Origin of the sequence: Streptomyces sp. NRRL S-378, assembly GCF_000720645.1 — a bacterium.
Lineage (GTDB): Bacteria > Actinomycetota > Actinomycetes > Streptomycetales > Streptomycetaceae > Streptomyces.
The window spans coordinates 169465-212196 of sequence record NZ_JOBX01000010.1 but is presented as its reverse complement, the minus strand read 5'-3'; the positions used below and the strand labels follow the sequence as shown (position 1 = coordinate 212196).

Sequence of the window (42732 nt, the reverse complement as noted above, 5' to 3'; positions counted from 1 at the left end):
CCCGCTACGACAAAACGGCCACGGTCTACCGGGCGGCCCTCCACCTCGCGGCCATCCACATCTGGTCCGCGAGGTGATCGCTAAGAAACGGCCTAGTGCAGGGGCGGTATTCCAGGGCGAGCTCGCGGTCCACGGCGTAGCTGGTGCGCACGGAAGCGTCGGTGACCTTCTGCCAGGAGCCGTGCTTCACATGGAGCTGGTCGGCGGTCGGACCGAGGGGGTTGCCGTACTTGGCCGTGTTGCGCTCCTCCAGGATCCGGATCTCCTCGGGGGTCATGCCCGCGCGCGTGATCTCCTTCGCCTGATTGCGCATGTCGACGAGCTCCCCGGCGATCTCCTCGTCGGAGGCGCCGGCTTCGCGCAGGTCGGCCTCGGTGCGGGGCATGGCCTCCAGCAGGCCGTGGTAGCGGATCCGGGTGCGCTGCGCCTCGACCTTCTCGTCCATGGGCAGGACGCGGAGACGGCACACGACCGGATCGGTGCTGGGACAGGGGTCGTCCGCCGGGACCGGCCGGGCCAGCGGTGCGGTGATGATCGAACCGCAGGCCTCAGCGGCGCTGACGGCCGTGGTCCCGCCCGTGGCCAGCAGGGCGACGGCGGCCACGAAGGGAAGGAGGACGCGGCCGGGGAGGGTCGGGGAAAGCCGCATGCGGGCATCCTCGGCCCGGCTCGACCCGGCCCCGCGCCGACTCCGCCGGAGCGCTCCGGGCTCACTCGAAGGTGGGCTGACGGAGCGTTTCGCCATCCCGCCGAACGGACCCGTCCCGGCCCGACCGCCGCCTGCTTCTTTCCCTCGCGGGCGCCGGGCGGGAGCCGGGCGGCGGAGCGGCCATCCGTTCTACGCGCGTGGGACCGTTCGGATCCTCGTCGGAAGCCACAACGCGCCGGGCCCGCGGCTGGATCATCGGCCACACCTGCTCCCGGAGCGGAATCAATCCCTCCAATCCCGGGAGATGATTCCGGCCACCGGGCCGCAGGGCACCCCTGGCTGGGTGCGCCGTGCGCGGCGACATCCAAGCGACACCAGGGGAATACGCTCGTGCGACGAAAGATCTTCGGGCCGGCCGCCACCGCGGTCGTACTCGGCCTCCTGCCGCAACTCTCCGGATGCGGCGCCGTGGACGGCGGCGGAGGTGACGGCGGCACGCTCCGGCTGGTGGCCGCCGAGTACGGCGACACCCCGGCCACCAGCTCCAAGGCCTACTGGGACAGGATGACCGGCGCCTTCACCGAGGCCAACCCCGGCATCAAGGTCGAGGTCCGGCTGCTGCCGTGGGCCGACATCGACCGCGAGGTCTCCCGCATGGTCGCCAAGGGCGAGGCGCCCGACGTGGCGCTCATGGGCTCCTACTCGGACTTCGCCGCGCAGGGCAAGCTGTACTCCGCGGAAGAGCTCCTCTCCGTCGGCGCCGAGGCCAATTTCCTCCAGCCCCAAGGGCGTGAAGTACCCGTACGCGCTGCCGCTCGGCCCGGAGGAGGCGCACGCCGAGGCGCTGATCTGGGAGCTGAGCAACGGCGGCGGCTACGCCGACGAACGGGGCAGCTACAGCCTGGACTCCGAGAAGAACGTGCGCACCTGGCAGTGGGTCAGGGACAACCTGGTCACCCCCGGCCTCGTCGGGCCCGTTCCGCCGGCCAGGACGAACCGGGCCGACGCGTTCGCCGCCTTCCTGCGGGGTGAGGTCGGCATGCTCAACGGCTACCCGTCGCTCGCCCACGAGGCAGCGGCGAAGGGCATCGGCGTCGGCACCGTGGCCATGCCTGTCTCGGACTCGCTGGGCAGCGAGGAGAGCCCGCCGACCGTGGGCGTCGCCGACTGGATGGTTGCCTTCAAGCAGAACGGCAGGCGCGAGGAGATCGGCAGGTTCCTGGAGTTCGTCTACCAGGACAAGAACCTGTCGGACTTCGCGGGCCGCTACCACCTGCTGCCGGCCACCGCCTCCGCCGCGCGGACCCCGGCCGGCGGCGGCCTCAGCCGGACCGACGAGGACTTCCTGAACGCCCTGCGGACGGCCCGGCTCTATCCGGTGAACGACCCCTCGTGGGTGGCGGTCAGTGACGCGATCAAGCGCAACATCGGCCGCGCCGTGGAGCCCGGCGGCGACCCGAAGGCCGTCCTGGAGGACATCGCCGACAAGGCCGAGGAGGCCGCGGGCGGGAGCTGACCGCCCCCGGCCGTCAGCTCCCGGTCAGCGCCTTGAGGGCGGTGTTGAGCTCGAGGACGTTGACGCGGGGCTCGCCGATGAAGCCGAGGGTGCGGCCCCGGGTGTGCTCGGCGACGATCCGCTCGACCTGCCGGGGGTCGAGGCCGTTCCTCTCGGCGACCCGGTGGACCTGGATCCTGGCGTACGCGGGGGAGATGTCCGGGTCGAGGCCGGAGCCGGACGAGGTGACGGCGTCGGCCGGGACGTCCTCGGGCCGGACCGTGTAGGAGCCGGTGGAGTTGTCGGCGACGACGGCTTCCTTGGCGGCCACGACCTGGGCGCAGAGGGTGCCTTCCTCGGCGTCCTCGGTGCACCTGCCGCCCACGGCGCCGTTGTCGGCGGAGCGGTTGGTGGCGCCGGAGAGGATGAGCGAGTACCGGGTGTTGACGGTGTTGGAGCCCAGGCCGGCGGAGGGCCGCGGCTGGAACCACTTCAGGTCCGGCCCCGCGGTCTCCTCGGCGTCGTCCGGGTCCTTCTTCGGAAGGTCGTACCTCTGCCCGATGAGGGAGGAGCCGACGACGTCGCCGCTCCTGTCCCTGATCTCGGAGCCGTTGGCCTGGTCGGGGAAGAGTGCCTGTGCGATGCCGGTGACGGCGAGCGGGTAGACGACCCCGCAGATCAGGGTCAGGGCGAGCAGGGCCCGCAGGCCGGCCCCGATCAGCCGTGCCGTGTTGCCTACAGAGTTGTTCATGGTCGATCAGCACGTTCCTGATTCAGGCGAGGCCGGGGATGAGGGAGAGAGCCATGTCGATGAGCTTGATGCCGATGAACGGGGCGACGAGACCGCCGAGTCCGTACAGGCCGAGGTTGCGGCGGAGCATCCTGTCGGCGCTGGTGGGCCGGTAGCGGACGCCCTTCAGGGCCAGCGGGACCAGGGCGAGGATGATCAGGGCGTTGAAGACGACGGCCGAGAGGATCGCAGAACTCGGGGAGGACAGGCCCATGATGTTGAGCTCGTCGAGTCCCGGGTAGACCACCGCGAACATGGCCGGGATGATCGCGAAGTACTTCGCGACGTCGTTGGCGATGGAGAAGGTCGTGAGCGCACCCCGCGTGATGAGGAGCTGTTTGCCGATCTCGACGATTTCGATGAGCTTGGTCGGATCGGAGTCCAGGTCGACCATGTTCCCGGCCTCCTTGGCGGCCGAGGTGCCCGTGTTCATCGCCACGCCCACGTCCGCCTGAGCGAGGGCCGGTGCGTCGTTCGTACCGTCGCCCGTCATCGCGACGAGCTTGCCGCCGGCCTGTTCCCGCTTGATCAGGGCCATCTTGTCCTCGGGCGTGGCCTCGGCGAGGAAGTCGTCGACGCCGGCCTCCTCCGCGATCGCCCTGGCCGTCAGCGGGTTGTCGCCGGTGATCATGACCGTCTTGATGCCCATGCGGCGCAGTTCGTCGAAGCGCTCGCGCATGCCCTCCTTGACCACGTCCTTGAGGTGGACGACCCCGAGGACCCGGGCACCCCGCTCGTCGTGGACGGCGACCAGGAGCGGCGTACCGCCGGCTTCGGAGATGCGGCCGGCCAGGAGACCCGCGTCGTCCGGGACCCGGCCGCCCTGCTCCTCGACCCAGGTGATCACGGAGCCGGCCGCGCCCTTGCGGGTCTGCCGGCCGTCGACGTCGACACCGGACATGCGGGTCTGCGCGGTGAAGACGATCCACTCGGCCCGGGCGAGCTCGCCCTGGTGGCGTTCGCGGAGCCCGTACTTCTCCTTGGCGAGGACCACGATCGAACGGCCCTCGGGGGTTTCGTCGGCCAGCGAGGACAGCTGCGCGGCGTCGGCGAGTTCGGCCTCCGTCGTCCCCTCGACCGGGACGAACTCGCAGGCCTGCCGGTTGCCGAGGGTGATGGTGCCGGTCTTGTCGAGCAGCAGCGTGGACACGTCACCGGCGGCCTCGACCGCGCGGCCGGACATCGCGAGGACGTTGCGCTGGACCAGGCGGTCCATGCCCGCGATACCGATCGCGGAGAGCAGTGCCCCGATGGTGGTCGGGATCAGGCACACCAGCAGGGCGGTGAGCACGATCATCGACTGTTCGGCGCCCGCGTGGATCGCGAACGGCTGCAACGTGACGACCGCGAGCAGGAAGACGACGGTGAGGGACGCGAGCAGGATGTTCAGCGCGATCTCGTTGGGCGTCTTCTGCCGGGCGGCGCCCTCGACGAGGGCGATCATGCGGTCGATGAAGGTTTCCCCGGGCTTCGTCGTGATCCTGATGACGATGCGGTCGGAGAGGACCCTCGTGCCGCCGGTGACCGCGCTGCGGTCACCGCCGGACTCGCGGATCACGGGCGCGGACTCGCCCGTGATCGCCGACTCGTCGACGGAGGCGACGCCCTCGACGACGTCACCGTCGCCCGGGATGGTGTCACCGGCCTCGCAGACGACCAGGTCGCCGATGCGCAGCCCGGTGCCGGGCACCTGCTCCTCGCCCCTGCCGTCCTGGGTCAGACGGCGGGCGACCGAGTCGGTCTTCGCCTTGCGGAGGGTGTCGGCCTGGGCCTTCCCGCGGCCCTCGGCGACGGCCTCGGCCAGGTTCGCGAAGATCGTGGTCAGCCACAGCCAGGCGGTGATCGCCCAGCCGAACCAGTCCGTGGGGTCCTTGACGGCCAGGACGGTCGTGACGACCGAGCCGATCAGCACGACGAACATGACCGGGGACTTGACCATGATCCGGGGGTCGAGCTTGCGGACCGCGTCGGGGAAGGACCTCAGCAGCTGCTCGGGGTCGAACAGGCCCCCGCCCACGCGCCCGGTGCCCGGCCGGTGAGCGGTGGGGGCGTCCTGGTGCGGGGCACGGGTGGGTGTGGCGGTGCTCATGCTGCGAGCCCTTCGGCGAGCGGACCCAGCGCCAGGGCCGGGAAGTAGGTCAGACCGGTGATGATGGTGATCGTGCCGACGAGCAGGCCCGCGTAGAGCGGCTTGTCGGTACGCAGGGTGCCCGCCGTCTCCGGTACGGGCCGCTGTTCGGCCAGCGAGCCGGCCAGCGCGAGGACGAAGACCATCGGCAGGAAGCGGCCCAGCAGCATCGCGATGCCGATGGTCGAGTTGAACCACTGGGTGTCGGCGTTCAGGCCCGCGAAGGCCGAGCCGTTGTTGTTGGCGCCGGAGGTGTAGGCGTAGAGGATTTCGGAGAAGCCGTGCGCGCCGGTGTTCGTCATGGAGCCGGCGGGCGTCGGCAGGGCCATGGCGGCAGCGGTGAAGCACAGCACCAGGGCGGGGGTGACGAGGATGTAGCAGGCCGCGAGCTTGATCTCGCGGGTGCCGATCTTCTTGCCCAGGTACTCGGGCGTGCGGCCGACCATCAGGCCGGCGATGAACACCGCGATGATCGCCATGATGAGCATGCCGTAGAGGCCGGAGCCGACACCGCCGGGCGCGATCTCGCCGAGCTGCATGCCCAGCATGGTGATGCCGCCGCCGAAGCCGGTGTAGGAGGAGTGGAAGGAGTTGACCGCGCCCGTGGACGTCAGGGTGGTGGCCACCGCGAAGATCGAGGAGCCTGCGATGCCGAAGCGGGTCTCCTTGCCCTCCATCGCCCCGCCGGAGACGTCGAACACCGGACCGGGGTGGGCGAACTCGGTCCACATCATCAGCGCCGTGAAACCGAGCCAGATGACGCCCATCGTCGCCAGGATCGCGTAGCCCTGGCGGAGGCTGCCGACCATGCGGCCGAACGTCCGGGTCAGCGCGAACGGGATGACGAGGATCAGGAAGATCTCGAAGAGGTTGGAGAAGGGCGTCGGGTTCTCGAAGGGGTGCGCGGAGTTGGCGTTGAAGTAGCCGCCGCCGTTCGTGCCGAGTTCCTTGATGACCTCCTGGGAGGCCACCGCGCCGCCGTTCCACTGCTGGGTCCCGCCCGTGAACTGCCCGACCTCGTGGATCCCGGCGAAGTTCTGGATGACGCCGCACGCGACCAGGACGATCGCGCCGATCACGGCGATGGGCAGGAGGATGCGGACGGTCCCGCGGACCAGGTCGGCCCAGAAGTTGCCGAGCTCACCGGTACGGGAACGCGCGAAGCCCCGTACGAGGGCCACCGCGACGGCCATGCCGACGGCCGCGGAGACGAAGTTCTGCACGGCCAGTCCGCCGGTCTGCACGACGTGGCCCATGGCCTGCTCGCCGTAGTACGACTGCCAGTTCGTGTTGGCCGCGAAGGACGCGGCGGTGTTGAAGGCCTGGTCGGGGTCGATCGACACGAAGCCGAGCGAGCCGGGCAGGACGCCCTGCAGGCGCTGCAGGAGGTAGAGGAAGAGGACGCCCGCGGCGGAGAAGGCGAGCACGGCGCGCAGGTAGGCGCGCCAGCGCATCTCGACCGAGGGGTCGGCGCCGATGGCCTTGTAGATCCACTTCTCCGGTGCGTAGTGCTTCTCGGAGGAGTAGACCCGGGCCATGTGGTCGCCCAGGGGACGGTGGACCAGAGCGAGCGCGGCGATCAGCGCGAGCAACTGGAGCACACCGGCGGTTACGGGGCTCATGGCGGTGCTCAGAACCTCTCCGGGTACACGAGGGCGAGGACGAGGTAACCGAGCAGGGCGACGGCCACGACGAGGCCGACGATGTTCTCGACGTTCACAGCTTGGTCACCCCCCGGGCGATGAGGGCCACCAGCGCGAACACCGCGGCAGTGGTGACGACGAAGGCCAGATCGGCCACCGTGAGCTCCTGGATGAAGTGAGGGGGAAAAGGGGGAAATGAATCGGCCGGTTGGCCGATGACCAGATAACCCCTTCTTCGCCACGTCACCGGTACGCCTTGACGGGCCCCATACGGGGCCCGGCGAACTATTGACGGCGCCCATACGCCCGCCGCCCGCGCCTGCCTCGCACCACCGCGGCGGGCTGCGCACCCGCGTCAAGACGCCGGTGCGCACCCGCGTCAAGACGCCGACAGGAATCCCGCCGGACCCTCGTCATCGCGGGGATCCGGCGGGATTCTTCACAGGTGACCAGCGACTGGCTTCCCGACCGCGGCATCCGCCGGACCGTACGCGCCCTCGGGGCGGCCGGCCTGACGCTCATCGCCACCGGCGCCGCCCTCGAAGCGATGTGGCTGCTCGGCCTCGGCGTCTGGGGGATCATCGCCGCGATGGGGATCGAGATCGTCTACCGGCCCTGAGGGCCGGCGCCGTTCACGCCCGGCGCAGTGCGGAGCGGCCCGCGAAGCGCGCCGCGTCGCCCAGTTCCTCCTCGATCCGGATCAGCTGGTTGTACTTCGCCGTGCGGTCGGAGCGTGAGAGCGAGCCGGTCTTGATCTGGCCGCAGCCGGTCGCCACCGCCAGATCCGCGATGGTGGTGTCCTCCGTCTCGCCCGAGCGGTGCGACATGACGGCCGTCCAGCCCGCCCGGTGGGCCGTGGCCACGGTGGCCAGCGCCTCGGTCAGGGTCCCGATCTGGTTGACCTTGACCAGCACCGAGTTGCCGACGCCGGTGCGGATGCCCTCGCGCAGCAGCGCCTCATCGGTGCAGAACACCTCGTCGCCGGTGAGCTGGCACCGGTCGCCGACGCGGGCGGTCAACTCGCGCCAGCCGTCCCAGTCGTTCTCCGCCATCGGGTCCTCGATGGAGACGATCGGGTAGGCGTCGATCAGCCGGGCCAGGTGATCGGCGTGCTCGGCGGGGGTGCGCCGCACCCCCTGGCCGGCGTAGTCGTACACCCCGTCGCGGAAGAACTCCGACGAAGCCGGGTCCATCACCAGGCCGATGTCCGTGCCGGGGCGGTAGCCGGTGCGCTCGATCGCGGCCATCACGAAGTCGAGCGCCTCCTCGGCGGTGCGCAGCGCGGGTGCGAAGCCGCCCTCGTCACCGACGCCCGTGGAGTGTCCGGCGGCCAGCAGGTCGCGGCGCAGCGTGTGGAAGACCTCGCTGCCCATGCGGACGGCCTCGGCGAAGGTGTCCGCGCCCACCGGGGCGATCATGAACTCCTGGAAGTCCAGCGGATTGTCGGCATGCGCGCCGCCGTTGACGACCGCACCGGCCTCATGACCACCAGCGACCTCGCCGCCGACCAGCGCGTGCGGCCCCAGTCGATGGCCCGGGCAGTGGGCCTGCTCCTGGAGCAGGGCCTGGTCACGCGCCGGGCGCACCCCACGGACGGCCGCAAGTCGCTGGTCGAGCTGTCGGACGCGGGCCGGACCGCGCTGGAAGCCGAGCGCGGCCGCCGGGCCGGCTGGCTCGCACAGGCCATCGAGGCCGAACTGAGCAACGAGGAGCGGGAGCTGCTGGCACGGAGCATCGTCCTGCTGGAGCGGCTCGCTGCCCGCTAGCGGGCCCGCGCCCCGCCGTCAGCCGCCGATGTCCCGGCTGCGGAAGTCGTCCAGGGTCTCGCGCCGGACCAGCAACCTGGCCGATCCCTCGTGGACCGCGACGACCGCGGGGCGGCCCACGAGGTTGTAGCCGGAGGCCATCGACAGCTGGTAGGCGCCGGCCACCGGTACGGCGATCAGGTCGCCGGGGCGGACGTCACCCGGCAGTTCCACGTCGGCCGCCAGGATGTCGCCCGCCTCGCAGTGCCGGCCGACGACCGTGGTCGTACGGGGACCGGCCGTCGGGGCACGGCCTACCAGGCGGGGCGCGTAGCGCACCCCGTACAGCGCGGGCCTCGGATTGTCGCTCATGCCGCCGTCGACGGCGACGAACACCCTCTCGCCCGTGTGCTTGACGGCCAGTACGCGGTACAGGGCGACGCCGGCGGGCCCGACCACCGCACGTCCGGGTTCGACGAGGAGCCGCGGGACGGCCAGCCGGGCGGCGGCGCATCCTTCGGCGAGTTCCACGCGCAGCCGCCGGGCCAACGGGGCCGGATCGAGCACGGGTTCGCCCGGCCGGTAGGCGATGGCGTGCCCGCCGCCCATGTCGAGCTCGGGCAGGACGACCCCGTGCGCGTCGCGGATGCGGGCCATCAGTCCGACCATGCGGCGCAGGGCCACCAGGTACGGCTTCACCTCGGTGATCTGGGAGCCGATGTGGCAGTGCAGACCGGTCAGTTCGAGCTGCGGCCGGCCCAGGATCCGGGACACGGCGTGCTGCGCGGCCCCGTCGGTGAGGGACAGGCCGAACTTCTGGTCGTCCGTGCCGGTACGGATCTTGTCGTGCCCCCCGGCCGGCACGCCCGGTACCACCCGCACCATGACCTTCTGGTGCCCGTCCGGGCCGACGGCGGCCGCGATCCGGGCGATCTCGGCGGGGCCGTCGATGACGATCCGCCCGACACCGAGCCGCAGTGCCGCCTCCAGGTCGCAGGGCGACTTGGCGTTGCCGTGCAGCACGATGCGCTCGGGCGGGAAGCCCGCGGTGACCGCCAGCTCCAGTTCGCCGGCGGAGCAGGTGTCCAGGCCGAGGCCTTCCTCCCGTACCCAGCGGACCATGGCGCGTGACAGGAACGCCTTGGCGGCGTACAGCACGTCGGCGTCGGGGAAGGCCTCCCGGTAGGTCCGGCAGCGCCTGCGCACCTCGCCTTCGTCCAGGACGTAGGCCGGCGTCTCGAACCGGTCCGCCACCTCCGCCAGCGACACCCCGCCGACGGCCAGGCCGCCGTGCGGGAGCCGCCGCGTGGACGCGGGCCACAGCGCCAGGTCCTCCGCGCCGGCGGCGACCTCGGCGAGCACGGAAACGGTCATCGGGGTCCCCTCTCAGAGTGCGCGGGCCGCGACGTCGCCCGTCCCCGCCGGCACCGGGGTGACGGCGGGAGCGGACAGGGTCGGGTCGATCGTCAGCCGGCACCCGCCGAGCGGCGAGGCCAGGGTGCGGAGCGCGGACTCGGACAGCCGGATCCACGGGTGCCCCGCCCCGAGGGTGGCCGCCAGCAGGTCGGGGCGGGTGAATCCGACGGCGGTGCGGTCACCCAGGGGGGTGCGGAACATCCGGAGCACCACTTGCGCCGTACCCGGCCGGACGGGCACGTAGAGGGGTCCGGCCGGGCCCCGTTCCTCGGGCTCGGGATCGTCGGCGTACCGGTACAGACACATGGGCCCTCCCTGGGGAACCACGAGCGGCGGCTGGGGCCCCGGATGCGGGGAGGCGGTCCGGGGCGCGGCAACGAAGCTATCCCCGACCGACCCGACCGCAGCCGCTCCGTAACGGTGCCCTGACGGCGACCGGCCGAGTCCATACGCGTCGCTGACGCCGGAGGGGGGCTTGACGCCTGCTCCAGGAAAGATGACACTCGTGATGCAACTTGTTTTGTGAGTGTTGATTCGACTATTCACTTTTCGTGGGGAAGGGCCAGGTATGTCCGTCCTGTATGCATATGCCGCAGCGGGTGCCGTCGTGGGTGCCGTATGGGTCTTCGGTGCGGACATGCCGGCATGGGAGCACGCGCTGCGCGTACTCGTCATCGTGCTCGGCGTCAGCGTGGCCGGCCGCCTCGTCGCCCCCCGCCTCGCCCGCACCGGCCGGGCCCCGCTCGACCGGGGACTGTTCCTCGGGCTGGTCGCGGCGAAGGTGCTGCTGGTGGGCGTGGCGCTGCTCGTGGACTGGGCCGCCGGTCTGTGGTTCCCCGAACCGGCTCTGATCACCGCCGGGTTCCTGTTCGTCCTGGTGACCCTCGGCGGCCCCGTGCTGCACGGCCGGCTGACGAACGGCGCTCCCCGGCCGACCTGTTGACGGATCCACGGCCGTCCGTGGCGCCGCTGACGACGGGTGCCCGACTGCGGACAGCCTGCCCCCATGGGGGAGGGGACGGCGTACGCGCGGGCATGCGCTACGCCTGAGCCGTCACGCGGTCCCGCCCCGGGCTGCTCCGAGGGTCTCGTCCGCCGTCTCGAAGCGGTGCTCCGCCGGCCGCAGCACCTCGTGGAGGTGCCCGAAGTACGCCGTCTCCGCCGTACCCGTGAGCACCGCCAGCAGGAAGGCCACGCACTGCGCATCATGGTGCTCCCACAGCGGGCCGCGCCCCTCGTTGTAGAGCACGGTCCACTCGTCCGGGTGCTGCCCGGGCCGTGCCAGCCAGTACAGGAAGGCGCCCGTGCCCTCCTCGTACGCCCATGGCAGGATCCGGGCGCCCTCCTCCAGCAGGGCCGCCGGCCTCTCCTCGCCCATCTCCCACAGATCGGCCAGGATCTCCTCCCGTTCGGCCTTCTCCGCGTACAGGTCGCACGACGCGTGGGCGGACCCGGGGACCAGCAGCCAGACCGTTTCGTCGAAAACGCCGTCGCCGTACGCCTCGACGAGCCGCTTGTAGTCGGCGGGCAGGGTCGTACCGAGGGCCTCCTCGGCCCGCGCCCAGTCCACCGTCCGCTGCGGATCGGCGGGCGGCGGCGGGCAGAGGCGGACGAGGTCGTCGAAAGCGGTCATGAGGCCGACGCTACCGGGGCCCGGACCGCCAAACGCGGGCGGGGGCGCGGGGTCGCGGGGTCCTGGGACCGCAGGACCGGCGGCCTTCGGGCGAAAGCACCGCTCACGGCGGACGGCGCAGACGAACCGGTGCGGTACGCGGTGCGCGAGCCGGCCCGGGACGGCTCCTTCCACGACGCCCGCGACCCCGACGAGGCGATCCGCGACCTCGGGCGCCGGGGGTGCCCGCCCGGCCCCGCAGCCTCGCGCTCGGTTTCCTGCTCGCCGCAGGGAGAATGACGGGACGCTGACGGTCGGCCGGATCGGGCGCGGCGCCCTGTGGTGGAACGCTCCGGTCGACGCGGTGATCGCCCTGGACGCCGACGGGCGGGTCGCCGTCGAGTGGACCGACGGCGGCCGGGTCACCCGCACCGCCGCCCCCTTCCGCTGCCCGAACGGCGACAAGAACCCGATGCGGGCCGACAGCATCACCCTGGTCCGGCGCATCGCGAAGGGGCTCGAGGAAACCGTGGCGGAGGAGCGCCGCCGCCTCGGCACGTCGGCCTTCAGGGACCGGACCCTGAGCCGGCGCCCCCGCCGTCTCCACGGGCCCGTAGGCCGCATCGGGACCGGTCGGCGGGTACGGGGGCTGTCACATCCGGGAGGTCCGGTCGGTCCACGCTGTGAGAGGCGACGACAGACCACCGGAGGGACACCGATGAAGACCCTGCTCGTGTGTACGTCCGTATCCCACGGCAACACCCGCCGCGTGGCGCGGGCAATGGCCGGGGTACTCGACGCGCGCGTGGTCGCGCCGCAGGAGGTGACGCCCGAGGAGGTGGCGGAGCACGACCTGGTGGGCTTCGGATCCGGCGTCTTCGCCCAGCGGATGCACCCGGACCTGCTCCGGTTCGTGCGTGCTCTGCCGCCCTCGTCGGGGCGGGCCTTCGTGTTCGCGACGAGCGGCCTGCCGGAGCTCGCGTTCGCGCCGTTCACCCGGCCGCTCGTACGGCTCCTGGCGGGCAGGGGGCGCGCCGTCGAGGCCACCTTCACCTGCCGCGGGTTCGACACGTGGGCGCCGTTCCGGCTGATCGGCGGCATCAACAAACAGCGGCCCGACGCGGACGACCTGAGCGCCGCCCGCGCGTTCGCCCGACGCCTCCTGGCATGAGTCCGCGCCGGCGGCCCGGGAACGGGCCGCCGGCGCGGCGGGCGGTGCCGTCAGGCCCGGCAGCGCAACATCTCGAGCGGCGGGTTGGCGTGGAAGTCCGACCAGAAGTCCGCGTCGAACTCGCGCTCGCCGGCCTCCGACACCGCCAGCGGCACCCAGGTCAACTCGCGGAACCCGGCGGCTCCCAGGCACTTCTCGTACACCTCGCGGCGCGGGAGGTTGGCCGTGAACGACACCGGCGGGTCGAGCAGCGCCGTGGTCCGTACCTGCGGTCCGGTCTCGCCCTGCGCGCCGGTGAGCTCGCTGCGGAAGCCGTACCTCTCGGGGGTGGGTCCGTCGAAGCGGAAGTCGGGCGACTGGTTGAGCAGGAAGAGCTCGCCGCCGGGCTTCAGGCTGCGGTGCAGAGCGCGGCACATCCGCTCCGTCGTGGCGATGTCCTCCGCATAGTTGAGCAGTTGGACCGCCAGGGCCACGTCGAAGGGCTGCTCGATGGGCCGCAGATCGGCCACGTCGCCGACCTCGTAGCGCACGCCCAGCGGATCTCTCTCCTCCAACTGCCGTGCGACGGCGATCATTTCACCCGAAATGTCAATGCCCAGGACCACCGCGGCGCCGCGCCGCCTGAACTCCCTGCTGTAGAAACCGGTTCCGGACGCCAGATCGAGGACCGACCTGCCGCTCACGTCCCCGACCAGGGCCAGGAAGCTGGGTACCACCACGTACTGCTCGAGGGGCAGGGCCTTGAACCCCTCGTAGGCCTCCCCGATTTCGTCGTACTGCTGCTGCGCGCTCATTGCGATGTCCTCCCCGTCGGCGGCATGCTCCGGCCGCGGCGTCCCCCGTCCGCGGGGTACGGCCGCGGCAACTGCCTGGAAGTCTCTACGGAGCCGGGCGGCCGTCCGTACTGGCAGAACCCACGAAGATCCGGACGCCGACCCGGTGGCGTGTACGACGGCCGTCCGGAGCCGATCAGTCCGCGCCGTCGGCGTCCCCGCTCCGCCGGGCGTCCCGGTGCGGTGCGGGATCCTGTTCGAAGCTACGGAGCAGGTCGGCCGCCACGCTCACCGCGATCGTGGCGGGTTCCTTGCCGGCGATCCCCGGGATCCCGATCGGCGTCCTGATCCGGGCGATGGCGGCGGCGTCGTGCCCGCCCTCGGTGGCCAGGCGCTGCCGGAACCGCGCCCACTTCGCCGACGAGCCGATCAGACCGATCGAGCCCAGGCCGGCGGTCCGCAACGCGGCGTCGCACAACGCCGCGTCCTCGGCATGGTCATGGGTCATGATCAGCACGTGGGCGCCGGACGGCAGCTCCGCGAGGACCTCCTCCGGCAGCAGCGGGGTGTGGTGCACCCGGACGTGCGCCACCGCGTCCGCGAGCACGCCGAGCCGCCCGTCCGTGAGCATGTCCGGGCGGCTGTCGATCAGGTGCAGGTCCAGCTCGTGGCGCGCCAGGATGCGTGCCAGCTCCAGCCCCACGTGCCCGACGCCGAAGACCGCCACGGCCTGGACCACCGGCAGCGGTTCGAGCAGTACGGTGACGGCTCCGCCGCAGCACTGCACGCCGTGACGGCCGGTGACCTTGTCGTTGAGGGCGAACTCCATGAGTTCCGGTTCCGGATGGTCCGTGCCGGCCAGCTCGCGGGCCCGGTCGATGGCGACGGCCTCGATGTTGCCGCCGCCGATCGACCCCCAGGTCCCGGTGCGCCCCACGACGAGCTTGGCACCGGCCCGGCGGGGCGCGTGGCCGCGCACGGCCGCGACGGTCACGAGCACGCCGGGTTCCCGGCGTGCCCGCAACCGCGCGACCGCGGCCACCCAGCTCATGTCAGGCATTGCTCAGCGCGCTCGCCCCGGCGCCGGCCACGCCGCCGCCCGCCTGTTCGCCGCCCGCCTGTTCGCCACGGGGCTGTCCGCCGTATGCCGCGCCGCCCCTGCGGGCCGACTCGACCGCCCAGTACACCGCCTCGGGCGTGGCGGGGGAGGCCAGTTCCACGCAGACCCCCTCGGGTCCGAAGGCCGCAGCGGCCTGCCTCAGCGCCTCCCGTACCGAGAAGGCCAGCATCAGCGGAGGCTCGCCCACCGCCTTGGATCCGTAGACCGCGCCCTCCTCCGTGGCGTTCTCCAGCAGCCGTACGTTGAACTCCTCGGGCATCTCCGAGAAGCTCGGCAACTTGTACGTGCTCGCCGCCTGGGTCAGCAGTCGGCCGCGGTGCGGTCCGTCGCCGGCGTCCCACCGCAGGTCTTCCAGGGTCAGCCAGCCCGCTCCCTGCACGAAACCGCCCTCGACCTGACCGATGTCGATCATGGGGGAGAGGCTGTCGCCGACGTCGTGCACGATGTCCACCCGCCGGATCCGGTACGCCCCGGTGAACCCGTCCACCTCCACCTCGGCCGCCGCGGCGCCGTAGGAGAAGTACTTGAACGGCGAGCCCTGGAACACTTTCGCGTCCCAGTGCAGGCCCTCGGTCCGGTAGAAGCCGGCCGCCGACAGCTGGACCCGCTGGAAGTACGCGGTGCGCACCAGGTCGTCCCAGGCCAGCTCCTCCTCGCTGCCGAGGACGCGCGCGACGCCGTCGACGATGCGCACGTCCGAGGCGTTCGCCCCCAGCCGGGTGCCGGCCACCTGGAGCAGCCGCTCGCGGATCTGCTCGCAGGCGTTCTTCACCGCCGCGCCGTTGAGGTCCGCCCCGGCGCTGGCGGCGGTGGCGGAGGTGTTGGGCACCTTGTCCGTTCGGGTCGGTGCCAGCCGCACCTTGTGCAGCGGAACGCCCAGCGTGGTCGCCGTCACCTGCAGCATCTTGGTGTGCAGGCCCTGCCCCATCTCGGTCCCGCCGTGGTTGATCAGGACCGAGCCGTCCTTGTAGACCAGCACCAACGCGCCGGCCTGGTTGAACGCAGTGAGGTTGAAGGAGATTCCGAACTTGATCCCGGTGACCGCGAGCGCCCGCTTGGTGTGCGGGTGCGCGGCGTTGAAGGCCGCGATCGCGGCCTTGCGGTCGGCGACGCGGGCATCGTCCTGGACCTGGCGCCAGACGGCCGAGATCCGTTCGGGGTGCAGGACCCGCTGACCATAGGGAGTCGAGTGGCCCTGCCGGTAGAAGTTGCGCTCGCGCAGCTCCATGGGATCCAGCCCGAGCAGCGGTGCGCACCGGCCCATGATGTCCTCGATCACCAGCATGCCCTGCGGTCCGCCGAAGCCGCGGAAAGCGGTGTTCGAGGCCTTGTTGGTTCTGGCGATACGGCCGGTGACCCGCGCGTGGGGAATCCAGTACGTGTTGTCGATGTGGCACAGGGCGCGTGCCACGACGGGCTCGGACAGGTCCAGGCTCCAGCCGCCGTCCGCGGTCAGGGTGGCCTCCAGGGCCTGGATGCGGCCGTCGTCGTCGAAGCCGATCCTCCACGCCGCGTGGAAGCCGTGGCGCTTGCCGGACATCGTCAGGTCCTGGGTCCGGTTGAGCCGGACCCGGACGGGCCGGCCGGTCAGCCTGGCCCCGAGCGCGGCGACGGCCGCGAACCCGTGGGGCTGCATCTCCTTGCCGCCGAAGCCGCCGCCCATCCGCAGGCACTGCACCGTCACCTCGTGGCTGTGCAGGCCGAGCACGTGCGCGACGATCTCCTGCGTCTCCGAGGGGTGCTGGGTGCTGCTCTGGACGAACATCTGCCCGTTCTCGTCGACGTGGGCCAGTGCGGCGTGCGTCTCGAGGTAGAAGTGCTCCTGGTCGGAGAAGTGGAACTCTCCGGTGAACACGTGCGCGGAGTCCTCGAAGCCGGCGTCGACGTCGCCCGTCACCATCACCGGCCGGGCGCCGTGGAAGCTCCCGGCCGCCATCGCCTCCTGCAGCGTGATCACGGAGGGCTTCTCGTCCAGCTCCACCTCGACGGCCGCCGCACCGAGCCGGGCCGCCTCCAGGGTCTCGGCGAGCACCCAGGCGACCGCGTGCCCGTGGAACATCACGGTGTCGGGGAACAGCGGTTCGTCGTGCTTCATCCCGGCGTCGTTGACGCCGGGCACATCGGCACCGGTCAGTACCCGGACCACACCGGGCACGGCGAGTGCGGGACCGGTGCGCAGTGCGGTGATCGTGCCGTGGGCCTTCATGACCTGGACGGGATACGCGTGCAGCACGTCCTTGGTGCGGTGGACCAGGTCGTCGGTGTAGAGGGCGGCACCGGTGACGTGCAGGCCGGCGCTCTCGTGCGGCAGCGGAAGACCGACCACGGGCTTTTCGGGACGCTGGGACAGATGGCTCATGACGACACCGCCTCGGTGGTTCGCGCGTACAGCTTCAGCAGGCTCTGGCCGAGCATCGCGGAGCGGTACCCGGCGCTCGCACGGTGATCGTCCATCGGCGTGCCCTCGGTGCTGAGCACCCGAGCGGCGGCCTCGACGCTCTCCGCCGTCCAGGGCCTGCCTTCCAGGGCGGCCTCGGTGACCAGGGCGCGGATCGGGGTCGCGGCCACGCCGCCCAGGCCGATGCGCGCCGTGCGGACGGTCCCGTCCTCGATGTCGAGGGCGAAGGCGACCGCCACGCTGGAGATGTCGTCGAAGCGCCGCTTGGCGATCTTGTAGAAGGCCGTCACGGGCGACAGCGGCCGGGGAATGCGCACCGCGCGGATCAGCTCGCCGGGTCGGCGCACGCTCTGCCGGTAGCCGGTGAAGTAGTCGCCGAGGGGGACCTCGCGCTCGCCGTCGGCGCCGGTGAGCACCAACGACGCCTCCAGCGCGAGCAGTACGGGCGGACTGTCGCCGATGGGGGAGCCGGTGCCCAGGTTGCCGCCGAGGGTGGCGCTGTTGCGGATCAGCCGGGAGGCGAACTGCGGGAACAGCTCCGCCAGCAGGGGGACTTCACCGTCAAGGCGCCGTTCGATCTCCGTGAGGGTCAGCGCCGCTCCGATCTCGATGCGGTCGGGTCCGACGTGCAGCTCCCGCAGCTCCGGCAGCCGGTCGACGGCGATCACGCAATCCGCCCTACGGGAACGGATGTTGACCTCGACACCCCAGTCGGTGCTCCCGGCGACGACCATCGCACCGGGCCGCTCGCGCAGCAGCCGCACCGCGTCGGCCAGGGTGCCCGGCCGCAGGAACGCGCCGTCGTCCCGGACGTATTGGGTGGTGACCGGTTCGGGCGGCGCCTGCTCGCGACGGCGTGCCAGAGGATCGTCCTGGGCGGGCATGCCGACGGCGAACGCGGCGTCGCGGATCGGGCGGTAGCCGGTGCAGCGGCACAGGTTTCCGCTCAGCGCGTGCAGGTCGAAACCGTTCGGTCCGTGCTCGGAGTCGCCGCCCGGGACGGTCCCGTCGCATGGGCCGGTCCCGTCGGCCCGGGCGGCCGGTTCGGCCTGGTCGGCCGGTTCGGACCGGTCGGTGTGCGCGCACCGGTCGGGCCGGTAGTACTCGGAGGCCATGCTGCAGATGAACCCCGGTGTGCAGTAACCGCATTGGGAGCCGCCGCGGACGGCCATCTCCTCCTGTACGGGGTGCAGCACGGCCGGCGCACCGGATGGGTCGGTGGTGGCGAGACCCTCGGAGGTGACGACCTCCTGGCCGTCGAGCGCCGCGACCGGCACCAGGCAGGCGTTGACGGCCACCCAGTCGGTGGGCTTCTTCACCCCGGGACGTGCCACCAGGACCGAACAGGCACCGCATTCTCCCTCGGCGCAGCCCTCCTTGGTCCCGGTCAGGCCCCGCTCGCGGAGGAAATCGAGCACCGTGGTGTGGGGTGCAGCCGGTGAAATCGGTGTTTCTTTCCCGTTGACCGTGAGCCGCGCCGCTACCACGGCACGTCCCCGTTCCGGCGCACGGTCGATCGGACTGTCCAAGTCGCCATTTCAGGAGCTTTCTCTTCCGGTGGTCGCAGCCCGGGATACGGAATACCGCAGCGCGACGCATCGGCACGCGACGACGTGCCGCAAGCGGTGACATAGATGAGAAGGTGCCGGGGCCGCGAACGGGCACGCCGACGAAGGGGCTGCTCAGCAGCCGTGTGCTACACGACCCGGAGCCCAAGCGATCTGGTGTGCGAGGCGAATCAGCGCGGAGACGGTCGACATCCGGATTTCGCCTCCTTCCAGCAGCTCACGAGCGGGTGCGGTCGAAGGTACGTTGCCGTGCCTTCACAGGTCAAGCACGGTCGGTGGATTCCATGAAAGCCGGCCACCTCGACCGGCCGGTATCCGTGGGCGCCACCAAGGGCGCCGCCCCGCGACGGCGGGGCAGGGCGCAGGCCGCACGACGCTTCGCCCCCCTGACCGCCACCCGTCACCCGTCACCCGTGGCCGAGGCGTCGAGGAGCGCCTCGGCCACGGACGTACGGGCGTACAGCACGAAACGCCCGGCCCGGTGCGCACTGACCAGCCCCGCGTCGCGCAGCGCCGTGAGGCACTGGGACACCCCGGCCGCCGACAGCCCCGTACGGCGGGCGAGTTCGGTCGTGGCGGCCGGAGAATGCAGCTCGGCCAGCAGCAAGGACCGCGTGCGGCCGAGTACGGCGGCCAGGGCGCCGCCCGAGGAGACCGGCCGGGGCTCCCACAGCGCACCGATACCGCGGGCCGGATAGGCCAGACCCGGTGGATCCGGTGGTGCCACGCGGGTGAACGGGACCGGTCCGGTGAACACCGAGGGGATCAGCAGCAGCCCGGTGCCGGCCGCCCGCCGGGACAGCGGTCCGCGCCGGTCGGCCAGCCGCAGGGCGCTGTCGTCCCAGCTCACCGAGGCGTGGAGCTCGTTGAAGAGGTGGCCCGCGCCGTGCTCGGCGACCTGCCGCGCCCGGTGGAAGACGTCGGCGTCGAGCACCGCCCTGATCCGCACCCAGTAGGGCGCCAGCGCCACTTCCCAGTAGGCGCGGATCTCCTCCACCAGCCGCTCCAGATGGCGTGGCACGTCGTCGTACAGGCCGCGGAGCGCCGGGCCGGGACGCCCCTGCTCGGCGCGCAGCCGGTCGAGCTCCCCGCAGACCCGGTCGGCGGGCGTGGCCCGGATCGCGGCGAGTTCATCCTCCAGCGTGGGGGAGGGCCCGGCGGGCGCGGGATTGAGGAAGTCGGGAACGTACCCCGAGGGCGGCACCAGTCCGGCGAGCAGACCCCGGTCGAGACCGGTGGCCGCCAGCCGCGGCCGCACCTGCGCCGTCCAGGCCCGGTGCACGGGGTGTTCGCGCCCCGACCGGAGCAGCCGCATGCTGGGCCCGACCTCCCACATCGGTGAGACCACGAAGCGCATCCGTGCCAGATCGTCCACCGAGAACGCCAGTTCCGCCCGCACCGACCGCCCCACTCGCCCACGCGCCTACGGGCCTGTCCGCCCGAGGATTCACCCATGTCCTAATCGCTGGGCCGGCAGCCTACCGGGCGCCGATGATCCGTGCATGACCTCACAGACGATCACAGCGGCAGGTACCTGGAAGCTCGGCGACCGCACGGTCAACCGGATCGGTTTCGGCGCGATGCGTCTGGCCCAGAGCGGCGAGGCCCTCGTCAGCGATGCCGTCCCGCGCGACCGCGGCCGGGCGATCGACGTACTGCGCCGCGCCGTGGATCTCGGCGTGAACCACATCGACACCGCGGCGTTCTACTTCTCCCCACTGCGCTCCGCCAACGAGCTGATCAACCGCGCCCTGGCCCCGTACCCCGATGACCTGGTGATCGCCACCAAGGTCGGGCCCGGTCGCGACCCCTCGGGTGAATGGCTGCCCCACGCCCGGCCCGAACAACTGCGCGGGCAGGTGGAGGAGAACCTCCGTCAGCTGGGCCGCGACCACCTCGACGTGGTGAACCTGCGGATCGTCGGCACCGATTCGATCGCCGAACGCTTCGGCGCGCTGGCGGAGCTCCGGCAGGCCGGCCTCGTCCGCCACCTGGGCCTGTCGAACGTCCGCCCCCACCACCTGGCCGAGGCCCGGGCCATCGCACCGGTGGTGTGCGTGCAGAACATGTACGGGATCGGCGTACAGCCCGAGCAGGACGAGTTCCTGCGGACGTGCGGCGAGCAGGGGGTCGCGTTCGTGCCGTTCTACTCGATCGCCGGTACCGGACGGCAGGCCGGGGCCCTCGGCGACGACAGCGCCGAGGTGCTGGAGGTCGCCCGGGCGCACGGGGTGAGCGCGGCGCAGGTCCGGCTGGCCTGGACGCTGCAGCGGGGACCGCACGTCCTGGCGATCCCGGGCACGGGCGACCCGGTGCACCTCGCCGCCAACGTGGCCGCCGGCGCCCTGCGGCTGTTGCCGGCCGACCTGGCCCTCCTGGACTCCGCGCACCAGGCCCGCCCGACGGCGCACACCCCTCAGGCAGGTTCGTAGAGCGGGTTGGCCGGTGGCCCGTGGTGCTGCGTCGTCATGCGCCGATCGGTGAGTCGGCTGTGGTGGTCGCTCCGTTGGCGGCACCGGAAGGGCCGTCCGGGGGAGCGGGGGTCGCAGCGAAGGCAACAACCGTGCCCCTGGAGGCGCCGTCCGCACCAGCCACGAACCCGGACTTCGGGAACACCTCGGATGGATAGCGTCCCAGGCGGGCCGGAGGCGTCCGACGTGCTGCGTCGTCCGGGCCGCTCGGACTGCGTCGTCACTGCCGCCACCTGGGATGATGTCCGTCCGAGGGTGTGCCAAGGGGAGGGCGGAGATGAGCGTGCACGGATCTGCGGGTGACGAGTCGGCCGGAGAGCGGCAGTCGAGGAGATGGGATCCGGTTGCGGTGCCCCCTCCGGAACCTGACTGGCTGCCCGCGCCCCAGTACCAGGGCGGGAATCCGAACCCCGCGCTGCAGTACGGGATGTGGGATTCGATTGCCCTCTCCCACCGGCCGATCGGTGTGCTCCCGCCACCCATGAGGGCCTATGCGGACCGGCTGATGCTGCAGGTGGAGCACAGCTGGGAGGACCTGGGTGCGGTGGACGTCGCCTCGTTCCGGCTGGGCCGCCGCCTCTTCCTCCTGAGCCAGTTCACCGAGGTGGAGGACACGGGAGTCACCGTGTGGCTCGACCGTCGGCACACCGACGACGAGGCCTGCCTCGCTCTCCTCGTGGAGACTCTGGGCGTCCCGGGCGACTGCGTCCGCGACATCACCTGGTGTCCACACGCGGTGGTCCAGTTGATGTCGCCACCTCCACCCGAAGACGGCCGGCGTCCATCGCGTTGGACGGGCCTTCTCCGGAAGCGCCGCAGGGCAGGGGGCGGTCCTACCGGCGCCTCCTAGGCGTGGCATGCTCGACTGCCCAGCGGACCGGGCCCAGCCGGAGCCGTGCGGAACGGCGCGTCCAGCAGGGGCAGCAGCTGGGTGATGTCGTGGCGATGGCCACCGGTACCGGTCAAGGTGATGGCGAGGGGGCTACCGCCTGCGTCGGTGATGACGTGGTGCTTCGCGCAGGGTCGGGTCCGGTCGTCGAGTGGCAGCCGGTCGGGATGGCGCGGACGCCGCTTACGAGCAGCTGATCGCCTGGGAGCCCGAGGAATAGCCGGTCAACCCCGCCGGCGGACGGCGCCGAGGAGGGGGATGCGGGCTGCGACCAGGCGTTCTGCCAGGTGCTCCTATGCGGTCAGCCGGTGCAGGGCGACGTCGCTCAGGGCGCCGTCCGCGACGGTGAGGCTCACATAGGTGCGGTGGGGCTGACGCCTGCGGTCGGTGGGGGAGCCGGGGTTGAGCAGCCGCAGCCCGGTCGCGGCCGTGGAGTCCCAGGGGATGTGGCTGTGGCCGAAGACCAGGACGTCCGTGTCGGGGAAGCGGGCGGCGCAGCGCCGCTCACGTCCGGCAGCCGGTCCGGTCTCGTGGACGACCGCGAACCGCAGCCCGCCCAGTTCGGCGCGGGCGATCTCGGGCAGTCGGCGGCGCAGCGCGGGCCCGTCGTTGTTGCCGTACACGGCGATCAGCCGCCGTGCCCTTGACTCCAGCAGGTCGAGGGTGGCTTCGTCGGTCCAGTCCCCGGCGTGGAGCACCACATCGGCCTCGCCGACCGCCCTCAACAGCTCCTCGGGCAGGCGCTTGGCCCGCGCGGGCACGTGCGTGTCGGAGGTCAGCAGCAGCCTCATGGTCCCACCGTAGACGCGGTGCCCCAGGCGTGTCCCGTGGCGCACCGCCCTTCGTGGCGCAGGCGCATGCGGGCCGTGGCGTGAGGTGCGTCACGGAGGTGCGGAATGTGTCCTTCCTTGTCCGTTTTCCCGCATGAACTGCCTGGTCGGAGCGGTACGTTGCTCCCCTCACAGGGATCCTCGTGATCCGTCCGACAGGAGCGCAATGAGGGTGCCCGGGTCCGTACGGCAGTTCGTCGTCGTGTACGTCCACGACCCCGCGCAGATCAAGGGGTTCTCGGTCCGCCTGACCGGGGACACCGGCGAGGGAGGCCGGCGCGTGACCATGCGCGAGCCGGACCCGGCAGAGGCTGCGGCCGCCCCCGACTGGGTTCCGAAGGCGCCCGGTGGCCTCGGCTCGAGGACACCGCGGTGAGCCGGGCCGGAAGCCGTCCTGCCGACGGGCGCCGCCCGGTGGAGCGGACGCTGCCCGCCTCCCGGCGGCTGCCCGTCGGCTGGGCCGTTGTCCTTGCCTTCGATTTCCTCGCGACGGTCCTGACGGCCCTCGTGCTGTGTGCCGTGGGGCTGCTGCTGCCCGGGATCACGGAGGACTACGGGCCCGCCACCGAGCCCACGTCGCCCAGGGCCCTGGCCTTCTTGCCGGCCGCGCTCGGGCTGGTCGCGTCACTCGGAGGGACGGCGGTCCTCCTCTCGCGGGCCGGGACCGGGCGCTCGCGCGCCCTCGCCCTGTGGCTCTCGGCCGTCCGGCTCGGGCTGGTCGTGTCCTCGGCCGCCGCCTTCGTCGTGTACGGCGTCGTCACCGTCGAGTCCGCCTGACTGACACGAGCCCGGCCTACGCCGCGGGTGCCGGGACGCGGGCGGTGCCGCTGCGTTCGTACGCGTGGCCCGCACGCAGCACCGTGGCCTCGCCGAAGGGCCTCCCCATGAGCTGCATGCCGATCGGCAGGCCCTGCGGGTCCAGGCCGACGGGAACGGTCAGTGACGGAACGCCCGTGACGTCAGCCGGGGCCGACAGTCGTACGTAGGCGTCGGAGACGCTTTCCACGGTGCCGTCGTGCCAGGTCACAGCGGTCTGCCCGGCGGCCACCGCGGTGATGGGCACGGTGGGCGCGGCGATCACGTCGACCGCGTCCATCATGTCCAGCCACGCCTGCCGCAGGAGCGTGCGTGCGCGCTGCGCGCGCAGGTGGTCCCCGGCGGTCATCAGCTCGCCCGCCTCCAGCAGGACGCGTACGTCCGCCGAGTAGAGCTCGGGCACCGCGCGCAGCGTCCGCTCGTGGTAGGCCGACGCCTCCGGCACCATCAGCCCCCAGTGGGTCGGCAGGATGTAGCGCGTCATCGGGATCTCGACGTCGACCAGGCGCGCGCCGAGCTCCGCCAGCCGGGCGATCGACCGCCGCACCGAAGCCTCGACGCCGGGGTCCACGTGGTCGAAGTAGTAGTTGCCCGGCACGCCCACCCGGAGTCCCGTCAGGTCCGTGCCGGGGCCCGGCCGGTGGTCGACCGGTGGAGCGGCCACGGAAGCCGGGTCGCGCGGGTCGTGGCCGACGATCGCCCCCAGGACCAGGGCGGCGTCCTCCACGGTCCGGGTGATGGGTCCGACGTGGTCGAGCGACCAGGACAGCGAGGTCACGCCGTGCCGGGGGACCAGTCCGTACGTGGGCTTCAGGCCGACCACGCCGTTCAGCGCGGCGGGGACGCGGATCGACCCGCCGGTGTCGGTGCCCAGTGCGAACGTGGCCGCCCGTGCGGCCACGGCCACGGCCGAACCGCCGCTGGAGCCGCCGGCCACCCGGCTGCGGTCCCAGGCGTTGGCGGTCTGAGGGGTGGTCAGTCCGTAGGCGAACTCGTGCGTGTGGGTCTTGCCGACGAACACCGCCCCGGCCGCGGAGAGCCGCGCGGCGACCGTGCTGTCGGTCGGCGCCCGGTGCCCCTCGCGTACCCGCGAGCTCGCCGAGGTGGCCGTCCCCGCCACGTCGATCAGGTCCTTCAGGGCGGCGGGAATCCCGTGGAGGGGGCCCCTGGCCCCGGCGGTGGCGATCTCGTCCGCCGCGCGCCGCGCCGCGTGCCGCGCACGGTCCGCCGCCACCGAGACGTAGGCGCCCAGGCGCGGCTGGACCTGCTCGATGCGCTCCAGCACCGAGTCCACCAGCCCGACCGGCGACAAGCGGCCGGTCCGTATCGCCTCGGAAGCTTCGGCCAGGGTCAGTTCATACGGCTGCATCGTGCTGCTCCCCTCCCGCGCGGTACGCGGCGGCCGGCGGTGTGTCCCCGAAGTCCAGTTCCCGCAGGACGGATACGACGGAGTGGATGTGCTCGGCGGTGGCTGCCACTGCCGTGAGGCGCTCCGGCGCAAGGGGGAGACCGGAGCGTGCGGCCCAGCGGGCCGCCTCGGAGGGGGTGAGTTCGTCGGCGGACATGGGTGTCCTTCCTGAACGGGCTGAGGGGGAGGGGAGGAGGGGGTGGCGGGTCGGGTGCCGGCCCGCCCCCGCTAAAAGCTAACAGGTTGCGTTAGCCGATGGCAGGGCTTAGCGTACCTAAAAGCAAATCGATCGCTTTTAGATGGCCGCTCACCCTCCGCAGATGAAGGAAGGTCTCCCCGTGTCCACAGCACCGCCCGCCGTCGCCGCCTCCTGGGCGGTCGGTTCCGTCGTCGTCCGGCGCATCGACGAGACCCCCCTGCCGCCGCAGACCGGCCCGTGGCTGCTGCCGGCCGCCGGCGCCGATGTCGTCTCCGAACAGGACTGGCTGCGGCCCGACTTCGCGGACCGGGACGGTGCCCTGCGGCTGGACAGCCACAGCTTCGCGATGGTCGTGGACGGGCTGCGCGTCGTCGTCGACACCGGCATCGGCAACGGCAAGACGCGTGCCAACCCGGCGTGGCACGACCTGCGCACCGACTACCTCGAACGCCTCGCCCGCGCGGGATTCCCGCCGGAATCGGTCGACCTGGTGCTGTTGACCCACCTCCACACCGACCACGTCGGCTGGAACACGCGCCAGGCTGGCGGGAGTTGGGTCCCGACCTTCCCCAACGCCCGCTATCTCACGGCGAAGGCGGAGTACGACTTCTGGGCCGCCTGCGACATGGACGGCGCGCGGGCGGCCATGTTCCGCGACTCGGTGCACCCGGTCGAGGAGGCGGGACTGCTCGACGTGGTGGACGTACCGGCCGGGGGCGTGACCGTGGCCGCCGGTCTGGAGCTGGTGTCGGCCCCGGGGCACACGCCCGGCCACAGCGCCGTACGGGTGACCAGTGGCGGTGCCACGGCCCTGATCACCGGGGACTGCATCCATCACCCCGTACAGCTGGCGCATCCGGAGATCGGCAGCTGCGTCGACATCGACCCCGAGCGCGCCGAGGCGACCCGCCGCGAGCTGCTCGCCTCGCTCGCCGGCACGGACGCGCTCCTCCTCGGCACGCACTTCCCCCCGCCGACCGCCGGCCGCGTGGTCGCCGACGGCGACACCTACCGGCTGGAACCCGTTCCCGGCCGGGCCGCGGCCCCCGCGTCCGCCGGAGCGTGAACCGCCGGCCCCCGGCCTCGGCCCCGACCCCGGCCGGGGCCGGCGGTCAGCGGGTCGCGGGGTCGTCCAGGAACTCCCGTACGAGCCGGTGCGCGTAGTCGGCGGTGAGGTCGCCGGGGCGGAAGAGGATCCGGTACATCATGGGCGCCACGACCCGGTCGAGGACCGTCTCGACGTCGGGAGCGTCCTCGCCGCGCTCCGCCGCCCGGGCGAGCATGACGTCGATCTGCTCCGCCGCGTACGTCGAGCAGCGCGCCGCGTTGTCGCCGTCCGGATTGCCGAGCAGGGCGTCCCGGACGTAGGTGCGGCCGACCGGGGAGGACATCTCCTCGATGAACTGCTCGGCCCAGCCGCGCAGGTCCGCCGACAGGTGGCCGTGGCTCGGCGGTGGCGTGTCCGGCCGCAGGTGTTCCACGGCGACGTCCGAGAGGAGTTCCTGCAGGTCGCCCCAGCGCCGGTAGATGGTCGACGGGGTGACGCCCGCGCGGGTCGCGACCAGCGGAACGGTCAGCTCCGAGCGGCCCACTTCCTCCTGGAGTTCGCGTACCGCGGTGTGGACGGCCTCCTGGACGCGGGCGCTGCGGCCGCCTGGGCGGACCATCGGTTTGCGGCTCATGCGAGCAGCTTAAAGCAAAGTTCTTGCTTCACGAGGCCTGAACGGAGACTAAAAGCGAATGATTTGCTTTAGATTCCTCATGCCGTGTTAGCTTACTAAAGCTAAACATTTGCTTTAAGTGAGGAGCTGTCGAAGCCCCGGCCGGGAGACGCCTGACCGCGACGGCGGCCCTCGCGACCGCCGACGGCGCGGGCGCCCTCATCGCGGCCCGCGTCCTGCAAGGACTCGCGACCGGCGCCGCGACCAGCGCGGCCGGCGCCGCCCTCGTCGCCCTGCTCGCCGCGGGCGCGCTGCTCCCGCTCGCCGTCGCCGCGCTGCGGCTCCGCGGGGGTCAGGGCGTGGCGACGCGCACCGCGAACAGGACCGCGTCGTCCAGTGCCTCCCGCGGACCGACGGCGTCCAGGAGCGCCCGGAGCAACGCGTCCAGCGGAACACCCGGGGGAGTGGCGGCGAGGCGGCGGGCGAGCCGGTCGACGTTGTCCTGGATGTTCCCGCCCCGTTCCTCCACCAGCCCGTCGGTGTACAGCAGCAGGGTGCTGCCCGGCGGCAGCGAACGGCTGTCGGTGGTGCGGGGTTCCGGCGGCAGGGCGTGGTGCAGCAGCACGTCGTGCCGGTCGAGGCTCTCCACGGTGCCGTCGGCGGTGACCAGGAGGGGAGCCGGATGGCCCGCGTTGGTCCACCGCAGGTGCCAGTGGCCGTCGGCTTCCGGCGTGAGGTGGGCGTGCACGGCGGTGCCGCTGGCCGGCAGGTCCATCCGGCGGCAGGCCCGTTCGAGCGCGCCGAGCGCCTGTTCCGGGCCCTCGCCCGGATGGTCCTGATCGGCCTGGCGCAGCATGCTGCGTACCTGGCCCATGAGGGCCGCGGCCCTCATGTCGTGGCCGGTGATGTCCCCGACGGTGAGCGCCAGCGCACCCGCGCCGCGCGTGCCCGCGGCCGCACGCGGTACCTGCGGCAGGGGGTAGGCGTCGTACCAGTCCCCGCCGACCATGTCGTCCTGCGCGGCCGGCCGGTACAGGGCGGACAGCTCCAGACCGGGTACGTCGGGGAGGTCGGTGAGCATGGCCAGCTGGAGCCGGCGGGCGACGGTGATGCGCTCGTCGAGGTGGAGCGCCCGCTCGACGGCCTGGGCGGTGTAGCCGGCCAGCGTGGTCAGCACCGCACGCTCGTCCACGCCGATTCCGTACGCGGCGTCCCACCCCAGGACCAGGGCCCCGAGGGTGCCGTGCGTACCGCGCAGGGGCAGACAGGCGGCGGTCACGAGGTCGCGGGAGGCGAACGCCGGCGTGGCCGGGGGAACGGCGACCGCATCGGCACCGCCCTCCTCCGACGGTCCGTCGACCACGATCATCCGGTTCTCGCGCACCGTACGCGCGACCGGCCAGTGCGAAACGAGGGCGAAGGGCTCGGCGGCGCCGTTCTCGGGCGGGGCGCCGTCGACGGGACTCATGACGGGGTGGAGCATCCCCTGCCGCACCAGGACCAGGTCGATGCAGGCCGGCTTGAGGTCCCCGCTGACCAGGTCCCCGACCCGCTGGCGGACGTCGTCCAGGCTGCTGGTGTCGGCGAGGTCCTCGGACGCCCGCAGGAGCAGTTCCGAGCGGTTGAGCAGCTCGTGCACCCGGGTCGCATCGCCTTCCGCCGCCTGCGCCGCGTCCTCCGCGGCCTGGGCAGCGTCCTCCGCCGCCTCGCTCGCCCGGCGGACCGTCGCGGAGCGCTTCCGCATCCGCATCTGCGCACTGCAGGCCGCGGCGAGGTCCGACAGGTCCCGCAGGTCGTCCTCGCCCCACGCCCGCAGAACGTGGTCCGTGACCGCGAGGACCCCCAGCGACTCGCCGGAACCGCCCACCAGGGGGACCCCGGCGAAGGCGAAGCCCCCACTCTCGTCCTCGGCGTGCGACAGGAACCGGGGCCGCCCCTCCTCCGCGACCCGCCGACAGCAGGCCAGCACGGCCGGATCGGGGCTCGTCCCGATCGGCCAGCACTCCGACACCGCCTCCGCGGTCTCACCTGCCGGCCCCAGCCACACGAGTCCCAGCGGAGCCGCCAGAAGACGCGTGGCGAGCCGGGCGAAACGATTCAACCCGCTTCCTCTCGTGCCGGGTCCACCGGGCCGCACCTGCACGTGCGATCCCTCCCATGCTAGGCGGGCGGACGGCGACGCCCCCACCCGAGCTGCCCCGCCCCGACCTGCGGGGAGGCGGCCGCGGCAGGCCGCGTACGGCCCGCGGAAGGCGCACCGGCGGGTGATCTGGGAGCGTGGTGGGCATGGCGAAGACCGCTCTCGTCGTCATCGACATGCTCAACACCTACGAGCATCAGGACGCGGACCTGCTCGTCCCCTCCGTCACGCGCACGCTGCCCGCGGTGGTGCAGCTGTTGGAGCGGGCCCGCGAGCGGGGCGTTCCGGTGATCTACGTCAATGACAACTTCGGCAGGTGGCGCTCCCACCACGGCGAGATCGTGGACGCCGCGCTGTCCGGCCCCCACGCGGGGCTGGTGGGACCGGTGGTGCCCGACGAAACCTCGTACTTCATCGTCAAGGCGCGCCACTCCGTCTTCTACGAGACGCCGCTCGCCTACCTGCTGGGCATGCTGGACGTCACCCACCTCGTCCTGTGCGGCCAGGTCACGGAGCAGTGCGTGCTGTACTCCGCCCTGGACGCGCACATCCGCCACCTCTCCGTCACCGTCGCCCGCGACGCCGTGGCCCACATCCACGAGGACCTGGCCGAGGCCGCCCTGCGCATGATGGAGACCAACATGGGCGCCCGTGTCCTGCCCGCCGCGCAGGCCCTGCGCTGAGCGGCCCGACCGACGGCGGGACTTCCGTCGTCCGCCTCCACGGCGACCTGGTCCGGCCCGACCCGCCGGTGACGTCCTGCGGTACCTGCCCCCCCGGGGTCGACCCGGGCATGGTCGTACCGGACGCGTCGACACCGACGCCAGGAGCGTTCGGGTCGCCGGCGGGAGGTGGCCCGCGGAGGCGATGAGACGCCGAGGAGGTTCCGTGCAGACGTTCCTTCCGTTCCCCTCCTTCCAGGACTCGGCAGCGGTGCTCGACGCCCGGCGGCTCGGCAAACAGCGCGTCGAGACCCTCCAGGTACTGCGCGGGCTGATCGTCCCCGGCTACGGCTGGCGCAGGCATCCGGCCGTACGCATGTGGGCCGGCTACGAGGAGGCCCTCGTTCGGTACGGACTGGAGGTCTGCCGGACCTGGACCGCCGAGGGGCGCGCCGACACCTGCGCCGTCACCCTGCTCCAGGATTTCCGGGCATGGCTGCCGGGCGGCGAGCCGAGGACGCAGCCGCAGCTGGCCGCCGACGGCGACCTCCCGCCGTGGCTCGGCGCCCCCGACTTCCACCGCAGCCACCAGTCCGCCCTGGTGCGCAAGGACCCGGACTACTACCGCCCGCACTTCCCCGAGGTCGAGGACGACCTGTCGTACGTCTGGCCCGCCTCCGACCGCGACACCGCCCCCCGCCCGCCGTGAGCGTCGACCACCGCCGGGGCGGTCCTTCCGGAGGGACCGGGCGTCAGCCGGAGCCGCCGCCCTTCCTCCGCAGGGCGTCCGGCTTGTGCACGGCCGGCCGGCCGGACGCCTCGCTCTCCACTTCGTACTGGGGCTCCTCGGACGAGGCGTCGACGGTGCGGCCCGCGGCCCGCGTGCGTTTCGTGATCTTCTTCTTCACCTTGCCCTTGACCTCGTGGCCGTGGCTCTTCCACGAGACCTCGTCCCCCCGGCTCAGGCCCTCGCCACCCTTGCCGTCCTTGACGTGCTTGCCGTCCATCGCGCTCCCTTCGGGGCGGGCCGGCCGCCGTCCGGCGGCACGGCCTCGTCCCAGCCTCGGGCAGCCGTACACCTCGCGCACCTCCTGGCCACGCCCCTGCGGCCGGCGCCGCCGCTCGCCGCTCGCCTACAGTGGAAGGTCCCTCTCCCGCGGGGTGCCCCGTGGGACCGCGCCCCCAGGGCCGGAGTCGAGATCCCGCAGGAGACCACCATGCGAGCCCAGCCGCCCGCGGGCCGACCGGGCGACGGCGCAGACGCCCTGTCCGGTCCGGACGCCCTGTTCGGCCTGGAGGACATCGACACGGGCCGGACGCCACGGGCGCGCGAGGGCGCCGGCCCGATGTTCCGGGACTCCCCGGACGCGCGCCGGATGCTGTCCGTACGGACGGTTTTCGCCGAGCCCGCGGCCGCGGCCTCCCCGCGCGGCCGGCAGGTCCTCGCCCGGTACCCCGATGCCGAGATCGTCCCCGTCGACTCGCACTGGCGGATCCCGGACCTCCACGGCGACGAGGGGAACGTCGACCGCTGGGTCCGGATCAAGACCGAAACCCTGGTCCTGGGGGAGAAGAAGACGCTCACCACCCGGCCCAACGGTCGCTCCGCGGACTGGATCGCCCCGGGCCCCTCCAACGGCTGTGCCATGGCCTGCGCCTACTGCTACGTCCCGCGCCGCAAGGGATACGCCAACCCGATCACCGTCTTCACCAACATCGAGCGCACCATCGCCCACCTCTCCCGGCACATCGCGCGCCTCGGCCCCAAGCCCGAGCCCAACCAGTGCGATCCGGCCGCCTGGGTCTACGACATCGGCGAGAACGGCGACTGCTCCGTCGACGCACTGATCAGTGACAACGTGGCCGACCTGGTGGACGCCTTCGCGAAGTGGCCCACCGCCAAGGCGTCCTTCGCCACCAAGTTCGTCAACCCCGACCTGCTCCTGCTCCAGCCCCGAGGCCGCACCCGCGTGCGGTTCTCGCTGATGCCGCAGAGCGACTCCAGGCTGCTCGACATCCGCACCAGCCCGGTGGCGGGCCGCATCGCCGTGGCAGGGGACTTCCTGGACGCGGGCTACGAGGTGCACTTCAACCTCTCGCCGGTCGTCCTGCGTCCCGGCTGGGAGCGCGACTGGGCCCTCCTGCTGCGGCACATGGACGACGTGCTGCCCGCCCGGGTGAAGCAGCAGGCGGCGGCCGAGGTGATCATGCTGACGCACAATCAGGCCCTGCACGAGCTGAACCTGGACTGGCACCCACGTGCGGAGGACGTCCTGTGGCGGCCGGGCCTCCAGCAGCCGAAGCGTTCGGAGAACGGCAGTTGGAACGTTCGCTACCGGCACGACGTGAAGGCCGGGGCCGTCGCGACGATGCGCGAGCTGGTCGCCGCCCACGCGCCCTGGCTGAGGATCCGGTACGCCTTTTGACGCTGGGTCCGACCCTGCCTTCGGTTTTTGGCTCCTTGCACACGGCTGTGTCCAGAGTATTGACATAAGTTGAACACAATCGGACGCTGAGAGCGCTCTCACGCTTCACTACATCGATCTGCGCCTCGCCATGTCCTGTCACGGGCGGCAGGTCCCCCCACACGCAAGGAGGATGAGAGTGTTCCGCTTGTCGAAAGTGCTGGCTTTCGGCGTCTCGGCCCTGTTCGTCGGAGCCGGTCTGACGTTCTTCGGCCTGCCGCCGTCCGCCGAGGCCGTACCGGCGACCATCCCGCTCACCATCAAGAACAACTCGGGGCGCAGCGAGCCCGTGTACGTGTACAACCTGGGCACCCTGCTCGCGACGGGGCAGCAGGGCTGGGCCGACGCCAACGGCACGTTCCACCCCTGGCCCGCGGGAGGCAATCCGCCCACCCCCGCTCCCGACGCGTCCATCGCGGGCCCGGCCAACGGGCAGACCAAGACGATCCGGATGCCCAAGTTCTCCGGACGCGTCTACTTCTCCGTCGGAAAGAAGCTCGTTTTCAAGCTCGCCAGCGGCGGCCTGGTGCAGCCCGCCGTGCAGAACCCCTCCGATCCGAACCACGACATCCTGTTCAACTGGTCCGAGTACACGCTCAACGACTCCGGCCTGTGGATCAACAGCACCCAGGTGGACATGTTCTCGGCGCCGTACGCGGTCGGCGCGAAGGCGCCCGACGGCACGGTCAGGAGCACCGGCCGGCTCAAGGCCGGCGGGTACGACGCCGTCTTCGGCGGCCTGCGTTCGGCCGGCTGGGGAGGCCTGATCCAGCGCCGCCCGGACGGCACTGTGCTGAGAGCGCTGTCGCCCGGCCACGGCATCGAGGCCGGCGGGATCCCGCCCGGCGCGATGAACGACTACATCAACCGCGTCTGGAGCAAGTACAGCTCCTCCACCCTCACCGTGACGCCGTTCGCGAACCAGCCGAACACCAAGTACTACGGCCGGGTGTCGGGCAACGTCATGAACTTCACCAACGGCTCGGGAGCGGTGGTCACCAGCTTCCAGAAGCCCGACTCCGACAGCGTCTTCGGCTGTTACAAGCTGCTGGACGCGCCCAACGACAACGTCCGCGGCCCGATCTCCCGGACCTTGTGCGCGGGCTTCAACCGCTCGACGCTCCTGACGAACCCGAACCAGCCCGACGCGAACGGCTCCGGCTTCTACAAGGACGCCGTCACCAACCACTACTCCCGCCTCATCCACGCCCAGATGGCCGACGGCAAGGCGTACGGCTTCGCCTTCGACGACGTCGGCGCCCACGAGTCGCTGGTGCACGAGGGCGACCCCAGGGAAGCCTTCATGACGCTGGAACCGTTCAACTGATGACAGCAGGACGGGCGTGGCCGGAGCCGCGCCCGTCCCGGCCCGGCGGCCTGCTCGTACGGACAGTGTCCGTACGAGCAGGCCGCCGGGCGGCGGCGTTCACGGCGAGGGCGTGGTGCCCGGCACCGGGGTCTCGGCGGACCAGAAGTCGGAGCGGACATTGGGGGTGGGGATGGCGGTTTCGCCTTCGTACGTGGCGCCGTTCGCCACCTTCGTGGGCGCGGCCACCTTCGAGTTCTTGACGCAGGGGCTGGTGACCTCGAAGAAGGCCTGGCCCTGGTGGCCGAAGAGCACGCTGATGCCGAAACCGTCCGGGGACGTGGCGTAGATCGCCGGCATGTCCTTGCTCGGATTCACCGTCTTGATCCGGTAACCGCTGGCCTTCCAGAACCCCTCGACCACTCCGAGGAAGTTGCCGCGGCGCTGCGGGGAGACGATCGTCATGACGGTCCAGTACCGCGTCACGTCGCAGCTGCCGGTCGTCGTGGTGTCGTGGACCCACTCGATCTCCGGCTTGATCGCCCCGACCGTCGCGTAGAGCATCGCGTCGGCGCGCTCCGCCGCTCCCTGCATGTCCATGCCTGCCACTGTCCCTCGTTCGTCCTTGGTGCCGCCGGTCGGCCCGCATCCGGCGAGCAGCGCGCCGGCCACGGCCATCGCACAGGCCAGGCGAATGGTCCGCGTGATGCGCTTCATCGATGCTTCTCCCTCACGATGTTCTCAGGGTGGCCGGCGACGATGGCGGCGATGTTGTCCGCCGACACCTGGTCCTTCTCCGGGGTGAAGTACTGGGAGTGGGCGTCGAACCCCCCGCCGTCCATGACCATCCTCGGCCCGTCGTCGACCAGGAAGCGCTGTGCGCCGAAGGCCTTGCTCGCCGGGTCCTTGCCGAAGTACACGTCGTCGTTGTCGTCGTCGAAGAGGTCACGTCCGACCGCGACCCCCACCGGGCCTCCCAGCAACCAGCCGAGCGCCGCCTCGTCCTTCGAGGGCAGGTGGGTGACCGGGTCGTTGTCGGCGGCGCCGACGAACACGTGCTCCTTGCCGACGCCGAGCTCGGTCGCCTTCTGCGCGTCCACGCCGGGGCTGCCGAGCAGGATCACGTCGTCGACGCCGGGGATGCCGCCGGACTGCTTCGCCGCCGTGCCCACGGTGAGCGAGCCGTAGGAGTGCCCGATCGCCGTCACGTGCGGGTCGGCGTTCTGGTTCGTCGCCGACAGGCCCGCCATGAACTGGTTGTACGCCGGGGCGCCCCGCTGCGCATCGCCCCGCGTCATCACGTCCACGTTCTGCGGGGCGTCGTAGCCCAGCCAGACGATCGAGGCGCTGGACGGGTCCACGCGCTGGGCGCCCTTGGCCGTGTCCTGGGCCCGCTTCATCGTGTCCGTGACGAACTCGTCGTTGAGCCTGGTCGAGAGACCGGGGACGTACGCGGAGACGTTCTTGGACGTGTCGGGGTTGCCGTACGAGACGATCGCGCGCCCGTTGCCCTCGTCCCCGATGCCCAGGAGGAACATGGGCGGGCGGCTCGGTTCTCCCAGCTTGTCCTGGATCATGCGGAGCGCGCTGAGCTTCGTCTCCGCGTCGTCGCCCCCCCGGCGCGCCAGGTCGTCGATGAGGACCGGCAGGTAGTTGCGGTTCGCCTCGTCGCGGGCCACCGCCGGGATGCCGTCCAGGCTGCCGACCAGGTCCGGCGCGATTTCGAGGTACTCCTGGCGCTGTTCGTCGGTCAGGCCGTCCCACCACTTCTTCCGCTCGGCGGGGCTCTTGTCCTCCGGGACGTTCTCGCCGAGGTACATGCCGGCGGTGGAGCGGACGTCGGAGGTGTCCCGGGCGACGTCCCTCAGCGTGGCCTCGGTGACGTCGAGGCCCTTCTCCGCCTTCAGGCCGGCGAGGGTCTTCGCGTACCGGGCGTCGATCTCGCCCGCGGACCGTACGGCCCGGGCGACACGGTCGGCGACGTCCTGCGCCTTCGCCGCGTTCGGGTTCAGCGGCTTGAGGCCCGTGTAGCCGGGGTACAGCGGCGATTGGCCCTGCTGGCCGAAGCCCGGCGGTTCCAGCGGGAGGCGGGCGCTGCCCTGGACCTTGCTGCCCGGCGCCTCCTTCTTCGCGCCGGTCAGGTCCTCGATCTCGGCGGCGGGGTAGCTGACGGACCCGTCGTCGTGGACGGTGAAGTTCAGGGCGGCGGCGTCCGCGAGGGCCTGCTTCAACTGGTTCTGAGGCTCCGTCAGATCGCTGGCGAGCCCGTTGAGCGCCGTACGGACCAGGCCGCACTCGCTGTGCAGGTACTGGAAGTTGCGGCTGAGGCGCTGGAGTCTGCCGAGGGCCGCCTCCGCCGACTCGCTCTGCTGGGTCTCACGGAGTTTCGCGGACATCGCGCGGTCGACCCGTACGCGGTCGGAGTCCGCGCGGTCGGAGACCTCGTGCCACTTGTCGCCCGCGTCCGTGAACTCGGAGGTCTTGAGGTCGCGCAGCTGCTTCCAGGTGAGGGTTCCGGTCATCGCTTCTCGTCCGCCTTGGATCCGCCGTCGACGCCCTTGAACGACGCGTCGACCGCGGCATCCGTCTCGCCCATCTCCTTGGCGACCTTCAGCAGCGTCCCCTTGAGCTGCTCGCACTCGTCCCGCACCGACTTCAGGCGCTCCTCCCAGGACGTCAGGACGCTTTTGAGCGCCGCGACGGAGCTGAGGCCGGCGGCTCCCGTCTCGATGCCCTCGTGGCCGGGGCCCAGCGCCGCGCGGCTCGTCTCGGTGTTGGTGCGCAGCTCGCCGGCGGTACCGGAGGCGCTGGTCCAAGGACCCTTGGTGTGCTGGAGGGTTCCGGTCCCGCCCCCACCCGTCCCGGGGTCGGGGGCCGCCGAGGCGAGCCTCAACGCAGGCCCGTCGTCGGCCGGTCCGAACAGCTCCTGCCAGCGCTCCGAATAGGACACGGCTCCCCCGTCTACGTCTGTGTTCCGTTTCCGCGCCCGCAGAGACTAACGCAGGTCGCGCACGTGTGTGCGATCGGGAACGGAGTGCGCGCACGAGGCGTGTACAAGGGGGTGGATGACGGTGGAAAGCGACCGCCTCCGGCCGGTCCGCCGCTCGGCGACGTGCGGCGGTCAGTGGTCGTGCCGTGCGCCGTGTTCCAGCGACCGGGGGCGGGCCGAGTCGGCCTCGTGGCCGAAGAGGGGCAGGGGCAACTGTCCGCCGGGCCCCGTCGCCGTGAGGGGAATGCCGAGGCTCTGGCACATCCGCCGGGCCCGGGCCAGGGCGCTGAAGGTCATGGGGGAGGGGGAACGGCTCGGCAGCTCGACGGTGACCTGTGCGGGGCGGTGCGCGTGGACGAGGGATTCGATCTGCAGGGCGGCCGCGGCCCGGTCGGTGACGTGCAGTTCGTGCAGGATCCTCACCTGCAGCGTGCCGTCGGCGAGGTGGTGACTGATGACCATGCCGGGCCTCCCCGCGGCCGCCGGGATCCGGGCGTCCCGCCGTCGGGGGCCCGGACACCAGTGTGCGGCAACCGGCCCGCCCGGACGAGTCGGACGTGTCGGACGTGTCGGGGCGGCCGGTGATCCCCCGGCCGGCCCGTCACGCCTTGAGGGCCCGCCCCGCGACCGTCAGGGCCAGGCGGCGGGGGGCCAGCGTGGACGCCGTGGCCGAGAGCCGGTTGCCGAGGCCGACGACGATGCTGGGCGGCGTCCTGTCGCGCTCCAGCGCACGCCGGGTCGCCGTGACGACCTCCTCCGGGGTGGCCATCCGCCCGACGGCGGCGTCCCGGCTGCCGACGACGTCGAAGAACTCCGTACGGACCGGGCCGGGCGAGACGGCGAGCACCCGCAGCGAGGAGGAGCGCGTCTCGTACGCGACGGCCTCGGTGAAGCTCAGGACGAAGGCCTTGGTGGCCCCGTAGACCGCCATCGCCGGGGTCGGCTGGTAGGCGGCCGCGCTGGCGACGGTGACGAGGGCGCCCCCGCCGCCGGCCATCAGGTCCGGCAGGAACTGCCTGGTCAGCTCCGTCAGCGCGGTCACGTTGAGCTGGATCATCTCGCTGATTCGTGTGGGGTCCTGGTCCGCGAAGGGGCCGTGGCTGCCGAAGCCGGCGTTGTTGATCAGAGTGTGCACGGTGAGTCCGAGTCCATCGAGTTCCGCGTGCAGCGCGGCCGCGGCACCCGGCCGGGCGAGGTCGGCGGCGACCACGATGGCCTGCACCCCGTAGCGGCGCCGGAGGTCGGCCGCCACCTCCTCCAGCCGCTCGACGCGGCGGGCGACGAGGACGACGTCGGCTCCGCGCTCCGCCCACTGCCGGGCGAATTCGACGCCGAGTCCGGCGCTCGCCCCGGTGATCAGGGCTGTGGTTCCGCGGTATGCCATAGACATGGTCGGCGCTCCGTTCCGGTGTTCCGGCCGAGATGGACGATAATTCGAATGTAGACAGAGCAAACATTGTTGTCAATGACAACATCGAACGAGGGGAGGCCGCCTTGGCCGACGCCGATTCGCCCTACCACCACGGCAACCTCCGAGAGGCCCTGCTGGCGCGCGCGGAAGCCGTCCTCGCGACGACGGGGGCCGACAGCCTGTCCCTCCGCGCCCTCGCGCGGGACCTCGGCGTCAGCCACGCGGCGCCGGGCCGCCACTTCCGCGACCGGCAGGCGCTGCTCGACGCACTCGCCGTGGGCGGCTTCACCCGCCTCAACGAGGGCCTGCGGGCCGCCGTCGAGGAGCCCGGCCCCGTCACCGCCCGGCTCGCCGGCATGGGGCGGGCCTACATCGACTTCGCCGTGGCGAACGCCCCGCTGCTCAGCCTGATGTTCACGGTCAAGCACGCCGACGACTCCAGCGCCGAACTGCGCGAACTCGGCCACCAGAGCCTGCGGATCGCCGCCGGGCTCATCGCCCGGGCCCAGCAGGAGGGCGTCGTACGGGCGGGCGAGCCGGACCGCCTCGCCCAGGTCGCCTTCTCCACCGTGCACGGCCTCGCGGCCCTGGCCGTCGGCTCCCTGCTGGAGGACACCCCGCTGGCCGAGGCGACCGACCTCGCCCTCGACGTCCTGCTCACCGGCCTCGCCGCCCCTCGCGGTGGCGCGGCGCGTCCGGGCGCCTGACCCCTCGAACCGCGACACCTGCGGCGCCGCCCCATCGCCCACCAGGCACGAGCTCGTCAGGGGTGTCCCGCCGGTCATGCCGGGCGCGCGGGCCCCGGCCCGACCTAGCGCATTTCCGTCGGGGGCGCCACCTCGCGGCCGGGCGGCGCGGCCGCCGCCGGAGGCGGCCCGGGGGTGAACGCCCGTGCCGCCGCGGCCCCGGCGGGCCGTCGACCTCCCCTTACTCCGCCGCCCGCCGAGGGCCGTCCGCCGCCGGGGCCGGAATTCGTCGCCATTGATGGCGCATAACGGTTCCTCCGGTCCGATGAACTCCAACAAAAGCGCCCGTGCGGGCAGTTGGGCGTCGTTATGCTCCCGCCCACCGGTCAGAAGGTCACCCTTTTCCGATAATTCGAGGACGCCGATGGAGCAAAGAGACATTCCACCCGAAACGGCCCGCCCGGAGGTGGGAGCGGGCCGGGCGCTGCCCGCGGTCGCCTCCCTGGCCGCCGTCTGCCTGGTCGGGGCGCTTGTTTCCTCCTCCGAGCCGGTCGGCACCGTCCTGATCGCCGCGGGCGCCCTGTGCACCGCCGCCGTGTTCGTCGAAGCCCTGCGGCGCGGCCGCGCGCTCGCCGACCGGACCGCCCGGATCGCCGCGCTCCAGCACACCCTGGCCCGCCAGGAGACCGAGGCGACCCGCCTGTCCGCCGTGGTGCTCCCCGAGGCCATCGACCGGCTGCGCCGCGGCGAGCTGGCCGAGGAGGTGCTCACCTCCCTGGGCGGCCGCGCCGGGCCGGGCAACCGCTGGGGCAACGACGCCGCCCTCACCCCCCGCTTCCGGGCCGCGCTGCAAGCCGTACTGGCCCACGCCGTCGACGCCGTCGACAACGAGGAGAGCCTGCGCGACTCGGCGCAGCGCGCCTTCGTCAACGTCGCCCGCCGCGTGCAGGCGATCGTCCACCAGCAGGCGCACGAGATGCGTGAGATGGAGGACCGGCACGGCCGCAACCCGGACGTGTTCGGCGACCTCCTGCGCCTGGACCACGGCACCGCCCTCATCGGCAGGCTCGCCGACTCCATCTCCGTCCTCGGCGGTGCGCGCCCCGGCCGCCAGTGGAGCAGGGCCGTCACCCTCTACAGCGTGATGCGCGGCGCGATGTCGCGGATCATCGACTACCAGCGGGTGGAACTCCACTCGGTCTCCGAGGTCGCCGTCGTCGGCCCGGTCGTCGAGCCGCTGATCCACACCCTCGCGGAGCTGCTCGACAACGCCACCCGCTACTCCCCGCCGCACACCCGGGTCCACCTCACCGCCGTCGAGGTGCAGTCGGGCATCGCCGTGGAGATCGAGGACGGCGGCCTGAGCATGAGCGAGGAGGCCCGCGCACGCGCCGAGAAGATGCTCGCGCAGGCCCAGTCCGGCATCGACCTCAACGACCTCGGCGAGACACCGCGGCTGGGCCTGGCGGTCGTCGGCCGGCTGGCGCAGGCGTACGGGTTCCAGGTGTCCCTGCGCTCCTCCGCGTACGGCGGTGTCCGCGCCGTGGTCATCGTGCCGCAGCACCTGATCACCACCGCCTCCGCGGCGACCGGCCTCGCCCACGGCATCGGCTCCTCCTCCGGGCCCAGGGCGGTGTCCGCCACACCGCGCGAACACCCCGTCGACGCCACGTCGGCCGGTGTGTCCGTGCCCCGGCCCGCGCCGGCTCCGGCGCCCGGGCCGATGCCCGCCGCCGGCGGGCCGACCACCGAACGTACCGCGACCGGCCTGCCGCAGCGGCGCCGGAAGGACCGTGTCACCACCTCCGACGTCCGGCCGGCCGCGAGGCCGCAGCCGGCGGACGACAACGGCCCCGGAATGTGGCTGGAGGCGTTCCACAGCGGCCTGTCGGGTGAGCCCGGCAAGGACGCGCCGGGCGCCCAGGACGCGTCGGATTCAGCGACCAAAGGGGCGTAAACAGTGATGACTCAGCGAAGCAGTATGGACTGGATGCTCAAGGACCTCGCCGCCGGCGTGCCGCAGACGCGGCACGTGATCGTGCTGTCCGCGGACGGGCTCTGCGTGGCGCAGTACGGCGCCGAGACGGACACCGCCGACCGCCTGGCGGCCGCCTGCGCGGGCCTGCAGAGCCTGGCCGGAGCGGTGGCCGCCGAACTGCCCAGCTCCGAAGGCAGAATGCGGCTGGTCGTGATCGAGATGGACGGCGGGTTCTTCTATCTCATGGCAGCCGGAGACGGCTCCTACCTCGCGGTCCTGGCCGACGAGGGCGTCGACGCGGGCCTGATGGGCGCGCAGATGCGCAACCTGGTGACCCGAATGGGGGACCACCTGAGCAGCCCGCCCCGGCACGACGGGCAGCCCGCGTGAAAGAGCCGCCCTCAAGCTGGGAGGACGGCAGTCCCGAACGGCTCTACGTCATCACCGGCGGACGCAGCGGACCCTCCACCTCCGTCCACCTGGACCTCGTGACCTTGGTGGTGGCCAAGGGGCCTCCCCGGCCCGAGATGCAGCCGGAGCAGGCCTCCATCCTGCGGATGTGCCAGTCACCGCTGTCGGTGGCCGAGATCGCCGCGTACGTGGGCCTGCCCGTGAGCGTCGTCACCGTGCTGGTCGGAGACCTGATGGCTGCTCAACGCGTGCACGTCCGCCCGCCCATTCCCACCGCCCAGCTACCCGACCTTGCTCTGATCGAGGCAGTGATCGATGGACTTCAGAAGCTCTGACCCGCCCGCCGGGCCGTGCGAGGCGGACGTCCTGCCGCACACGGCCGCGGCGGCCGTGAAGGTCGTCATCGTCGGCGGCTTCGGCGTGGGCAAGACGACGCTGGTCGGCGCCGTCAGCGAGATCAAGCCGCTGACGACCGAGGAGACGATGACCCGGGCAGGAGTCGGCGTCGACGACACCTGGGGCGTCGCCCGCAAGATCACCACCACCGTGGCCATGGACTTCGGCCGCATCAGCATCAACGACGAACTCGTGCTGTACCTGTTCGGAACACCGGGCCAGGAACGCTTCTGGTTCCTGTGGCGCGGGCTCTTCGAGGGGGCGCTCGGCGCCGTCGTACTCCTCGACACCCGTCGGCTGGAGATCAGCTTCGACGTCATCGGCCGGCTGGAGGAGCGCGGCGTCCCCTTCGTGGTGGCCGTCAACTCCTTCCCCGACGCTCCCGAGCATCCGCTGGAGGAACTGCGCGAGGCCCTCGACCTGCCGCCCGCCGTCCCCATCCTCGCCTGCGACGCCAGAAGGCGGGAATCGTCCCGCGACGTCCTGCTGACCCTCATGCGCTACCTGCACTCCCAGGCAGCCACCCAGGAGGCAATGTGAGCACCACCCCCACCCCGCCGCCCGAGTGCCCCGCCCACATGGCGGCCACCGCGGGCGGCCTGTACCGCCTGCACGGAGCGGAAGCCCAGGCGGACCCGTTCGCCCTGTACGAGAAGCTGCGGGCCGAGCACGGTCCGGTGGCCCCGGTGCTCGTCAACGGGGACCTGCCGGCGTGGCTGGTCCTCGGTCACCGGGAGAACCTGGACGTGGCGCGCACGTCCTCGCGGTTCGCCCGCGACCCGCGGGGCTGGCGCGACATGAGAGAAGGCCGGGTGCCGGCCGACACCCCGCTCGGCCCCATGGTCTCCTGGGTGCCGGTCTGCAACTTCACCGACGGCCCCGTCCACGAACGGCTGCGCTCGGCCGTCGTGGAGTCCCTGGAACGCTTCGACAAGCGCGGCATCCGCCGCTACGTCACCCGCTTCGCCAACCACCTCGTCGACCAGATCGCCGCCGAGGGGTACGCCGACCTGGTGCCCGCCTTCTCCGACCAGCTCCCCATGCTGGTCATGACCCAGCTCATCGGGGCGCCCGACGAGCACGGCCCACTGCTGGTCAACGCGGCACGCGACATGCTCCAGGGGACGGAGACGGCCCTCCAGAGCGACCGCTACGTCACCACCACGCTCGAGAACCTGGTCGTCGAGCGGAAGGCCAAGCCCGCCCGCGACCTCGCCTCCTGGCTGATCGAGCACCCGGCCGATCTGACCGACACCGAAGTGCTCATGCACCTGCGGGTGGTGCTCATCGCGGCCTACGAGACCACCGCCAACCTGATCGCCAACACCCTGCGCACCGTCCTGACCGATCCGCGCTTCCGGGCGAGCCTCTCCGGAGGCCACATGACCCTGCCCGACGCACTGGAGCAGGTCCTCTGGGACGACCCGCCGATCAACACGATCATCGGCCGCTGGGCCACCGGGGACACCGTGCTCGGCGGCCAGCAGGTCAAGGCCGGGGACATGA

General features: G+C 72.1%; 44 protein-coding genes and 3 pseudogenes (1 of these 47 only partly in view). 20 read left to right on the top strand and 27 right to left on the bottom strand.

The genetic code is table 11. The annotated features are described in order from the left end of the window. Nucleotides 1-25: 25 nt before the first annotated feature. Nucleotides 26-649, bottom strand: coding sequence for a hypothetical protein (locus IH80_RS0110050; RefSeq protein ID WP_234432183.1), 624 nt, complete (start codon nucleotides 647-649; stop codon nucleotides 26-28). 390 nt (nucleotides 650-1039) lie between these two features. On the opposite strand from IH80_RS0110050, the pseudogene IH80_RS39090 reads away from it, so the two are divergent. After that, nucleotides 1040-2165: pseudogene (locus IH80_RS39090) on the top strand (extracellular solute-binding protein). Between the two features lie 13 nt (nucleotides 2166-2178). Here IH80_RS39090 and IH80_RS0110040 read toward each other — a convergent pair. From IH80_RS0110040 to IH80_RS44630, 5 genes are read right to left on the bottom strand one after another with little or no spacing between them, the layout of a single operon-like run. After that, nucleotides 2179-2895, bottom strand: coding sequence for a potassium-transporting ATPase subunit C (locus tag IH80_RS0110040; RefSeq protein ID WP_030959363.1), 717 nt, complete (start codon nucleotides 2893-2895; stop codon nucleotides 2179-2181). 22 nt (nucleotides 2896-2917) lie between these two features. After that, nucleotides 2918-5023 carry a potassium-transporting ATPase subunit KdpB gene (gene kdpB / locus IH80_RS0110035; protein WP_030959362.1) on the bottom strand — a complete coding sequence of 702 codons (2106 nt, stop codon included), beginning with the start codon at nucleotides 5021-5023 and terminating at the stop codon, nucleotides 2918-2920. Beyond that, a complete protein-coding gene (gene kdpA / locus IH80_RS0110030) occupies nucleotides 5020-6684 on the bottom strand; it encodes a potassium-transporting ATPase subunit KdpA (protein ID WP_030959360.1) in 1665 nt (554 codons plus the stop codon). The genes kdpB and kdpA overlap by 4 nt, the downstream gene beginning before the upstream one ends. 8 nt (nucleotides 6685-6692) lie before the next feature. Then, nucleotides 6693-6782 (bottom strand): K(+)-transporting ATPase subunit F, encoded by a 90-nt coding sequence (kdpF, locus tag IH80_RS41450; RefSeq protein ID WP_037879362.1) that lies wholly within the window; start codon nucleotides 6780-6782, stop codon nucleotides 6693-6695. Then, nucleotides 6779-6952, bottom strand: coding sequence for a hypothetical protein (locus tag IH80_RS44630; protein WP_158943371.1), 174 nt, complete (start codon nucleotides 6950-6952; stop codon nucleotides 6779-6781). The genes kdpF and IH80_RS44630 overlap by 4 nt, the downstream gene beginning before the upstream one ends. Nucleotides 6953-7150: 198 nt before the next feature. Here IH80_RS44630 and IH80_RS44625 point away from each other — a divergent pair, with 198 nt between their 5' ends. Continuing rightward, a complete protein-coding gene (locus tag IH80_RS44625) occupies nucleotides 7151-7324 on the top strand; it encodes a hypothetical protein (protein ID WP_158943369.1) in 174 nt (57 codons plus the stop codon). A 13-nt stretch (nucleotides 7325-7337) separates the two neighbouring features. Here the strand turns inward: IH80_RS44625 and eno are convergent. Continuing rightward, nucleotides 7338-8306: pseudogene (gene eno, locus IH80_RS39080) on the bottom strand (phosphopyruvate hydratase); the annotation flags it as partial. Here eno and IH80_RS39075 point away from each other — a divergent pair. Further along, on the top strand, nucleotides 8187-8471 hold the full coding sequence (locus IH80_RS39075) for a MarR family winged helix-turn-helix transcriptional regulator (RefSeq protein WP_420708770.1): 285 nt from the start codon (nucleotides 8187-8189) through the stop codon (nucleotides 8469-8471). The pseudogene eno and the gene IH80_RS39075 overlap by 120 nt on opposite strands. A gap of 18 nt (nucleotides 8472-8489) precedes the next feature. On the opposite strand, the gene lysA is transcribed toward IH80_RS39075, so the two are convergent. Both lysA and IH80_RS0110000 read right to left on the bottom strand, forming a co-directional pair. Next, a complete protein-coding gene (gene lysA, locus IH80_RS0110005) occupies nucleotides 8490-9824 on the bottom strand; it encodes a diaminopimelate decarboxylase (protein WP_030959356.1) in 1335 nt (444 codons plus the stop codon). 12 nt (nucleotides 9825-9836) lie between these two features. Continuing rightward, entirely contained in the window at nucleotides 9837-10172 is a 336-nt protein-coding gene (locus IH80_RS0110000; protein ID WP_030959354.1) for an SAV_915 family protein, read from the bottom strand. Between the two features lie 262 nt (nucleotides 10173-10434). Here IH80_RS0110000 and IH80_RS0109995 point away from each other — a divergent pair, with 262 nt between their 5' ends. Continuing rightward, a complete protein-coding gene (locus IH80_RS0109995; RefSeq protein ID WP_030959353.1) occupies nucleotides 10435-10809 on the top strand; it encodes a hypothetical protein in 375 nt (124 codons plus the stop codon). 111 nt (nucleotides 10810-10920) lie between these two features. Here IH80_RS0109995 and IH80_RS0109990 read toward each other — a convergent pair whose 3' ends face one another. Further along, nucleotides 10921-11499, bottom strand: coding sequence for an SMI1/KNR4 family protein (locus tag IH80_RS0109990; protein WP_030959352.1), 579 nt, complete (start codon nucleotides 11497-11499; stop codon nucleotides 10921-10923). A 343-nt stretch (nucleotides 11500-11842) separates the two neighbouring features. On the opposite strand from IH80_RS0109990, the gene IH80_RS45820 reads away from it, so the two are divergent. Continuing rightward, nucleotides 11843-12649 carry a flavodoxin family protein gene (locus IH80_RS45820; RefSeq protein WP_234432182.1) on the top strand — a complete coding sequence of 269 codons (807 nt, stop codon included), beginning with the start codon at nucleotides 11843-11845 and terminating at the stop codon, nucleotides 12647-12649. Nucleotides 12650-12699: 50 nt separating this feature from the next. Here IH80_RS45820 and IH80_RS0109980 read toward each other — a convergent pair whose 3' ends face one another. The 5 genes from IH80_RS0109980 to IH80_RS0109960 all read right to left on the bottom strand — a co-directional run bounded on the left by IH80_RS0109980 (nucleotide 12700) and on the right by IH80_RS0109960 (nucleotide 19907). Beyond that, nucleotides 12700-13443, bottom strand: a complete 744-nt coding sequence (locus IH80_RS0109980) for a class I SAM-dependent methyltransferase (protein WP_030959349.1) — start codon at nucleotides 13441-13443, stop codon at nucleotides 12700-12702. 175 nt (nucleotides 13444-13618) lie between these two features. Then, nucleotides 13619-14473: a xanthine dehydrogenase accessory protein XdhC gene (gene xdhC / locus IH80_RS0109975; RefSeq protein ID WP_107056786.1), complete on the bottom strand. Its 855-nt coding sequence runs from the start codon at nucleotides 14471-14473 to the stop codon at nucleotides 13619-13621. A gap of 1 nt (nucleotide 14474) precedes the next feature. Continuing rightward, nucleotides 14475-16901, bottom strand: a complete 2427-nt coding sequence (gene xdhB / locus IH80_RS0109970) for a xanthine dehydrogenase molybdopterin binding subunit (protein WP_030959345.1) — start codon at nucleotides 16899-16901, stop codon at nucleotides 14475-14477. After that, nucleotides 16898-18427: a xanthine dehydrogenase small subunit gene (locus IH80_RS0109965; protein ID WP_030959344.1), complete on the bottom strand. Its 1530-nt coding sequence runs from the start codon at nucleotides 18425-18427 to the stop codon at nucleotides 16898-16900. The genes xdhB and IH80_RS0109965 overlap by 4 nt, the downstream gene beginning before the upstream one ends. A gap of 481 nt (nucleotides 18428-18908) precedes the next feature. Further along, nucleotides 18909-19907, bottom strand: coding sequence for an ArsR/SmtB family transcription factor (locus IH80_RS0109960; RefSeq protein WP_234432181.1), 999 nt, complete (start codon nucleotides 19905-19907; stop codon nucleotides 18909-18911). Between the two features lie 103 nt (nucleotides 19908-20010). On the opposite strand from IH80_RS0109960, the gene IH80_RS0109955 reads away from it, so the two are divergent. Together IH80_RS0109955 and IH80_RS40690 are read left to right on the top strand one after the other, a co-directional pair. Continuing rightward, a complete protein-coding gene (locus tag IH80_RS0109955; RefSeq protein WP_030959341.1) occupies nucleotides 20011-20940 on the top strand; it encodes an oxidoreductase in 930 nt (309 codons plus the stop codon). Nucleotides 20941-21460: 520 nt separating this feature from the next. Continuing rightward, nucleotides 21461-21829, top strand: a complete 369-nt coding sequence (locus IH80_RS40690; protein ID WP_158943367.1) for a hypothetical protein — start codon at nucleotides 21461-21463, stop codon at nucleotides 21827-21829. Nucleotides 21830-21885: 56 nt separating this feature from the next. On the opposite strand, the pseudogene IH80_RS45815 reads toward IH80_RS40690, so the two are convergent. Both IH80_RS45815 and IH80_RS0109945 read right to left on the bottom strand, forming a co-directional pair. Next, nucleotides 21886-22014: pseudogene (locus IH80_RS45815) on the bottom strand (IS5/IS1182 family transposase); the annotation flags it as partial. Nucleotides 22015-22161: 147 nt separating this feature from the next. Further along, nucleotides 22162-22659, bottom strand: coding sequence for a metallophosphoesterase family protein (locus IH80_RS0109945; RefSeq protein WP_030959338.1), 498 nt, complete (start codon nucleotides 22657-22659; stop codon nucleotides 22162-22164). A 205-nt stretch (nucleotides 22660-22864) separates the two neighbouring features. Between IH80_RS0109945 and IH80_RS0109940 the strand changes: the two genes are divergently transcribed. Together IH80_RS0109940 and IH80_RS0109935 are read left to right on the top strand one after the other, a co-directional pair. Next, a complete protein-coding gene (locus tag IH80_RS0109940) occupies nucleotides 22865-23074 on the top strand; it encodes a hypothetical protein (protein ID WP_158943365.1) in 210 nt (69 codons plus the stop codon). After that, nucleotides 23071-23475, top strand: a complete 405-nt coding sequence (locus IH80_RS0109935) for a hypothetical protein (protein ID WP_158943363.1) — start codon at nucleotides 23071-23073, stop codon at nucleotides 23473-23475. Before IH80_RS0109940 ends, IH80_RS0109935 begins: the two co-directional genes overlap by 4 nt. A gap of 16 nt (nucleotides 23476-23491) precedes the next feature. On the opposite strand, the gene IH80_RS0109930 is transcribed toward IH80_RS0109935, so the two are convergent. Further along, nucleotides 23492-24883, bottom strand: coding sequence for an amidase (locus IH80_RS0109930; protein WP_030959334.1), 1392 nt, complete (start codon nucleotides 24881-24883; stop codon nucleotides 23492-23494). Next, nucleotides 24870-25079 carry a hypothetical protein gene (locus IH80_RS0109925; protein ID WP_030959328.1) on the bottom strand — a complete coding sequence of 70 codons (210 nt, stop codon included), beginning with the start codon at nucleotides 25077-25079 and terminating at the stop codon, nucleotides 24870-24872. Before IH80_RS0109925 ends, IH80_RS0109930 begins: the two co-directional genes overlap by 14 nt. Before the next feature lie 181 nt (nucleotides 25080-25260). On the opposite strand from IH80_RS0109925, the gene IH80_RS0109920 reads away from it, so the two are divergent. Next, nucleotides 25261-26187, top strand: coding sequence for an MBL fold metallo-hydrolase (locus IH80_RS0109920; protein WP_030959327.1), 927 nt, complete (start codon nucleotides 25261-25263; stop codon nucleotides 26185-26187). Between the two features lie 46 nt (nucleotides 26188-26233). On the opposite strand, the gene IH80_RS0109915 is transcribed toward IH80_RS0109920, so the two are convergent. Beyond that, complete coding sequence (locus IH80_RS0109915; protein WP_030959326.1) at nucleotides 26234-26803, bottom strand: TetR/AcrR family transcriptional regulator; 570 nt, start codon at nucleotides 26801-26803, stop codon at nucleotides 26234-26236. 331 nt (nucleotides 26804-27134) lie between these two features. Further along, nucleotides 27135-28883, bottom strand: a complete 1749-nt coding sequence (locus IH80_RS0109910; protein ID WP_078906411.1) for a SpoIIE family protein phosphatase — start codon at nucleotides 28881-28883, stop codon at nucleotides 27135-27137. A 185-nt stretch (nucleotides 28884-29068) separates the two neighbouring features. Between IH80_RS0109910 and IH80_RS0109905 the strand changes: the two genes are divergently transcribed. Then, nucleotides 29069-29605 carry a cysteine hydrolase family protein gene (locus IH80_RS0109905; RefSeq protein WP_030959320.1) on the top strand — a complete coding sequence of 179 codons (537 nt, stop codon included), beginning with the start codon at nucleotides 29069-29071 and terminating at the stop codon, nucleotides 29603-29605. A gap of 205 nt (nucleotides 29606-29810) precedes the next feature. Continuing rightward, complete coding sequence (locus IH80_RS0109900) at nucleotides 29811-30293, top strand: MSMEG_6728 family protein (RefSeq protein WP_030959319.1); 483 nt, start codon at nucleotides 29811-29813, stop codon at nucleotides 30291-30293. Nucleotides 30294-30336: 43 nt separating this feature from the next. On the opposite strand, the gene IH80_RS0109895 is transcribed toward IH80_RS0109900, so the two are convergent. Continuing rightward, complete coding sequence (locus IH80_RS0109895; protein WP_051809005.1) at nucleotides 30337-30591, bottom strand: DUF2945 domain-containing protein; 255 nt, start codon at nucleotides 30589-30591, stop codon at nucleotides 30337-30339. Between the two features lie 210 nt (nucleotides 30592-30801). Between IH80_RS0109895 and IH80_RS0109890 the strand changes: the two genes are divergently transcribed. Both IH80_RS0109890 and IH80_RS0109885 read left to right on the top strand, forming a co-directional pair. Continuing rightward, on the top strand, nucleotides 30802-32010 hold the full coding sequence (locus IH80_RS0109890; protein ID WP_030959316.1) for a spore photoproduct lyase family protein: 1209 nt from the start codon (nucleotides 30802-30804) through the stop codon (nucleotides 32008-32010). A 172-nt stretch (nucleotides 32011-32182) separates the two neighbouring features. Continuing rightward, the gene (locus IH80_RS0109885) at nucleotides 32183-33376 is read left to right on the top strand and encodes a glycoside hydrolase family 64 protein (protein ID WP_030959315.1); all 1194 of its coding nucleotides are present in this window, start codon (nucleotides 32183-32185) and stop codon (nucleotides 33374-33376) included. Between the two features lie 99 nt (nucleotides 33377-33475). On the opposite strand, the gene IH80_RS0109880 is transcribed toward IH80_RS0109885, so the two are convergent. The 5 genes from IH80_RS0109880 to IH80_RS0109860 all read right to left on the bottom strand — a co-directional run bounded on the left by IH80_RS0109880 (nucleotide 33476) and on the right by IH80_RS0109860 (nucleotide 37734). Further along, complete coding sequence (locus IH80_RS0109880) at nucleotides 33476-34072, bottom strand: hypothetical protein (protein WP_030959314.1); 597 nt, start codon at nucleotides 34070-34072, stop codon at nucleotides 33476-33478. Continuing rightward, the gene (locus IH80_RS0109875; protein ID WP_030959313.1) at nucleotides 34069-35877 is read right to left on the bottom strand and encodes an alpha/beta hydrolase; all 1809 of its coding nucleotides are present in this window, start codon (nucleotides 35875-35877) and stop codon (nucleotides 34069-34071) included. Before IH80_RS0109875 ends, IH80_RS0109880 begins: the two co-directional genes overlap by 4 nt. Then, complete coding sequence (locus IH80_RS0109870) at nucleotides 35874-36305, bottom strand: hypothetical protein (RefSeq protein WP_030959311.1); 432 nt, start codon at nucleotides 36303-36305, stop codon at nucleotides 35874-35876. Before IH80_RS0109870 ends, IH80_RS0109875 begins: the two co-directional genes overlap by 4 nt. 171 nt (nucleotides 36306-36476) lie before the next feature. Beyond that, entirely contained in the window at nucleotides 36477-36806 is a 330-nt protein-coding gene (locus IH80_RS0109865; protein WP_063757268.1) for a hypothetical protein, read from the bottom strand. A gap of 139 nt (nucleotides 36807-36945) precedes the next feature. Then, nucleotides 36946-37734 (bottom strand): SDR family NAD(P)-dependent oxidoreductase, encoded by a 789-nt coding sequence (locus tag IH80_RS0109860; protein ID WP_030959307.1) that lies wholly within the window; start codon nucleotides 37732-37734, stop codon nucleotides 36946-36948. Nucleotides 37735-37838: 104 nt separating this feature from the next. Between IH80_RS0109860 and IH80_RS0109855 the strand changes: the two genes are divergently transcribed. The 6 genes from IH80_RS0109855 to IH80_RS0109830 all read left to right on the top strand — a co-directional run. Beyond that, nucleotides 37839-38462 carry a TetR/AcrR family transcriptional regulator gene (locus IH80_RS0109855; protein WP_030959306.1) on the top strand — a complete coding sequence of 208 codons (624 nt, stop codon included), beginning with the start codon at nucleotides 37839-37841 and terminating at the stop codon, nucleotides 38460-38462. Between the two features lie 403 nt (nucleotides 38463-38865). After that, a complete protein-coding gene (locus IH80_RS0109850; protein ID WP_030959305.1) occupies nucleotides 38866-40398 on the top strand; it encodes a sensor histidine kinase in 1533 nt (510 codons plus the stop codon). A gap of 6 nt (nucleotides 40399-40404) precedes the next feature. Then, nucleotides 40405-40809: a roadblock/LC7 domain-containing protein gene (locus IH80_RS0109845; protein ID WP_030031532.1), complete on the top strand. Its 405-nt coding sequence runs from the start codon at nucleotides 40405-40407 to the stop codon at nucleotides 40807-40809. Then, complete coding sequence (locus tag IH80_RS0109840) at nucleotides 40806-41165, top strand: DUF742 domain-containing protein (protein WP_030959303.1); 360 nt, start codon at nucleotides 40806-40808, stop codon at nucleotides 41163-41165. The genes IH80_RS0109845 and IH80_RS0109840 overlap by 4 nt, the downstream gene beginning before the upstream one ends. Continuing rightward, nucleotides 41146-41766, top strand: coding sequence for a GTP-binding protein (locus IH80_RS0109835; RefSeq protein ID WP_030959301.1), 621 nt, complete (start codon nucleotides 41146-41148; stop codon nucleotides 41764-41766). Before IH80_RS0109840 ends, IH80_RS0109835 begins: the two co-directional genes overlap by 20 nt. Beyond that, nucleotides 41673-42732, top strand: the 5' portion of a protein-coding gene (locus tag IH80_RS0109830) for a cytochrome P450 (protein WP_051809018.1). Its footprint extends 449 nt past the window's final position; only the first 1060 of its 1509 coding nucleotides appear in the window; it begins with the start codon at nucleotides 41673-41675; its stop codon lies beyond the right edge, outside the window. The genes IH80_RS0109835 and IH80_RS0109830 overlap by 94 nt, the downstream gene beginning before the upstream one ends.

Coding starts and splice junctions, on each gene's coding strand:
- IH80_RS0110050 (WP_234432183.1), bottom strand. CDS start 649: ATGCGGCTTTCCCCGACCCTCCCCGGCCGCGTCCTCCTTCCCTTCGTG.
- IH80_RS0110040 (WP_030959363.1), bottom strand. CDS start 2,895: ATGAACAACTCTGTAGGCAACACGGCACGGCTGATCGGGGCCGGCCTG.
- kdpB (WP_030959362.1), bottom strand. CDS start 5,023: ATGAGCACCGCCACACCCACCCGTGCCCCGCACCAGGACGCCCCCACC.
- kdpA (WP_030959360.1), bottom strand. CDS start 6,684: ATGAGCCCCGTAACCGCCGGTGTGCTCCAGTTGCTCGCGCTGATCGCC.
- IH80_RS39075 (WP_420708770.1), top strand. CDS start 8,187: ATGACCACCAGCGACCTCGCCGCCGACCAGCGCGTGCGGCCCCAGTCG.
- lysA (WP_030959356.1), bottom strand. CDS start 9,824: ATGACCGTTTCCGTGCTCGCCGAGGTCGCCGCCGGCGCGGAGGACCTG.
- IH80_RS0110000 (WP_030959354.1), bottom strand. CDS start 10,172: ATGTGTCTGTACCGGTACGCCGACGATCCCGAGCCCGAGGAACGGGGC.
- IH80_RS0109995 (WP_030959353.1), top strand. CDS start 10,435: ATGTCCGTCCTGTATGCATATGCCGCAGCGGGTGCCGTCGTGGGTGCC.
- IH80_RS0109990 (WP_030959352.1), bottom strand. CDS start 11,499: ATGACCGCTTTCGACGACCTCGTCCGCCTCTGCCCGCCGCCGCCCGCC.
- IH80_RS0109980 (WP_030959349.1), bottom strand. CDS start 13,443: ATGAGCGCGCAGCAGCAGTACGACGAAATCGGGGAGGCCTACGAGGGG.
- xdhC (WP_107056786.1), bottom strand. CDS start 14,473: ATGAGCTGGGTGGCCGCGGTCGCGCGGTTGCGGGCACGCCGGGAACCC.
- xdhB (WP_030959345.1), bottom strand. CDS start 16,901: ATGAGCCATCTGTCCCAGCGTCCCGAAAAGCCCGTGGTCGGTCTTCCG.
- IH80_RS0109955 (WP_030959341.1), top strand. CDS start 20,011: ATGACCTCACAGACGATCACAGCGGCAGGTACCTGGAAGCTCGGCGAC.
- IH80_RS40690 (WP_158943367.1), top strand. CDS start 21,461: ATGAGGGCCTATGCGGACCGGCTGATGCTGCAGGTGGAGCACAGCTGG.
- IH80_RS0109945 (WP_030959338.1), bottom strand. CDS start 22,659: ATGAGGCTGCTGCTGACCTCCGACACGCACGTGCCCGCGCGGGCCAAG.
- IH80_RS0109940 (WP_158943365.1), top strand. CDS start 22,865: ATGAGGGTGCCCGGGTCCGTACGGCAGTTCGTCGTCGTGTACGTCCAC.
- IH80_RS0109930 (WP_030959334.1), bottom strand. CDS start 24,883: ATGCAGCCGTATGAACTGACCCTGGCCGAAGCTTCCGAGGCGATACGG.
- IH80_RS0109925 (WP_030959328.1), bottom strand. CDS start 25,079: ATGTCCGCCGACGAACTCACCCCCTCCGAGGCGGCCCGCTGGGCCGCA.
- IH80_RS0109915 (WP_030959326.1), bottom strand. CDS start 26,803: ATGAGCCGCAAACCGATGGTCCGCCCAGGCGGCCGCAGCGCCCGCGTC.
- IH80_RS0109905 (WP_030959320.1), top strand. CDS start 29,069: ATGGCGAAGACCGCTCTCGTCGTCATCGACATGCTCAACACCTACGAG.
- IH80_RS0109895 (WP_051809005.1), bottom strand. CDS start 30,591: ATGGACGGCAAGCACGTCAAGGACGGCAAGGGTGGCGAGGGCCTGAGC.
- IH80_RS0109890 (WP_030959316.1), top strand. CDS start 30,802: ATGCGAGCCCAGCCGCCCGCGGGCCGACCGGGCGACGGCGCAGACGCC.
- IH80_RS0109885 (WP_030959315.1), top strand. CDS start 32,183: ATGAGAGTGTTCCGCTTGTCGAAAGTGCTGGCTTTCGGCGTCTCGGCC.
- IH80_RS0109880 (WP_030959314.1), bottom strand. CDS start 34,072: ATGAAGCGCATCACGCGGACCATTCGCCTGGCCTGTGCGATGGCCGTG.
- IH80_RS0109875 (WP_030959313.1), bottom strand. CDS start 35,877: ATGACCGGAACCCTCACCTGGAAGCAGCTGCGCGACCTCAAGACCTCC.
- IH80_RS0109865 (WP_063757268.1), bottom strand. CDS start 36,806: ATGGTCATCAGTCACCACCTCGCCGACGGCACGCTGCAGGTGAGGATC.
- IH80_RS0109860 (WP_030959307.1), bottom strand. CDS start 37,734: ATGTCTATGGCATACCGCGGAACCACAGCCCTGATCACCGGGGCGAGC.
- IH80_RS0109850 (WP_030959305.1), top strand. CDS start 38,866: ATGGAGCAAAGAGACATTCCACCCGAAACGGCCCGCCCGGAGGTGGGA.
- IH80_RS0109845 (WP_030031532.1), top strand. CDS start 40,405: ATGACTCAGCGAAGCAGTATGGACTGGATGCTCAAGGACCTCGCCGCC.
- IH80_RS0109835 (WP_030959301.1), top strand. CDS start 41,146: ATGGACTTCAGAAGCTCTGACCCGCCCGCCGGGCCGTGCGAGGCGGAC.